General features: G+C 70.1%; 57 protein-coding genes (2 of these 57 running past the window's edge). 37 read left to right on the forward strand and 20 right to left on the reverse strand.

What is annotated here, in order from left to right:
- A protein-coding gene (locus NRB56_RS20660; RefSeq protein ID WP_153344671.1) for a PH domain-containing protein crosses the window boundary here: on the reverse strand, window positions 1-324 show its 5' portion. Its footprint begins 192 nt before the window's first position; 324 of the gene's 516 nt are visible here — the first part of the coding sequence; it begins with the start codon at window positions 322-324; its stop codon lies beyond the left edge, outside the window.
- A gap of 123 nt (window positions 325-447) precedes the next feature.
- Here NRB56_RS20660 and NRB56_RS20665 point away from each other — a divergent pair, with 123 nt between their 5' ends.
- The 3 genes from NRB56_RS20665 to dapC all read left to right on the forward strand — a co-directional run bounded on the left by NRB56_RS20665 (window position 448) and on the right by dapC (window position 4,664).
- Entirely contained in the window at window positions 448-3,048 is a 2,601-nt protein-coding gene (locus NRB56_RS20665) for a bifunctional FO biosynthesis protein CofGH (RefSeq protein ID WP_153344673.1), read from the forward strand.
- A gap of 169 nt (window positions 3,049-3,217) precedes the next feature.
- Window positions 3,218-3,541: a ferredoxin gene (gene fdxA / locus NRB56_RS20670; RefSeq protein WP_026343351.1), complete on the forward strand. Its 324-nt coding sequence runs from the start codon at window positions 3,218-3,220 to the stop codon at window positions 3,539-3,541.
- A gap of 13 nt (window positions 3,542-3,554) precedes the next feature.
- Window positions 3,555-4,664 carry a succinyldiaminopimelate transaminase gene (dapC, locus tag NRB56_RS20675; protein WP_153344675.1) on the forward strand — a complete coding sequence of 370 codons (1,110 nt, stop codon included), beginning with the start codon at window positions 3,555-3,557 and terminating at the stop codon, window positions 4,662-4,664.
- A gap of 9 nt (window positions 4,665-4,673) precedes the next feature.
- Here dapC and NRB56_RS20680 read toward each other — a convergent pair whose 3' ends face one another.
- Window positions 4,674-5,537, reverse strand: a complete 864-nt coding sequence (locus tag NRB56_RS20680) for an oxygenase MpaB family protein (protein WP_153344677.1) — start codon at window positions 5,535-5,537, stop codon at window positions 4,674-4,676.
- A gap of 101 nt (window positions 5,538-5,638) precedes the next feature.
- On the opposite strand from NRB56_RS20680, the gene NRB56_RS20685 reads away from it, so the two are divergent.
- Window positions 5,639-6,265, forward strand: a complete 627-nt coding sequence (locus tag NRB56_RS20685) for a TetR/AcrR family transcriptional regulator (RefSeq protein WP_153344679.1) — start codon at window positions 5,639-5,641, stop codon at window positions 6,263-6,265.
- 689 nt (window positions 6,266-6,954) lie between these two features.
- Here NRB56_RS20685 and NRB56_RS20690 read toward each other — a convergent pair.
- From NRB56_RS20690 to dapD, 3 genes are all read right to left on the reverse strand, one after another.
- Complete coding sequence (locus tag NRB56_RS20690) at window positions 6,955-7,326, reverse strand: PPOX class F420-dependent oxidoreductase (protein ID WP_153344681.1); 372 nt, start codon at window positions 7,324-7,326, stop codon at window positions 6,955-6,957.
- Between the two features lie 54 nt (window positions 7,327-7,380).
- On the reverse strand, window positions 7,381-8,808 hold the full coding sequence (locus NRB56_RS20695; protein WP_153344683.1) for an acyl-CoA synthetase: 1,428 nt from the start codon (window positions 8,806-8,808) through the stop codon (window positions 7,381-7,383).
- An 872-nt stretch (window positions 8,809-9,680) separates the two neighbouring features.
- A complete protein-coding gene (gene dapD / locus NRB56_RS20700; protein ID WP_319943349.1) occupies window positions 9,681-10,637 on the reverse strand; it encodes a 2,3,4,5-tetrahydropyridine-2,6-dicarboxylate N-succinyltransferase in 957 nt (318 codons plus the stop codon).
- A 183-nt stretch (window positions 10,638-10,820) separates the two neighbouring features.
- Between dapD and dapE the strand changes: the two genes are divergently transcribed.
- The 6 genes from dapE to NRB56_RS20730 all read left to right on the forward strand — a co-directional run bounded on the left by dapE (window position 10,821) and on the right by NRB56_RS20730 (window position 17,068).
- Window positions 10,821-11,927 (forward strand): succinyl-diaminopimelate desuccinylase, encoded by a 1,107-nt coding sequence (gene dapE, locus NRB56_RS20705; RefSeq protein ID WP_153344687.1) that lies wholly within the window; start codon window positions 10,821-10,823, stop codon window positions 11,925-11,927.
- A 48-nt stretch (window positions 11,928-11,975) separates the two neighbouring features.
- Window positions 11,976-12,776, forward strand: a complete 801-nt coding sequence (locus NRB56_RS20710; RefSeq protein ID WP_153344689.1) for an LOG family protein — start codon at window positions 11,976-11,978, stop codon at window positions 12,774-12,776.
- A complete protein-coding gene (locus tag NRB56_RS20715) occupies window positions 12,770-13,345 on the forward strand; it encodes an LOG family protein (RefSeq protein ID WP_406603510.1) in 576 nt (191 codons plus the stop codon). Before NRB56_RS20710 ends, NRB56_RS20715 begins: the two co-directional genes overlap by 7 nt.
- Window positions 13,342-15,105 (forward strand): long-chain-acyl-CoA synthetase, encoded by a 1,764-nt coding sequence (locus NRB56_RS20720; RefSeq protein WP_153344692.1) that lies wholly within the window; start codon window positions 13,342-13,344, stop codon window positions 15,103-15,105. The genes NRB56_RS20715 and NRB56_RS20720 overlap by 4 nt, the downstream gene beginning before the upstream one ends.
- A 119-nt stretch (window positions 15,106-15,224) precedes the next feature.
- The gene (folP, locus tag NRB56_RS20725) at window positions 15,225-16,100 is read left to right on the forward strand and encodes a dihydropteroate synthase (protein ID WP_153344694.1); all 876 of its coding nucleotides are present in this window, start codon (window positions 15,225-15,227) and stop codon (window positions 16,098-16,100) included.
- Complete coding sequence (locus NRB56_RS20730; protein ID WP_153344696.1) at window positions 16,097-17,068, forward strand: glucosyl-3-phosphoglycerate synthase; 972 nt, start codon at window positions 16,097-16,099, stop codon at window positions 17,066-17,068. Before folP ends, NRB56_RS20730 begins: the two co-directional genes overlap by 4 nt.
- A 296-nt stretch (window positions 17,069-17,364) precedes the next feature.
- Here the strand turns inward: NRB56_RS20730 and NRB56_RS20735 are convergent, their stop codons facing one another.
- From NRB56_RS20735 to sigE, 5 genes are all read right to left on the reverse strand, one after another.
- The gene (locus tag NRB56_RS20735; RefSeq protein ID WP_153344698.1) at window positions 17,365-18,201 is read right to left on the reverse strand and encodes a hypothetical protein; all 837 of its coding nucleotides are present in this window, start codon (window positions 18,199-18,201) and stop codon (window positions 17,365-17,367) included.
- Window positions 18,202-18,259: 58 nt separating this feature from the next.
- Window positions 18,260-18,706: a Sec-independent protein translocase protein TatB gene (gene tatB / locus NRB56_RS20740; RefSeq protein WP_153344700.1), complete on the reverse strand. Its 447-nt coding sequence runs from the start codon at window positions 18,704-18,706 to the stop codon at window positions 18,260-18,262.
- A 9-nt stretch (window positions 18,707-18,715) separates the two neighbouring features.
- A complete protein-coding gene (locus NRB56_RS20745) occupies window positions 18,716-20,377 on the reverse strand; it encodes a S1C family serine protease (RefSeq protein ID WP_406603511.1) in 1,662 nt (553 codons plus the stop codon).
- Between the two features lie 10 nt (window positions 20,378-20,387).
- Complete coding sequence (locus NRB56_RS20750) at window positions 20,388-20,864, reverse strand: zf-HC2 domain-containing protein (protein WP_153344702.1); 477 nt, start codon at window positions 20,862-20,864, stop codon at window positions 20,388-20,390.
- Window positions 20,865-20,927: 63 nt separating this feature from the next.
- A complete protein-coding gene (gene sigE, locus NRB56_RS20755) occupies window positions 20,928-21,551 on the reverse strand; it encodes an RNA polymerase sigma factor SigE (RefSeq protein WP_319943350.1) in 624 nt (207 codons plus the stop codon).
- Window positions 21,552-22,040: 489 nt separating this feature from the next.
- On the opposite strand from sigE, the gene NRB56_RS20760 reads away from it, so the two are divergent.
- From NRB56_RS20760 to NRB56_RS20785, 6 genes are all read left to right on the forward strand, one after another.
- On the forward strand, window positions 22,041-22,661 hold the full coding sequence (locus NRB56_RS20760; protein WP_153345179.1) for an O-methyltransferase: 621 nt from the start codon (window positions 22,041-22,043) through the stop codon (window positions 22,659-22,661).
- An 85-nt stretch (window positions 22,662-22,746) separates the two neighbouring features.
- Complete coding sequence (locus NRB56_RS20765; RefSeq protein WP_319943279.1) at window positions 22,747-23,400, forward strand: TetR/AcrR family transcriptional regulator; 654 nt, start codon at window positions 22,747-22,749, stop codon at window positions 23,398-23,400.
- A gap of 25 nt (window positions 23,401-23,425) precedes the next feature.
- Window positions 23,426-24,382, forward strand: a complete 957-nt coding sequence (locus tag NRB56_RS20770; RefSeq protein ID WP_153344704.1) for an ABC transporter ATP-binding protein — start codon at window positions 23,426-23,428, stop codon at window positions 24,380-24,382.
- Window positions 24,379-26,034: an ABC transporter permease gene (locus tag NRB56_RS20775; protein ID WP_153344706.1), complete on the forward strand. Its 1,656-nt coding sequence runs from the start codon at window positions 24,379-24,381 to the stop codon at window positions 26,032-26,034. The genes NRB56_RS20770 and NRB56_RS20775 overlap by 4 nt, the downstream gene beginning before the upstream one ends.
- 132 nt (window positions 26,035-26,166) lie before the next feature.
- The gene (locus NRB56_RS20780) at window positions 26,167-26,373 is read left to right on the forward strand and encodes a hypothetical protein (protein ID WP_227838204.1); all 207 of its coding nucleotides are present in this window, start codon (window positions 26,167-26,169) and stop codon (window positions 26,371-26,373) included.
- A gap of 133 nt (window positions 26,374-26,506) precedes the next feature.
- Entirely contained in the window at window positions 26,507-26,725 is a 219-nt protein-coding gene (locus NRB56_RS20785; RefSeq protein WP_319943280.1) for a hypothetical protein, read from the forward strand.
- On the opposite strand, the gene NRB56_RS20790 is transcribed toward NRB56_RS20785, so the two are convergent.
- Window positions 26,716-28,035, reverse strand: coding sequence for an XRE family transcriptional regulator (locus NRB56_RS20790; RefSeq protein WP_153344710.1), 1,320 nt, complete (start codon window positions 28,033-28,035; stop codon window positions 26,716-26,718). The genes NRB56_RS20785 and NRB56_RS20790 overlap by 10 nt on opposite strands.
- Before the next feature lie 592 nt (window positions 28,036-28,627).
- Here NRB56_RS20790 and NRB56_RS20795 point away from each other — a divergent pair.
- The 4 genes from NRB56_RS20795 (at window position 28,628) to NRB56_RS20810 (ending at window position 31,112) form a co-directional block, all read left to right on the forward strand.
- Entirely contained in the window at window positions 28,628-29,020 is a 393-nt protein-coding gene (locus NRB56_RS20795) for a DivIVA domain-containing protein (protein ID WP_153344712.1), read from the forward strand.
- Window positions 29,017-29,589: a DNA-3-methyladenine glycosylase I gene (locus NRB56_RS20800; protein ID WP_319943281.1), complete on the forward strand. Its 573-nt coding sequence runs from the start codon at window positions 29,017-29,019 to the stop codon at window positions 29,587-29,589. Before NRB56_RS20795 ends, NRB56_RS20800 begins: the two co-directional genes overlap by 4 nt.
- A 182-nt stretch (window positions 29,590-29,771) precedes the next feature.
- A complete protein-coding gene (locus NRB56_RS20805) occupies window positions 29,772-29,939 on the forward strand; it encodes a DUF3117 domain-containing protein (RefSeq protein WP_019929283.1) in 168 nt (55 codons plus the stop codon).
- Window positions 29,940-30,032: 93 nt separating this feature from the next.
- Window positions 30,033-31,112, forward strand: coding sequence for a putative RNA methyltransferase (locus tag NRB56_RS20810; protein WP_406603512.1), 1,080 nt, complete (start codon window positions 30,033-30,035; stop codon window positions 31,110-31,112).
- Window positions 31,113-31,162: 50 nt separating this feature from the next.
- Here the strand turns inward: NRB56_RS20810 and glgA are convergent, their stop codons facing one another.
- The gene (gene glgA, locus NRB56_RS20815; protein ID WP_153344714.1) at window positions 31,163-32,386 is read right to left on the reverse strand and encodes a glycogen synthase; all 1,224 of its coding nucleotides are present in this window, start codon (window positions 32,384-32,386) and stop codon (window positions 31,163-31,165) included.
- 68 nt (window positions 32,387-32,454) lie between these two features.
- On the opposite strand from glgA, the gene glgC reads away from it, so the two are divergent.
- A complete protein-coding gene (gene glgC, locus NRB56_RS20820) occupies window positions 32,455-33,669 on the forward strand; it encodes a glucose-1-phosphate adenylyltransferase (protein WP_319943282.1) in 1,215 nt (404 codons plus the stop codon).
- A gap of 102 nt (window positions 33,670-33,771) precedes the next feature.
- Here glgC and NRB56_RS20825 read toward each other — a convergent pair whose 3' ends face one another.
- From NRB56_RS20825 to NRB56_RS20835, 3 genes are all read right to left on the reverse strand, one after another.
- Window positions 33,772-34,911, reverse strand: a complete 1,140-nt coding sequence (locus NRB56_RS20825; protein ID WP_153344716.1) for an Mrp/NBP35 family ATP-binding protein — start codon at window positions 34,909-34,911, stop codon at window positions 33,772-33,774.
- 66 nt (window positions 34,912-34,977) lie between these two features.
- Window positions 34,978-35,850 carry a lytic transglycosylase domain-containing protein gene (locus NRB56_RS20830; RefSeq protein ID WP_319943283.1) on the reverse strand — a complete coding sequence of 291 codons (873 nt, stop codon included), beginning with the start codon at window positions 35,848-35,850 and terminating at the stop codon, window positions 34,978-34,980.
- 148 nt (window positions 35,851-35,998) lie between these two features.
- Entirely contained in the window at window positions 35,999-37,390 is a 1,392-nt protein-coding gene (locus tag NRB56_RS20835; protein ID WP_227838089.1) for a lytic transglycosylase domain-containing protein, read from the reverse strand.
- A gap of 266 nt (window positions 37,391-37,656) precedes the next feature.
- Between NRB56_RS20835 and NRB56_RS20840 the strand changes: the two genes are divergently transcribed.
- From NRB56_RS20840 to NRB56_RS20850, 3 genes are read left to right on the forward strand one after another with little or no spacing between them, the layout of a single operon-like run.
- Complete coding sequence (locus NRB56_RS20840) at window positions 37,657-38,637, forward strand: HpcH/HpaI aldolase/citrate lyase family protein (protein WP_153344720.1); 981 nt, start codon at window positions 37,657-37,659, stop codon at window positions 38,635-38,637.
- 12 nt (window positions 38,638-38,649) lie between these two features.
- Window positions 38,650-39,141 carry a general stress protein gene (locus NRB56_RS20845; protein ID WP_153344722.1) on the forward strand — a complete coding sequence of 164 codons (492 nt, stop codon included), beginning with the start codon at window positions 38,650-38,652 and terminating at the stop codon, window positions 39,139-39,141.
- Window positions 39,142-39,145: 4 nt separating this feature from the next.
- Window positions 39,146-39,721, forward strand: coding sequence for a suppressor of fused domain protein (locus NRB56_RS20850; RefSeq protein ID WP_194290923.1), 576 nt, complete (start codon window positions 39,146-39,148; stop codon window positions 39,719-39,721).
- Window positions 39,722-39,725: 4 nt separating this feature from the next.
- On the opposite strand, the gene NRB56_RS20855 is transcribed toward NRB56_RS20850, so the two are convergent.
- Window positions 39,726-40,796, reverse strand: coding sequence for a magnesium and cobalt transport protein CorA (locus NRB56_RS20855; RefSeq protein WP_319943284.1), 1,071 nt, complete (start codon window positions 40,794-40,796; stop codon window positions 39,726-39,728).
- A gap of 108 nt (window positions 40,797-40,904) precedes the next feature.
- On the opposite strand from NRB56_RS20855, the gene NRB56_RS20860 reads away from it, so the two are divergent.
- The 5 genes from NRB56_RS20860 (at window position 40,905) to NRB56_RS20880 (ending at window position 46,847) form a co-directional block, all read left to right on the forward strand.
- Window positions 40,905-41,759, forward strand: coding sequence for a PHP domain-containing protein (locus tag NRB56_RS20860; protein ID WP_319943352.1), 855 nt, complete (start codon window positions 40,905-40,907; stop codon window positions 41,757-41,759).
- Window positions 41,756-42,022, forward strand: coding sequence for a hypothetical protein (locus tag NRB56_RS20865; RefSeq protein WP_319943285.1), 267 nt, complete (start codon window positions 41,756-41,758; stop codon window positions 42,020-42,022). The genes NRB56_RS20860 and NRB56_RS20865 overlap by 4 nt, the downstream gene beginning before the upstream one ends.
- Before the next feature lie 51 nt (window positions 42,023-42,073).
- Window positions 42,074-43,606 carry an FAD-dependent oxidoreductase gene (locus NRB56_RS20870; protein WP_153344724.1) on the forward strand — a complete coding sequence of 511 codons (1,533 nt, stop codon included), beginning with the start codon at window positions 42,074-42,076 and terminating at the stop codon, window positions 43,604-43,606.
- A 675-nt stretch (window positions 43,607-44,281) separates the two neighbouring features.
- Window positions 44,282-45,490, forward strand: a complete 1,209-nt coding sequence (locus NRB56_RS20875) for an NAD(P)-dependent malic enzyme (RefSeq protein ID WP_319943286.1) — start codon at window positions 44,282-44,284, stop codon at window positions 45,488-45,490.
- A 94-nt stretch (window positions 45,491-45,584) separates the two neighbouring features.
- Window positions 45,585-46,847: a glycoside hydrolase family 27 protein gene (locus tag NRB56_RS20880; RefSeq protein WP_319943287.1), complete on the forward strand. Its 1,263-nt coding sequence runs from the start codon at window positions 45,585-45,587 to the stop codon at window positions 46,845-46,847.
- 241 nt (window positions 46,848-47,088) lie between these two features.
- On the opposite strand, the gene NRB56_RS20885 is transcribed toward NRB56_RS20880, so the two are convergent.
- Complete coding sequence (locus tag NRB56_RS20885; RefSeq protein ID WP_153344728.1) at window positions 47,089-47,466, reverse strand: glyoxalase superfamily protein; 378 nt, start codon at window positions 47,464-47,466, stop codon at window positions 47,089-47,091.
- Between the two features lie 473 nt (window positions 47,467-47,939).
- On the opposite strand from NRB56_RS20885, the gene NRB56_RS20890 reads away from it, so the two are divergent.
- The 8 genes from NRB56_RS20890 to NRB56_RS20925 all read left to right on the forward strand — a co-directional run bounded on the left by NRB56_RS20890 (window position 47,940) and on the right by NRB56_RS20925 (window position 54,688).
- Window positions 47,940-48,614 carry a response regulator transcription factor gene (locus tag NRB56_RS20890; protein ID WP_319943288.1) on the forward strand — a complete coding sequence of 225 codons (675 nt, stop codon included), beginning with the start codon at window positions 47,940-47,942 and terminating at the stop codon, window positions 48,612-48,614.
- Window positions 48,611-49,987 carry a sensor histidine kinase gene (locus NRB56_RS20895; RefSeq protein ID WP_319943289.1) on the forward strand — a complete coding sequence of 459 codons (1,377 nt, stop codon included), beginning with the start codon at window positions 48,611-48,613 and terminating at the stop codon, window positions 49,985-49,987. Before NRB56_RS20890 ends, NRB56_RS20895 begins: the two co-directional genes overlap by 4 nt.
- 126 nt (window positions 49,988-50,113) lie before the next feature.
- Window positions 50,114-50,659: a hypothetical protein gene (locus NRB56_RS20900; protein ID WP_227838091.1), complete on the forward strand. Its 546-nt coding sequence runs from the start codon at window positions 50,114-50,116 to the stop codon at window positions 50,657-50,659.
- Between the two features lie 103 nt (window positions 50,660-50,762).
- Window positions 50,763-51,089, forward strand: a complete 327-nt coding sequence (locus NRB56_RS20905) for a hemophore-related protein (protein ID WP_194290924.1) — start codon at window positions 50,763-50,765, stop codon at window positions 51,087-51,089.
- 69 nt (window positions 51,090-51,158) lie between these two features.
- Window positions 51,159-51,986, forward strand: a complete 828-nt coding sequence (locus NRB56_RS20910) for a DUF1707 SHOCT-like domain-containing protein (RefSeq protein ID WP_153344736.1) — start codon at window positions 51,159-51,161, stop codon at window positions 51,984-51,986.
- 85 nt (window positions 51,987-52,071) lie between these two features.
- Entirely contained in the window at window positions 52,072-52,839 is a 768-nt protein-coding gene (locus tag NRB56_RS20915; RefSeq protein ID WP_153344738.1) for a hypothetical protein, read from the forward strand.
- Window positions 52,840-52,845: 6 nt separating this feature from the next.
- Entirely contained in the window at window positions 52,846-54,012 is a 1,167-nt protein-coding gene (locus NRB56_RS20920) for a sensor histidine kinase (RefSeq protein ID WP_153344740.1), read from the forward strand.
- Between the two features lie 34 nt (window positions 54,013-54,046).
- Window positions 54,047-54,688, forward strand: coding sequence for a response regulator (locus tag NRB56_RS20925; protein WP_153344742.1), 642 nt, complete (start codon window positions 54,047-54,049; stop codon window positions 54,686-54,688).
- Here NRB56_RS20925 and NRB56_RS20930 read toward each other — a convergent pair.
- The 3 genes in view from NRB56_RS20930 to NRB56_RS20940 are tightly spaced (at most 10 nt apart) and all read right to left on the reverse strand, a layout consistent with a single transcriptional unit that may run on beyond the window.
- Complete coding sequence (locus tag NRB56_RS20930) at window positions 54,651-55,346, reverse strand: ABC transporter permease (protein WP_153344744.1); 696 nt, start codon at window positions 55,344-55,346, stop codon at window positions 54,651-54,653. The two genes, NRB56_RS20925 and NRB56_RS20930, sit on opposite strands and share 38 nt — an antisense overlap.
- Window positions 55,343-56,047: an ABC transporter permease gene (locus tag NRB56_RS20935; RefSeq protein ID WP_153344746.1), complete on the reverse strand. Its 705-nt coding sequence runs from the start codon at window positions 56,045-56,047 to the stop codon at window positions 55,343-55,345. Before NRB56_RS20935 ends, NRB56_RS20930 begins: the two co-directional genes overlap by 4 nt.
- 10 nt (window positions 56,048-56,057) lie before the next feature.
- A protein-coding gene (locus NRB56_RS20940; protein WP_319943290.1) for an ABC transporter ATP-binding protein crosses the window boundary here: on the reverse strand, window positions 56,058-56,987 show its 3' portion. 222 nt of this gene lie beyond the right edge of the window; only the last 930 of its 1,152 coding nucleotides appear in the window; the start codon falls outside the window, past its right edge; its stop codon occupies window positions 56,058-56,060.

Raw genomic sequence — 56,987 nt, forward strand, 5'->3', positions numbered from 1 at the left:
CGGCGCCACCCGGCTCTCCTGCGTGAACCAGCCGGCGCGGACGTACACAGCGGTGTCGGTGATCTCCCAGCGATGCACGGCGTACCGCCACAGCGGCACCACCACCACACTGAAGGCCGCCGCGAGCGCGCCGACCACCAACACGATCACTTGGGCGACCCGCCGGTCCTGATCCAGAACGAGCCACACCAGCCCGGCGATCAGCAGTACCGCCCAGCCGAATGCGGGGGCCAGCGCCCAGAGCAGTTTCGCCCGGGGACTCGGTCGCCGGGCCGGTGCGCCCATGATGCTGACCGGGGGCGGGGGTTCCAGCGGCAGGCCCATACCGACAATCGTGGCACGCACCCCCGACGGAAGTCTTGCGCCGGAGCCGGAATAGCCTGCTCGGACACCGGGTTGTGTCTCGGCAACGGACACCAGAGGGAGAAACAGTCGGATGGTTGGCGCATGATCGACACCGTGACGGATCTACCGAACCCGGGCATCCCACCCACCCCGCCCAGCTCCTCGGCGATGCGCCGCGCGCTGCGCCGGGCCCGTGACGGTGCGACGTTGAACCTCGACGAGGCGGTCGTGCTGCTGCACGCCCGCGGCGACGATCTGGCGGATCTGTGTACGTCGGCGGCCCGGGTCCGGGACGCCGGGCTGCGGGAGACCGGCTACGCGGGCGCGGGCCCGTTGCCGATCACGTATTCCCGCAAGGTGTTCATCCCGCTCACCCACCTCTGCCGGGACAAGTGTCACTACTGCACGTTCGTCGCGGTGCCGGGCAAGCTGCGCGCCGAGGGCCGCGGCATGTACCTGGAACCGGACGAGGTGCTGGAGATCGCCGCGCGGGGCGCCGAATTGGGTTGCCAGGAGGCGCTTTTCACCCTCGGCGACCGACCGGAGGAGCGCTGGCCGGAGGCCCGGCAGTGGCTGGACGAGCGCGGCTACGACTCCACCCTGGACTACGTGCGCGCGATGTCGATCCGGGTGCTGGAGGAGACCGGCCTGCTGCCGCACCTCAATCCGGGTGTCATGACCTGGGCGGAGATGTCGCGGCTGAAGCCGGTGGCGCCGTCGATGGGCATGATGCTGGAGACCACCTCCGAGCGGTTGTTCACGGAGAAGGGCGAATGCCACTACGGCAGCCCGGACAAGGATCCGGCGGTGCGGCTGCGCGCGCTGACCGACGCGGGCCGGCTGTCGATTCCGTTCACCACCGGCATCCTGGTCGGCATCGGCGAGACGCTGGTCGAACGGGCCGACTCCATCCTGGCGATTCGCAAGGCGCACAAGGCTTTCGGACACGTCCAGGAGGTGATCGTGCAGAACTTCCTGGCCAAGCAGGACACCGCGATGCGCGACACCCCCGATGCCGACCTGGCCGAGTTCCGGGCCACCATCGCCGTCACCCGGCTGTTGCTCGGCCCGAAGATGCGGGTGCAGGCGCCGCCGAATCTGGTCTCGCTGGACGAGTGCCGGATGCTGATCGAGGCGGGTATCGACGATTGGGGCGGCGTCTCGCCGCTGACTCCGGATCATGTGAATCCCGAACGGCCCTGGCCGAATCTGGACGTTCTGGCCGAGGTGACCGCCGCGTCGGGCTACGTGCTCACCCCGCGCCTGACCGCGCATCCGAAGTATGTGCTCGCGGGCAATCCGTGGATCGATCCGCGGGTCGCCGGGCATGTCGCCGCGCTGGCCGATCCCGCCACCGGCCTGGCCCGCGCGGTGAATCCGGTGGGCCGGCCCTGGCAGGAGCCGGACCACGACTGGGAGTCCGTCGGCCGGGTCGACCTGAACACCGCCATCGACAGCGAGGGCCGGAACACCGAGTCCCGCAGCGATTCCGGGCTCGGCTCGGAGATTCTGGGCGCGTTCGGCGACTGGGAGACCGTGCGCGAGCAGGTGCTGTCGTTGTCGGCCCCGGTGCGGCTGGACACCGATGTCACCGCGGCTCTCCGTGCCGCCGAACAGGATCCGGGCGGGCTCACCGACGACCAGTACCTGGCGCTGGCCACCGCCGACGGCCCGGAACTGGACGCCGTCGCCGCCCTCGCCGACCAGTTGCGCCGCGACACCGTCGGCGACGTGGTCACCTACATCGTCAACCGGAACATCAACTTCACCAATATCTGCTACACCGGCTGCCGGTTCTGCGCCTTCGCGCAGCGCAAGGGCGACGCCGACGCCTTCGCGCTGTCCGCCGAGGAGGTCGCCGACCGGGCCTGGGAGGCGTACGTGGAGGGCGCCACCGAGGTCTGCATGCAGGGCGGTATCGATCCCGACCTGCCGGTCACCGGCTACGCCGATCTGGTGCGGGCGGTGAAGAAGCGGGTGCCCTCGATGCATGTGCACGCGTTCAGCCCGATGGAGATCGTCAACGGCGCCTCCCGCGGCGGCGCGAGCATCCACGACTGGCTGTCGGCGCTGCGCGAGGCCGGGCTGGACACCATCCCCGGCACCGCCGCGGAGATCCTCGACGACGAGGTGCGCTGGGTGCTCACCAAGGGCAAGCTGCCCACCTCGGCGTGGATCGAGGTCATCACCACCGCGCACCGGGTCGGTCTGCGCTCCAGCTCGACGATGATGTACGGCCACGTCGACAACCCGAAGCACTGGGTCGGGCATCTGCGGGTACTGCGCGGCATCCAGGACGAGACCGGTGGTTTCACCGAATTCGTGCTGCTGCCGTTCGTGCACCAGAGCGCTCCGCTGTATCTGGCGGGCGCCTCCCGGCCCGGCCCGACGGTCCGCGACAACCGGGCGGCGCACGCGCTGGCCCGGATCATGTTGCACGGCCGCATCGATAACATCCAGACCAGCTGGGTGAAGCTCGGCACCCGGGGCACCCAGTTGATGCTGGAGGGCGGGGCCAACGATCTGGGCGGCACGCTGATGGAGGAGACCATCTCCCGGATGGCCGGTTCCGAGCACGGTTCCGCCAAGACCGTCGCCGAACTGGTCGGGATCGCCGAGGGGATCGGCCGGCCGGCCAGGCAGCGCACCACCACCTACGGCGTGCCGCCGGAGCGCACCCCGCTCCCGCTGCCGGTCGGTTGATCGGCGACTACTGTGGACCGCAGACGAGCGATGCCGCGCGTCGGCGATCGACGGCTGTCGTCGGGGTCTCGAGTTGAGCAGGGATGACCGGCGGTAACCTTCAGGCCTGAGGATAGGGTTTCGTGCGCGGAACACCCGCGGGCAAGGACCAGACTAGGAGAGAGCGGCAGTGCCGTACATCATCGCTGAACCGTGCGTTGACGTGAAGGACAAGGCGTGCATCGAGGAATGCCCCGTGGACTGCATCTACGAGGGTGGTCGCATGCTGTACATCCATCCGGACGAGTGCGTGGACTGTGGTGCATGTGAGCCGGTGTGCCCGGTGGAGGCCATCTTCTACGAGGACGACACTCCGGACCAGTGGAGCGGTTACGTGAACGCCAACGTCGACTTCTTCGACGATCTGGGTTCTCCGGGCGGCGCGACCAAGGTGGGCAAGGTCGATTTCGATCCGCCGTTCATCGCCGCGCTGCCGCCGATGGCCGGTGAGTAGCGGGTCGCCGAATTTGACCACGCGTGGCCGGGTCAGTTCACTGCTGCCCGATTTTCCCTGGGACACCATCGCCGATGCCAAGCGGCGGGCGGAGGCGCATCCCGACGGCATCGTCGACCTGTCGGTCGGCACACCCGTCGACCCGGTCGATCCGCTGATCCGGGCGGCGCTGGCCTCGGTGTCGGAGGTGCCGGGGTATCCGGCGACCCACGGCACCCCGGAGTTGCGGGCGGCCGCGGTCGACGCGTCGAAGCGGCGCTACGGGATCACCGGCATCGCGCCCGAGGCGGTGCTGCCGGTGATCGGCACCAAGGAGCTGATCGCCGGGCTGCCGCGGCTGCTCGGCCTGGGCGGCGGCGATCTGGTGGTGATCCCGGAGGTCGCGTACCCCACCTACGAGGTGGGCGCGCTGCTGGCCGGCACCCGCGTGCTGCGGGCCGACGGGCTGACCCGGCTGGGGCCGGAGCGGCCCGCACTGATCTTCCTGAACTCCCCGTCCAATCCGACCGGCAAGGTGCTCGGCGTCCCGCATCTGCGCAAGGTGGTCGAATTCGCCCGGGAGCGTGGGGCGATCGTCGCTTCCGACGAGTGCTATCTGGGCCTGGCCTGGGACGAACCGGCCGTGTCGCTGCTCGATCCGGAGGTCTGCGACGGCGACCACACCGGGCTGCTGGTCATCCACTCGCTGTCGAAGACCTCGAATCTGGCCAGCTACCGCGCCGGATTCGTGGCCGGTGACCCGGCGCTGGTGCGGGAACTGCTGGAGGTGCGCAAGCATTCCGGCATGATCGTCCCGCTTCCGGTGCAGGCCGCGATGACCGCGGCCCTCGGCGACGACAACCACGAGCAGCAGCAGCGCGAACGCTACCGGCGCCGCCGGGAGACTCTGCGGAATGCCTTGCGGCAGGCCGGTTTCCGGATCGACGACTCGCATGCCGGGCTGTATCTGTGGTCCACCCGGGGCGAGCACGCCCGGGTCACCCTGGACTGGCTGGCCGAGCGCGGCATCCTCGCCGCACCCGGCGACTTCTACGGACCTTCCGGTACGCAACACGTGCGGATCGCGCTGACCGCCACCGACGAACGCATCGCGGCGGCGGCGGCGCGATTGACCGCGGCCTGAGCCGGCCGATCACACCAGCGGCAGGCCGAGCCGCCGCCGGACGCGCATGTCGAAGAGATAGGTGTTCAGCGGCATGCACCGGATCACCGTCGGCATCCGCCGCCACACCGTCGAGACGGTGCCCAGGATCATGCGGTAGCCGCGCTCGTCGCGATCGGTCCAGGTCATGCCCATCTCGTCGCGCAGGTGCTGCGGCAGCAGCGCCGTCACGCCGTAGCGGTGGAAACGACCGAACAGCACCTGATTCCAGCGCGGCATCATCTTCAGGTCGATGAGGTCGTCGAAGTAGCGCCGGACCGGTTCGTCGATGGTGCGCTTCGCCAGGTTCTCCTCCCAGTACGCGTAGAAGGCGGCGCGGTCGGCCGGCCACATCTCCGGGCGCATCTGCAGGGTGGTGCCGAGGCGGGCGCCGTAGCGGTAGAACCGTTCGGCCAGTTCGGGTTCCATCGGTCCGCGCATGCGGGTGTAGAGGTCGTCGATACCCCAGTACAGGCAGGCGGCCACCCACAGTTGCAGTTCCGGATCGAAGGCGTTGTACTTCACCGGGCTGTCCGGCCCGGAGCGCACCGAGCGGTGGGATTCGTTGACCGCCTTGCGATATGCCCAGCGCTCCTCCTCGGTGCCCAGCCAGGCCACGGCCAGGTAGGTGAGGGTGGTGCGCAGCCGCTTGATCGGGTGCAGGGTCACCTTGCCGCTGTCCACGGTGCTTTCCAGCACGCCGTAGCCGACGGGTGGGTGGGACAGCTGCATGATCACGTTCGCGACGCCGCCGAGGAATGCGGCGATGCCGTCGATGTGCTCGCGGACCTCGGCCGGGGTGAGCGCGGCCGGCGGGGTGGACTGCTCGTCGGTGTGGCTCACGGTGGACGTCATCGTGGGGTCGGCTCCTCGGTCACGCTTGCTCGGTATGGTGAGAAACTTCTCACTTCACTTTCTCATCGTGATCATCGGGTGTCAATTGTTAGAGTTCAGGGATGGCCAAGCTTGCGAAACTGCTGCCGCTGGTGCGCGATGCGGGCGCCGAGGACGGTAACCAGGCGGCCGTGCTCGATGCGGCGCTGATGGCGTTCCTGGACTTCGGCATCAAACGGACCAGCATGACCGAGGTCGCGCGGCGCGGCGGGCTGTCGCTCGCGACGTTGTATCGGCGTTTCGCCGGCAAATCCGAGCTGGTTCAGGCGGTGGCGCTGTGGCAGGCCAAGCGATTCGTGGAGCAGGTCGACGCTGCCGTGCAGGCTCAGGTCGACCGCGACGCGAGTGCCGAGGATCAGATCGTCGAGCTGTTCATCGCGTTTCTGGCGGGGTTGAGGCGGAACCGGCTGCTGGAACGACTGTTGAACACCGAGCCGGAGATCGTGCTGCCCTATCTGACTGTTCGGGGGGCGCCGGTGATCGAGCTGGGGCGCGACTACCTTGCCGAGTTCATCACTCGGTTGCAGTCGGAAGGCAAGCTGCCGCAATATGATCCGCTGCCGGTGGCTGAGATGGTGGCGCGCACGTCGTTGTCGTTGTCGCTCACTCCGCAGACGATGATTCCGATCGATGATGATGCGGCTGCTCGGCGGTTTGCTCGGGCGCATGTGGTGCCTGGGTTGTTGTAGGTTTTGTTTGTAGGGGTGGTGGGCTCGGGGGCGTACCAGTTGGTCGGGTTGGGTGTGGACAGGCTTGGTGGGTGGGGGGCGGGGTTTGGTGTTGGGCCTGCTTGGGGGTGACGGGCTGTGTTTTTTGGCCTCCGCTTCGCTCCGGCGGGTTCGCGGCCCTGCGGGCCCGATCCTTCCCTCCTCCGGCTCCTCCGCTTCGCTCCCCCGCCTCCGTCAGTCCAGGATCGGACCGGGCCGCGAACAGGAGCGCTACCCCTGCGTATCGGTGACCGCATTCAGGGGAACGGGGTTACGGCTGCGGAAATGGTGACCGGGTCCTGGGGAGTGGAGTACACACGGCTGCGGAAATGGTGACCGAGTCCCGGGGAACAGGGGTACGGGCGGCTGCGGAAATGGTGACGGGGTCGGGGGGAGTGGGGTACGTGCGGCTGCGGAATGGTGACCGGGCCACGGGGAGTGGGGTACGTACGGCTGCGGAATGGTGACCGGGCCACGGGGAGTGGGGTACGTGCGGCTGCGGAATGGGGACCGGGTCGCGGGGAGTGGGGTGAGTACGGTGCGGAATGGGGACCGGGTCGCGGGGAGCGGGCCGGGCCTTCGCCCTTCGACCGTCGGCTACGGGCGAAGGACGGAAGGGAACGCGGGTTGTGGTGGAAGAGGGTTCGCGCACCGCGGCTGTGGCCGGAGGGTTATTCGATGCCGAAGGCGATGATCCGGGTGGGGGTGATGCGGATCAGTTCCGGGGAGCCCCCTTCGAGGTAGGTGTCCACTCCGCGCAGGGCTTCGGCGGTGCCGCGGATCTCCAGCATGCGGACCTCCCAAGGCTCTACGGACTTGATGTCGTCGATGACGAACGAGACCCGGGGCTCCTTGGCGAGGTTGCGGAACTTCTGTGAGTTGCCGAGGTGGTAGCCGCCTATATCGATGGTGCCGAGCGCCTCGTTGTAGTGGAAGCCGACCGGGTTGTTCTGTGGTGCGCCGTCCGGGCGGACGGTGGCGAGGCGGCCGAGCCGTTGGCTGAGCATGTACTCGATCTGGGCGGGCGACAAGGTTGCGATCATGTGGCCACCCTAGAAGCTGAAGTTAGGTGGAGGTCAAGCGCACGGAGCGGCGCGTCAGTTCAGCAGCTTCTTCTGCACCTTGCCCATGGCGTTGCGCGGCAGGCTCGATACCAGCCGGACCTCGCGGGGTCGTTTGTGCACCGAGAGTTGTTGCGCCACATGGTTGATCAGGTCCTGTGGCAACGGGTCCGGGGCGCCGTCGCGCGGCACCACGAAGGCGACGATGCGCTGGCCGAGATCGGCGTCGGGCAGGCCGACCACCGCTACCTCGGCCACTTGCGGGTGTCCGAGCAGTGCGGTCTCGATCTCGCCGGCGCCCACCCGGAATCCGCCGGACTTGATCAAATCCACCGATTCCCGGCCGACGATGCGATGGAAGCCCTCGGCGTCGATCACCGCTACATCGCCGGTGACGAACCAGCCGTCCTCGGTCCAGCAGGCGGCGGTGGCCTCGGGGCGGCCGAGGTAGCCGTCGAACAGCATCGGGCCGCGTACTTGCAGGCCACCGACGCTTTCGCCGTCGTGCGGCACCGGCGCGCCGGCCTCGTCGCGCAGCCGCGTCTGGACACCGGCGACCGGTACACCCACCCAGCCGGGCCGCCGTTCCCCGTCGGCGCGGGTGGAGAGCGTGATCATGGTCTCGCTCATCCCGTATCGCTCGATCGGGGTGAGCCCGGTCAGCTCGCGCAGCCGTTCGAACACCGGCACCGGTAGTGGCGCGCTGCCGGAGACCAGCAGCCGCGCGTCCGCCAAACCCTTTGCCGCAGTAGCATCTTCGGCTACCCGCGACCACACGGTGGGCACCCCGAAGTACAGCGTGCCCGCTGCGGCGGCGTAGGCGTCCGGAGTCGGCTTTCCGGTGTGGATGAGCGGGCTGCCGACCCGCAGCGGCCCCAGCAACCCGAGGATCAGCCCGTGCACATGGAACAGCGGAAGTCCATGCACCAGAACATCTTTCGCGGTCCACTGCCACGCATCGGCCAAGGCGTCCAGCCCGGCGGCGATGGCGCCCCGGCTCAGCAGCACCCCCTTCGGCGCACCGGTGGTGCCCGACGTGTAGAGCACGAAAGCCGTGGTGTCCGAGGGCGGTTCGGGATACCGGTGCCACGACCGCGCGTGCAGTCGCACCGGCACCACCGGCAGTCCGGTCCCCTCCGGAGCGTCACCGAGCCACGCCTGCGCCGCGGAGTCGGTGAGGATGTGCTCGAGTTCGGCCGTACCGGAATCCGGCGGCACCGGCACCACGGTCACCCCGGCGATCAAACACCCGACCACCGCCAGCACGGTGGTGACGGTCGGCCGGGCCAGCACGGCCACCCGCCGCGCCTGCGCCACCCGCTCCGCCACCGAAGTGGCCGCGCCGATCAGATCGCTACGGGAAAGAGTGACCCCGTCGACGGTGACGGCGTCCGGCAGATCCGCACCCGCGGCCACGGCGGCCGGGTCCAGCGAGCGCAGCAAGGGCAACGATCCGAACGACATCCACCCACCCTAATGTCCCCACCCCAACCCCCAGTCCACGGTCCTAGCCACGCCTGCCCTCCGATCGACGGTCACCGACACGCAGGCGTACCCCACTCCCCGCGACCCCGTCCCCATTCCGGCGGCCGTGCGTACCCGACTCTCCGTGGTCCGGTCGCCGTTTCGCGGCCGTGCGTACCCGACTCTCCGTGGTCCGGTCGCCGTTTCGCGGCCGTGCGTACCCGACTCTCCGTGGTCCGGTCGCCGTTTCGCGGCCGTGCGTACCCGACTCTCCGTGGTCCGGTCGCCGTTTCGCGGCCGTGCGTACCCGACTCTCCGTGGTCCGGTCGCCGTTTCGCGGCCGTGCGTACCCGACTCTCCGTGGTCCGGTCGCCGTTTCGCGGCCGTGCGTACCCGACTCTCCGTGGTCCGGTCGCCGTTTCGCGGCCGTGCGTACCCGACTCTCCGTGGCCCGGTCCGCGTTCCGCAGCCGCACGTACCCCACTCCCCGCGACCCCGTCACCATTTCCGCAGCCGCCCGTACCCCTGTTCCCCGGGACCCGGTCACCATTTCCGCAGCCGTGTGTACTCCACTCCCCAGGACCCGGTCACCATTTCCGCAGCCGTAACCCCGTTCCCCTGAATGCGGTCACCGATACGCAGGGGTAGCGCTCCTGTTCGCGGCCCGGCCCGATCCTGGACTGACGGAGGCGGGGGAGCGAAGCGGAGGAGCCGGAGGAGGGAAGGATCGGGCCCGCAGGGCCGCGAACCCGCCGGAGCGAAGCGGAGGCCAAAAACACAGCCTGTCACCCCCAAGCAGGCCCAACACCAAACCCCGCCCCCCACCCACCAAGCCTGTCCACACCCAACCCGACCAACTGGTATGCCCCGAACTAATTAGCGTGCAACGCCGCATTCAATTCGATACCAGTCCCCTTACGCGCCACCACCTCCACAGCCCCCGACAGCGAATTACGCCGGAACAACAACCCATCCCGCCCGGACAGCTCCACCGCCTTGATCACCCCCCCGTCATCGGGCAGCGCCACCTTGGTCCCCGCGGTGACGTAAAGCCCGGCCTCCACAACACAGTCATCACCGAGCGAGATCCCCAGCCCCGCATTGGCCCCCAGCAAACACCGCTCGCCGATCGAAACGACCTCTTTGCCACCCCCGGACAAAGTGCCCATGATCGAAGCGCCCCCGCCGACATCGGACCCGTTACCCACCACCACCCCGGCGGAGATCCGCCCCTCCACCATGGAGGCCCCAAGAGTCCCCGCGTTGTAATTCACGAACCCCTCGTGCATAACCGTGGTGCCCTCCGCCAGATGCGCGCCGAGCCGCACCCGGTCGGCATCAGCGATCCGCACCCCACCCGGCAGCACATAGTCGACCATCCGCGGAAACTTGTCCACGCCGTACACAGCGACCGCCCCCCGCCCCCGCAACCGCGCGCGCACCAACTCGAACTCCTCCACCGCGCACGGCCCGTGGTTGGTCCACACCACATTCGCCAACAACCCGAAGATGCCGTCGAGATTGACCCCGTGCGGCCGGACCAGCCGATGCGACAGCAGATGCAGCCGCAAATAAACGTCGTGGGTATCGATCGGAGGCGAGCTGATGTCGGCGATGGTGGTGCGAACGGCGACCACGTCGACCCGGCGAGCCTCGTCGAATCCGACCAGCTCGGCGAACCGCGCGTACTCAGGGTCGCCCGGTTCCAGCCGCCGAGTTCCGGCCGTGCCGATTTCGCCGAGTTCCGGATACGGATACCAGGTGTCGAGGACCGTGCCGTTGACGGTCACCGTGGCGAGGCCGACCGCAGTTGCTCCCTGAATACTCACGCGCCGAATTCTAAATGAGACCCGGTCGGCGGCCTGCCGGGGAGGCCCGGTGAACAACCGATGACCGCCCGTGGCCCACCGGTCCGGAGTGGCCTATCTCACAGGTGAACCGCTGGTGATCCGCCGCCGGTGAATCTCACAGTGGAAGGAGGGGGAACGAACACGACACCTAGGCTGGCTCGAATGACGACGATCGATCTGCATGCCGACCCCATCGCACTGACCGCCGCCCTCGTGGACATCCCGAGCGTGTCGCGCGACGAGGCGGCCATCGTCGACGTCGTCACCCGCGCGCTGCGCGAGCAGACCACCGGATTCGAGGTGGTGCGGCACGGGAACACCGTGCTGGCGCGCACCCGCCGCGGCCTGCCGACCCGGGTGATCCTGGCCGGCCACCTGGACACTGTGCCCATCGCGGACAACGTGCCGGGCCGCTTCGCGATCGACCCGCACGGCAACGAGATGCTCTACGGCTGCGGCACCTGCGACATGAAATCCGGCGACGCGGTGTTCCTGCACCTGGCCGCCACGGTCGCCGAACCGGTCTGCGATCTGACGCTGATCTTCTACGACTGCGAGGAGATCGCCGCCGAGTACAACGGCCTCGGCCGCATCGAGCGCGAACTGCCGGAATGGCTCAACGGTGATCTGGCCGTGCTGGGCGAGCCGTCCGGCGCCTGGATCGAGGCCGGCTGCCAGGGCACCCTGCGGGCCCGCCTGACGGTCACCGGCACCCGCGCGCACACCGCGCGAGCATGGCTGGGCGACAACGCGATTCACCATCTGGCCCCGATCCTCGAGCGACTGGGCGGTTATCGCCCGCGCGAGGTCGAGCTGGACGGCTGCCTCTACCGCGAGGGCCTGTCGGCGGTGCGGATCTCCGGCGGCGTGGCCGGCAACGTGGTGCCGGACGAGGCCGAGGTGGACGTGAACTTCCGCTTCGCCCCCGACCGCACGCTGGAGCAGGCCACCGAGCACGTCCGCGAGGTGTTCGACGGTCTCGCAGTGGATTTCGAGCGCACCGACGGCGCCCCGGGCGCGCTGCCGGGCCTGTCCGCACCCGCGGCCAAGGATCTGGTGGAGATGGTGCACGGCCACGGTGGCGGCGGGGTCCGCGCCAAATACGGCTGGACCGACGTCTCCCGCTTCGCCGCTCGCGGCATCCCGGCGGTGAACTTCGGTCCGGGCGATCCGAATCTGGCGCACAAGGTCGACGAGCACGTGCCCACCTCGCAGATCACCGTCGTGTCCGACATCTTGCGCAGTTATCTGACCGGACAGGCGGTCTGAACTCCCGGCCGCCGATCGGCGGGGTTGCGGACCGGTAGCGTGGGCGGCATGTCCGACGGCGTACCCGAGTCCACCCGTTCCCCTCGATCCGCGCCCAGGATGCGCGGGCCCATCCAGTTGCGCGGTGAGCTGAAGCGCGGCACCGGCACCACCGACGCCCATCTGCTCGACCGTCGCGGGCCCACCGACTGGGTGCACACCGATCCGTGGCGGGTGCTGCGGATCCAGAGCGAATTTGTGGAGGGTTTCGGCGCGCTCGCCGAAGTACCAAGGGCGGTGGCGGTTTTCGGGTCCGCGCGGACCCCGGCCGACTCCCCGGAGTATCAGGCGGCGCAGGCGATCGGGGCGGCGCTGACCCGGGCCGGATTCGCGGTGATCACCGGCGGCGGGCCCGGTATCATGGAGGCCGCCAACCGGGGCGCCTGCGAGGAGGACGGGCTGTCGATCGGTTTGGGGATCGAGTTGCCGTTCGAGCAGAGCCTCAACGAGTGGGTCGATCTGGGCATCAACTTCCGGTACTTCTTCGCCCGCAAGACGATGTTCGTGAAGTACTCGCAGGCGTTCATCTGCCTGCCCGGCGGATTCGGCACCCTCGACGAATTGTTCGAGGCGCTGACCCTGGTGCAGACCCGCAAGATCACCCGCTTCCCGATCGTGTTGTTCGGCTCGCGGTACTGGGCGGGTCTGGTGGACTGGCTGCGGGATTCGCTGCTCGGATCGGGCAAGATCGCTGCCGGTGATCTGGAACTGCTGCACGTGAGCGACAGTGTGGACGAGGTGGTCGACATCGTGCTGCGGGCCGCCGAGAGCGCGGCCGCCGATGCGGTCGGTACGGAGGATCAGTGGTGAGCGACCGGCCCTATGCCGTGTGTGTCTATTGCTCGGCCAGCGCCGACGATCCGGCCGCGCTGCGGCTGGCCGCCGAGGTCGGCGCCGAGATAGCCCGGCGCGGTTGGCAATTGGTGTCCGGTGGCGGCCGGGTGTCGATGATGGGCGCGGTCGCGACGGCCGCCCGCGCCGGCGGCGCGCACACCGTCGGGGTGATTCCGAAACGCCTGGTGCACCGCGAACTCGCCGATGTCGACGCCGACGACCTGGTCGTCACCGACACCATGCGCGAGCGCAAGCAGATCATGGAGGACCGGGCCGACGCCTTCCTCGCGTTGCCCGGTGGCATCGGCACGCTGGAGGAACTGTTCGAGACCTGGACCGGCGGCTACCTCGGCCAGCACGAGAAGCCGGTGGTGGTGCTGGATCCGGACGGCCATTATCGCGGCCTGTTCGACTGGCTCGACGGGCTGACCGCGACCGGATTCGCCGGGCGCGCCGCGCTGGAACGGGTTACCGTGACCGCGGATCTCGCCACGGCTTTCGCGGCGCTGCACGGGAATTCACCCGGAACGGAGAGGACACCATGACCGCGGCGGCCACCTTCGGTTTGCTGGATCTGGCCCGCTGCCTGCCGGGCATGGTGCCGGATCTGCCCGAGATGGTCCGCTCGGCGCGCGGCATGCTGGTCGGGGCGGACGACCGGACCTCGGTCGGGCAGTTGTTCCAGCAGGCCGCGCAGCAGGTGCCCAGCCGGCCGTTCCTGCGCTTCGAGGACCGCGCCTACACCTACGGCGAGGCCAACGCCGAGGTGAACCGCTACGCGAGTGCGCTTGCCGCGCAGGGGGTCACGCGCGGCGACGTGGTCGGCGTGCTGATGGCGAACCGGCCGGAGACACTGTTCCTGGTGTTGGCGACCGTGAAACTTGGTGCGACCGTTGGTCTTCTGAACCACAATCAGCGGGATCGGGTGCTGGCGCACAGTTTCGGGCTGCTGAACAGTGTGCTGAACGTGGTCGGCGAGGAGTGCCGGGAGGCGGCCGACTCACTGCCGGAGCCGATCCCGCACGAACTGGCCGCGGCCGAACTGCATCGGCTGGCCCGCACCGCCGATGCCGCGAATCCGCCGGTGTGCGCGGACATCCGGGCTCGCGAGCGGGCCTTCCTGATCTTCACCTCGGGCACCACCGGCCTGCCGAAGGCCAGCGTGATGACCCATCTGCGCTGGGCCAAGGGCATGTACGGCCTCGGCGGTCTCGGCGTGCGGCTACGTGGCTCGGACACCCTGTACTGCTGCCTGCCGCTCTATCACAACAACGCGCTGACCGTCGCGCTCGGCGCGGTGATCCGGGCCCGGGGGACCTTCGCGCTGGGCCGGAAGTTCTCGGCCTCCGGATTCTGGGCCGAGGTGATCGCGACCCGGTCCACGGCGTTCATCTACATCGGCGAGCTGTGCCGGTACCTGCTGAACCAGCCGGCCCGGCCGCAGGAACGTGAGCACGCGGTGCGCCTGGTGGTCGGCAACGGGCTGCGGCCCGAACTGTGGGACGAGTTCCAGCGCCGGTTCGGGATCCGCCGGATCGTCGAGTTCTACGGCGCCAGCGAGGGCAACGTCGCGTTCGTGAACGCCTTCGGCCTGCCGCGTACCGCCGGATTCGGCCCGCTGCCCTACGCGATCGTCGAATTCGACGACGCCACCGGCAAGGCGAAACGCTTCCCCGACGGGCGGGTGCGGCGCGTCCCGGCCGGTGGGGTCGGTCTGCTGCTGACGAAGGTGACCGATCGCTCGCCGTTCGACGGCTACACCGACGCCGCCGCCACGGAGACGAAGCTGGTCCGCGACGCCCTGGCGCCCGGCGACGCCTGGTTCGACACCGGCGATCTGGTGCGCGACCAGGGCTGGCACCACGTGGCCTTCGTCGACCGGCTCGGCGACACCTTCCGCTGGAAGGGCGAGAACGTCGCCACCACCGAGGTGGAGAGCGCGTTCGACGGCGTGGCGGCGATCACCGGCGCGGTCGTCTACGGCGTGGACGTCCCCGGCGCGGACGGCAAGGCCGGGATGGCCGCGGTGACGCTGCGGCCCGGCGCCGCCTTCGACGGCCGGGAACTGGCCGACCACCTGTTCCGCGACCTGCCCGGGTACGCGGTGCCGCTGTTCGTCCGGGTCGTCGACGAGCTGGAGACCACCTCCACCTTCAAGAGCCGCAAGGTGGAGCTGCGCCGGCAGGGCTACGCCCCCGGCGACGACACGGCCGTCTACGTCCTGGCCGGCCGGGCCGAGGGCTATCTGCCCTACTACCCGGCCTATCCGGAGGAGATCGCGGGCGGCCGGATGCCCCGGTCCTGACCGGTATGGCGACCCGTGTCCGCGGGTATTACCGGTGGTGACCCGACCGGCGCATCCGGGCCGATCTGTGATCAACTGGATGTGACGTGCGAGACGTGAGTCCAGGAAGGCGGACGAGCATGAGCTCCGTGGTGTTGTCCACCTTGTGCGGGAAACCGGTGCCCACGGACCGGGCGCTGGTCATGGCGATCGTCAACCGCACCCCCGATTCCTTCTACGACAAGGGCGCCACGTTCACCGACGAGGCGGCCCTGTCGGCCGTCGCCCGCGCGGTGACCGAGGGCGCGGATCTGGTCGACATCGGCGGGGTGAAGGCCGGGCCGGGCAGCGAGGTCGACGCCGCGGAGGAGGCGCGCCGGGTGGTCCCGTTCGTGGCCGCCATCCGTGAGCGGTACCCGGACCTGCTGATCAGCATCGATACCTGGCGTGGCGAGGTGGCCCGGGCCGCGGTCGGCGCGGGTGCGGACCTGATCAACGACACCTGGGCCGGCGCCGATCCGGAGCTGGCGGCGGTGGCCGCCGAGCTGGGCGCGGGCATCGTCTGCAGCCACACCGGCGGCGCGCGGCCGCGCACCCGTCCGCATCGGGTGCGGTACGCGGACATCGTCGCCGAGGTCACCGAGACGGTGGTGGCCGCCGCCGAGGCCGCCACGGCGGCCGGGGTGAGCAAGGACGCCATCCTCATCGACCCCACCCACGACTTCGGGAAGAACACGTATCACGGGCTCGAACTGTTGCGCGCAGTGGACGTTCTCGTTAAAACCGGATGGCCGGTCTTGATGGCGCTGAGCAACAAGGATTTCATCGGAGAGACACTCGGTGTCGGGCTCTCCGAGCGATTGGAGGGCACGCTGGCGGCGACAGCGTGGTCGGCCGCGGCGGGCGCCCGGGTATTCCGCGTCCACGAGGTCGCCGCGACCCGGCGGGTGGTGGACACGATCGCTGCGATCCAGGGCCTGCGGCCCCCCGCACGAACCTTGCGAGGTCTGGTATGACGATCAACTCTCATTCGACCGCCCCCGACGACTCGCGCCGCGCCGACACGGCCGGCTGGGCGCGCTCGCATACCTGGGACCGCCCGGACTGGACCGTCGACGAGCTGGTCGCGGCCAAGCACGGCCGGACCGTCTCCGTGGTGCTGCCCGCCCTGAACGAGGAGCGCACTGTCGCCGACGTCGTGGCCAGCATCCGGCCGCTGGTCGGAACGCTGGTCGATGAACTGGTGGTGGTGGACTCCGGTTCCACCGACGCCACCGTCGCGCGGGCCCGCGCGGCCGGCGCCCGCGTGTTCACCCGCGAGGAGGCGGTGCCCGAACTGGAACCGCTGCCCGGCAAGGGCGAGGTGCTGTGGCGGTCGCTGGCCGTCACCAGCGGCGATCTGGTCGCCTTCGTGGATTCCGATCTGATCGACCCCGATCCGATGTTCGTGCCGAAGCTGCTCGGCCCGCTGCTCACGGTCGACGGCACGCATTTGGTCAAGGCGTACTACCGGCGCCCCCTACGGCAGGGCGAACTCGTCGACCACCACGGCGGCGGCCGCGTCACCGAACTGGTCGCGCGCCCGCTGCTCGCGGCGCTGCGGCCGGGCCTGGCACAGGTGCTCCAGCCGCTCGGCGGCGAATACGCGGGCACCCGCGACCTGCTCACCGCGGTACCGTTCGCGCCCGGCTACGGCGTCGAGATCGGCCTGCTGCTGGACACCTACGATCTGCTGGGCCTGCCGTCGATCGGCCAGGTGAATCTTGGCGTCCGCACCCACCGCAACCGCCCGCTGTCGGATCTGGGCGTGATGAGCCGACAGATAGTCGGAACCATGCTGGCCCGCACCGGAATTCGCGACTCAGGCGCCCCCCTCACCCAATTCCCCCTGGTAGCAGGCGAATTCACCGCCCTGAACACGGAAGTGTCCCTGGCAGACCGCCCCCCGATGAACACAATCCGCCCCGACCGAGTCGCCGCTTGAGTTTTCGGCCTCCGCTTCGCTCCGGCGGGCGGGGCCCTCGTGACCCCGGGCCTTCCCTCCTCCGGCTCCTCCGCTTCGCTCCCCCGCCTCCGTCAGTCCAGGCCCGGGGCGGGCCCCGCGTGGCGGGCCGGCTGGGTCGCTGCGCTCCGCAGGGTCCCAGGAGCCGCGAGGGGCCTGGGCCGCCGGAGGTTATGAGCTCATGCCGAGTGGCCGACTCGTAAGGGTGATGAACTCGTCCCGAGCGATCGGCTCGGTTTGGGTAATCGGGTCGTACTGGGCGGTGGTCGCGCGGAGGACTAACGCTCGTGGCGGTAGATGGGGGTGAGTAGGTCGGCCTCCAGGGGCTCTCCGGTGTTGCGGTCGTAGCGAACTCCGACTACGGCGGAGAACGGTAGGGTGCCCGCGCGCTCGTGCAGGGTGGCCAGGCGGGTGGCGAGCAGCCGGATGGCGCCGAGCGATCCGGGTGGGTGCAGGCCGTCGATCACCAGGACGGTGCCGCGGCCGTCGGGGCGGGGCAGCCGGGCCAGGTAGGCGATGTCGTACGGTTCGGTGCCGCCGGGCCGGTACACCCGGCGGGCCGCCCGATCCTCGATGCCGCGGCGGACCCGGCCCGCCCGGGCCATCGTCCGCCGCAGCCGCGGATCGGCCGCGACCAGGTAGCGCAGGCTCGGCGACAGTTCCGGCCCGCCCAGGATGATGAGACCCTCCCGGTCCATGTCCACCGGCCGGCCGGGCAGGAAACGTTCCACGGTGGCGGTGAAACCCAACTCCCGCAACAGTTCCACCAGCCGATGCGGCGCCGCGGCGTCCGGCGCGCCGATCAGGGGCGCGGCGCGGGTGGTGGCGCGGACGTCCGGGGTGAGAATGGTGAGCGGGCCGTGCCCGAAGAACAACCCCTCCGGCACCGGCCCCTGGGTGCTCACCTGATGGATGCGGGCGCGCGACAGTCCTGCGGCCGCACCAATTCTGGCGAACGTCCACCCCTCGGCGTGCAGTTCGCGGATCACGGCTCGCCGGATGCGCGTGAGTTCGTTGATGGTCTGCTGCGCCTGGGCGACCCCTTCGGTGGCTGCCTTCAGACGCTCGACCCTGTCCTCGATCGCGAACACCCGTGCGACCTCATCGGCCGACATGTGCGAAGTCTAGACAGCTCGACAGCCGGATGCGTCCAGTCCGGTTGACACCGAACCGCTACGTCGCGTCGAAATCGATCGGCGGTGTCTCGTTGTGTGCCAGTGGTTTCGGCGTCTCCGGCAGGGTCTGGCCGGGTGCCGGGAGCGGCATGGCGGTACCGCCGCCGGTCGCCGTGACCGGACCGTTGGCCGCACCGAAATTGCCGCTGAACAGCGAATCGTCGCCGTCGAGCAGGTGTTTGGTGACCATCGAGCGCGGGGTCATCCCGCGCAGTCCCTCCAGCGGTTTGCGCAGTTCGTTGAGCTCCTCGAGCGGCTTGCGCAACTCGTCGAATTCGGGGCCCAGTTCGGTGCGCAGCTGACTGGTCGCGCCGCTGGCGTAATCGCGCACCTGCCGCAGGCTCTGCGCGGTCCAGCGGATGGCGCCCGGCAGCCGCTCCGGGCCCAGGATCATCAAGGCGGCGACCACCAGGATCACCATCTCGGGCCAGCCGATATTGAACATGAGACCAGGCTACTGGGGTTGCTGGGGAGCGTTCTTGTCGGATTCCAGCACGACCGGAACATCGACGCGGCGGCCGTCCCGGATCAGCTGGAGAGTGACAGTCTCGCCGATGTTGTGGGTCTGGACCGCGACGCTCAGTTCGGCCGGATCCGCGACGTCCCGATCGCCGACCCGCACGATGATGTCGTTCTCCGCGATACCGGCCTTGGCCGCCGGGCTGTTCGCCACCACGTCCTGCACCGCCGCGCCGCTCATCACGTCGTTCTCGACCTGCTGGGTCTTGGCCGACACGCCGAGCCACGGGTGGTACACCACGCCGTCGCGGATCAGCGTCTGCGCCACCTGCTGCACCAGATCCACCGGGATCGCGAAGCCCAGGCCGACCGAGCCGCCGCTCTCGCTGCGGATGGCGGTGTTGATGCCGATCAGCCGGCCCTGGCTGTCCACCAGCGCGCCGCCGGAGTTGCCGTGGTTGATCGCGGCGTCGGTCTGCACCGCGTCGAAGGCGCCGGCGGTGTCGTCGCCCGCCTCCGGGCTCTCCTTGATGGGCCGGTGCAGGGCGCTGACGATGCCAGAGGTGACCGTTTTGGTCAGGCCCAGGGGTGAGCCGACGGCGAGCACGTCGTCGCCGACCTGCACATCGCCGGAGCGGCCCAGGCGGGCGACCGTGAGATTCTTCACGTCGACCTTGAGCACCGCGAGATCGGTCTTCGGATCGCGGCCGACCAGTTTGGCGGGCACCCGGGTGCCGTCGGAGAAGGTGACCTGGATCTTGGCCCGGCCGGACTTGTCGGTCGCCGCCATCGAGATCACGTGGTTGTTGGTGACGATGTAGCCGCCGCCGTCGATGACCACGCCGGAACCGAGGGCGCCGTTGTCGCCGACGGTCTCGCGGATCGAGACCACCGCGGGCACGACCGCGTCGGCCACCTTGGCGACCTGCCCGTGCGGCCGCTCGGTGGACGCGTCCTGCTGCAGCGTGACCTTGCGGGAGGTGAGGGTGGCTGCGGTCTCGGCGGTGAGCCGGCCGATCAGGCCGCCGGCCACGCCGACCACCACCGCGACGGCGGCCAGCACGGCCAGCGCGCGCGGCGCGACCTTGCCGCCGAAGAGCACCTCGCGGGCGCTGAGCCGCACTCCCGGGGGCAGCGCCTGTGGGCGCGGGGTGTGCAGGGCCGGGGCGCCGAGCGCGGCGGCGGCCTCGGGATCGCGCCACGGATCGGCGGGTGCGACCGGTCTGGCCGGCCCGGATTCGGCCTCCGGATCGCGTTGCAGGACCTCGGTGGAACCCGCCGGGCGGCCGAAGGCCTCGGCCAGCACTCCGTCGGGCGGGCGGTTCACGAGTTCGACATCGTTCGCGAGCCGCGGGGCGGACTCGCCGGCCGCGATCGGCGCGAAGGAACCGCCGAGGCCCTCGGGGCGGCCGAAGGCGCGAGCGGTGTGCTGGTCGACCTCCGGCCGATACACCGGACGCGGGCCCAGAATCGGTGCGTCCGACGGGCGCAGCGTGCCACCGTCGCCGTTGGCCGACGCCCCGGCGCGGGACGCCGCATCGGGCCGCCGGTCCGCCTGCTCTGCGGGCCCGGGACGCGCATCCGGTACGCCCGCGGTGCTGTCGGCGGAATTCGATCCCGCCGGTTCGCTTCCGGTGTTGGTCGATTCGGTCGTCACGGAGTGAACTCTACTTGCGCCACCACCCGGTCCACCGCCTGCTGTCCGAACTGATTTCCCGGTTCGCCGATGCGGCGAACCGGAACGAATCCGCCCGCAGGCCGAGGAAACTCGCGCCACGGGGCATGCCCTCCATACCGGGGGCGGACAGCGTTTCGGGACCGGGCAGATTCTCTGGACCGGTGAGGTGGGACAAAGGAATTCGGCTCAGCGTGTCGTGCAGGCCGAGGGGTGCGGAGATCTGCCGCTGCGCGGCCTGCCGCAGGGCGATCCGCGCCTGCTGCTGGGCCTCCACCTCCGCAGCGCACTCCGGGCACTTGGCCAGGTGCTGGGCGGCGCGCAGATAGGGATTCATCCGCAACTCGCCGTCGACATAGGCGGCGATGGCCTCGGTGGCCAGATGCTCGGTGGCGGCGAATCGAGGCGGGCGCACAGGGGCCCGACCGGACTCGCGACCTGCCGAGGCGGCAGCCTCCTCGCCACTCATACGGTGTACACCCTTCCGACGGACCGAAATCTACGCCAGGCGCCGCTCACGCGATGCGGAAGATCACCCGACTTTCTCGTCAGCGGCGAACCACTGCTGAGATCCATTATGCGCAAGGTACTCCCGCAGTGCCTGACGGCCGCGGTGGATCCGGCTGCGCACGGTCCCCAGTTTGACGCCCAGGGTGGCGCCGATCTCCTCGTAGGACAGGCCCTCGATGTCGCAGAGCACGACGGCGGCACGGAACTCCGGGGCCAGCGAGTCCAGGGCGGACTGCAGGTCGGGGTCGAGGCGCGCGTCGTGGTACATCTGCTCCGGCCCGGGACCCTCGGCGGGCACCCGGTCGTAGTCGTCGGGCAGCGCCTCCATCCGGATGCGGTTGCGCCGGCGGACCATGTCCAGGAACAGATTGGTCGTGATGCGGTGCAGCCAGCCCTCGAAGGTGCCGGCCTGGTAACTCTGCAGCGACCGGAAGACGCGGATGAACGTCTCCTGGGTCAGGTCCTCGGCGTCCTGCGGATCACCGGTGAGGCGGTAGGCGAGCCGGTACACCCGGTCGGCGTGCTCGCGGACCAGATCGTCCCAGGACGGCATCATGGTCCGGTCGCCGGTGGCGTCGAAGGCCGCAGTACCGGAGAGGGCCTCGTCGAGTTCCTCGGCCTCGGACAGTGCCTCGGTCTCGGCGATGGCCTCGGCCGCCGCGATGACCTGCGGCTCGACGACCTCGGCGGTCGCGGGCAGCGCGTAGGCGCCGGGAAGCTGGTATTCGACCGAATCGGTACCCGCGGGCAGCGTCGATTCGGGGAGGGTGGCGTACTTGCGCGCCGCATCGACCTTGTGGATGGTGGCACCTCCTACTAGGGACCGGGGTCGGCGCTCGCGGCACGGGCCGCGGGTGTGTGGTACAACCGGACACGGTGTTCGATATTCCCGAGCCCGACGTTTCCCGCGCCGTCCGACGGTCGGCCGGTCTTTGCGTAGCCACAACTCTCTCCGGTCCCGATGTGCCGGTGATTATGAGAGGCTGAGGAACGCCTGAGAACATCGGCGACTTCAGAAAAATATTCGCACCGCCTCGCCGCAGCCGGGCTCCGACGGGGTCCCGCCGTTAGCCTCTAAGCCGTGACCCTCTTACCTCCGGCCTCCCCGTCACCGGCCGCGCTCCCGGCGGCGGCCCTGCAACGCAACCTCGCGTACGTGGAGGCGTCCATCGTCGAGGACGAGGTCCTGCAGGCGGCCCGGGAGCGGGCGATCGAGCTGGGCGCGGCGCCGGTAGCGCCGTCGGTGGGTGCGCTGCTCTGCATCTACGCGCAGCTGTCGGGGGCCCGCTCGGTGGTCGAGGTGGGCACCGGGGCCGGGATCAGCGGCCTGTGGCTGCTCGACGGGATGCGCGAGGACGGCACCCTGACCACGATCGACTCCGAACCGGAACATCAGCGCGCGGCCCGGGAGGCGTTCCGTTCCGCCGACATCCCGCCGGCCCGCACCCGGCTGATCAACGGCCGCGCGCTGGACGTGCTGCCCCGGCTCGCGGACGGCGCCTACGACCTGGTGTTCATCGATGCCGCGCCGCTCGAGCACCCGCAGTACGTCGAACAGGGGGTGCGGCTGCTCCGCTCCGGCGGGGCGATCCTGCTGCACAACGCGCTGCTGGGCGGCCGGGTGCCGGATCCGGCACAGCGCGATCCCGCCACGCTTGCCGTGCGGGCGGCCACCCGCGCCATCGCCGAGGATTCGCAGCTGACCAGCGTGCTCATCCCGGTCGGCGACGGGCTGCTCTGCGCCTCCCGCAACTGACTCCCACCGGCCGCGACATGCCGATGATCGAACCGGCGAAGGACTCTTGCTGGCCGACTGAACATTCGTTTAATATACTGAACATGTGTTTAAAGGAGCAGCCGTACCGGAAAGATCCGCCGACGAGCTGAATACCCGCGCCCGCATCCGGGACGCGGCGATCACGGTCTTCGGCGACGAGGGATTCGGGGTCGGGGTGCGCGCCATCGCCACCGCGGCCGGAGTGTCGCCGGGGCTGGTCAATCACCACTTCGGCTCCAAGGACGGCCTGCGCGAGGCGTGCGACGACCACGTCCGTGAGGTCATTCGCAAGTCCAAGCTGGAGTACATGCAGCGGCCCTCGCCCACGGGGCTGTTGCAATCGCTGGCCGAGATCGAGGAATACGCGCCGTACCTCGCCTACCTGCGCCGCAGTTTCGCCGCCGGCGGGGCGCTGATGGTCGACATGTTCGAGCACATGACCGCCGACGTCGAGGACTACCTCGCGGCGGGCATCGCCTCCGGCGTCCTGAAACCCCTGCGGGATCCGAAGGCGACGGCGCGATACATCGCCTACCAGAACGGCGGTGGGTTCTTCCTGTTCCTCCAGGTGCTCGAGGCCCGGCAGGGCGGTCCCCTCGATTTCCGATCGGCCCTGCGCGAGTACGCCGACCGAATGATGTTGCCGGCGCTGGAGATCTACACCAACGGCCTGCTCACCGACTCGATGATGTTGGACACCATGCTCGGTGAGCAGTAAAACCATTCTCTGACAAGGAGATACGATGTCATCGGCAATCGTGGTCCGGGATCTGCACAAGCATTTCGGACCGGTTCGCGCCCTGGACGGGCTCGACCTCGAGGTCGCCGACGGGGAGGTGCACGGCTTCCTCGGTCCCAACGGGGCGGGTAAATCGACCACCCTCCGCATCCTGCTCGGCATCCTCACCAGGACCTCCGGCGACGTGCGGGTCCTCGACCGCGACCCGTGGGCCGACGCCGTCGCCCTGCATCGCGAGATCGCTTATGTCCCAGGCGATGTCACGCTCTGGCCGTCGCTGTCCGGCGGCGAGACCATCGACCTGCTGGCCCGGATGCGCGGCGGCCTCGACACCGGTCGTCGCGCCGACCTGATCGAGCGCTTCGAACTCGATCCGCGCAAGAAGGCCCGCACCTACTCCAAGGGCAACCGGCAGAAGGTGGCGCTGGTGTCGGCGTTCTCCTCCGACGCCCGGCTGTTGCTGCTCGACGAGCCCACCTCGGGCCTGGATCCGTTGATGGAGAAGGTCTTCCGCGACTGTGCCCGGGAGGCGGCGGAGCGCGGCGTGACGGTGCTGCTGTCCAGTCACATCCTGTCCGAGGTGGAGGCGCTGTGCGAGCGCGTCACCATCATCCGGGCCGGGCGCACCGTGGAGAGCGGCAGCCTCGCCGAGTTGCGGCATCTCAGCCACACCTCGATCACCGCCGAATTGACCGGAGACCCGGGCGATCTCGGCCGGATCGGCGGCGTCACCGACCTCAGCGTCGACGGCGGCACGCTGCACTGCCAGGTCGACGGCGCGCACCTGGGCGAGCTGATCCGGGTGCTCGGCGACGTCGGTGTCCGCAGCCTCGTCAGCCAGCCGCCGACGCTGGAAGAGCTGTTCCTGCGCCACTATTCGCTCGACGGCCACGAGGACGGGTCCCGACCGGCCGATGCCGCGCGCGCCGGCGTCACCTCCGGATCGGGGGCCGCGAAATGACCACCGCCGTCGCTCGACCGCAGCACGGATTCGCCGAATCCGATCGTGGCGCTTCGGAATTCGCCGGACTTCGGCGACTGTTGCGGTTGTATCTGCGCCGCGACCGGATCGTGCTGCCGCTGTGGGTGCTGCTGTTGTCGCTGCCGCTGGGCAACGTGTATGTCAAGAGCATCGACAAGGTCTATTCCGGTCCGGCCGAACTGGCCTCGTTCGCGCACACGATCAACACCAGCCCGGCGCAGCTGGCCATGTACGGGCCGATCTACGCGAGCAACCTGGGCGCCTGCGGGGTGTGGAAGGCGGGGATGTTCCACACCCTGCTGGCCGTCGCCACCATTCTCACGGTCATCCGGCACACCCGTGCCGAGGAGGAGACCGGTCGCGGGGAGCTGCTGGCCTCGACGCGGGTCGGCCGGCTGGCCAATCTGACCGCGGCGTTGCTCGTCGCCTGTGGCGGCGCACTGCTGGCCGGGCTGATCGGTGCGGCAAGTATCGCGGCGGCCGGGGTGCCGGGCGACGGCGCGCTGGCCTTCGGCCTGGCCGAGGCGGCCTCGGGGATCGTGTTCGCGGCGGTCGCGGCGGTGGCCGCGCAGCTGAGCGCGAGCGCCCGGACCGCGCGCGGCTACGCGTTCGCGGTGCTGGCGGTGACCTACACCCTGCGCGCGGTCGGCGACGCCCGCGCGGCCGACGGCCCCACCTCGCCGCTGGTCTGGCTGTCCCCGCAGGGCTGGTCGTTGCAGGTGCGCCCGTACGCCGGTGACCGCTGGTGGGTGCTGCTGCTGCACGTCGCGCTCACCGCGGCGCTGATCGCGGTGGCCTACGCGCTGTTGCGGCGGCGCGATCTGGGCGCCGGACTGATCGCTGAACGCCTCGGCGTGCCCGCCGCCGGCGCGGATCTGGCCGGCCCGTTCGGGCTGGCCTGGCGGTTGCAGCGGGGCACGCTGCTGGTGTGGGTGATCGCGCTGGCGCTGTACGGCCTGCTCATCGGTGGTGTGGTGCACGGCATCGGCGGCGAGCTGGGCAACAGCAAGACGGTCAACGATGTGATCAGCCGGATGGGCGGCGGCCAGGCGCTGGAGGACGCCTTCCTGACCATCGCCTTCACCATGGTCGGCCTGGGCGCCGCGGCGTACTCGATCTCGGCGGCGCTGCGCCTGCACTCGGAGGAGAGCAGCGATCGCGCCGAATCGGTGCTCACCGGTGCGGTCGGCCGGATGCGCTGGGCCGCTTCACATCTGGTGTTCGCCTTCGGCGGACCGGCTCTGGCCCTGCTGATCTCCGGGGCGCTGGCCGGACTGCTGTACGGCGCCGCGGTCGGCGACGTCGGCGGCAAACTCCCCGGCGTGCTGGCGGCGGCGCTGGTGCAACTGCCGGCCGTATGGCTGTTCACCGGGGCCGCGGTGCTGTTGTTCGGGCTGGCGCCGCGCTGGGCGACGGCGGCCTGGGGTGTGTTCACCGCGGGTATCGCGCTCTACCTGCTCGGCTCGATTTCCGGTATGCCGCAATGGGTTCTGAATCTCGACCCGTACAGCCACCTGCCGAAGCTGCCGTCCGAGTCGTTCCGCGCGACCCCGGTGGTGGTGCTGGTACTGCTGGCCGCCGCGCTGACGGCGGTGGGGCTGATCGGATTCCGCCGCCGTGATCTGAGCTGAACGCCGGCCGAACCGATTTCGTCGCAGTCCGGCGTCGTGGCCGCCGCCACGATGCCGGACGCACGTGTCGGTGAATGCGGATATCATTGGGGGCGTAGTCTGTTCGGCACAGTCGGGTGTGGGGAGGGCGTCGTGGTTTTCCAGCGCGAGATTCTCGTCGAGGTGGCCCCGCGGGGCTGGCTGGTGCTCGCGGCCGTCGTCCTCGGGGCGGCCGTCTTCGCGTCGTTGCTGGTGTTGTTGCTGGTCAGCGGGGCCAACTTTCACGAACATCCCATCCCGAAGGGCTCCTGCTACCCGTTCTGCACGATCACCCAGGAACCCCCGCCGCCCGGTTTCTGAACGGGGTACCTGCCCGTTGCCGGCGCGTTACATTGTCGCGCCGGTGGGTATTCGGGGCGCATCCTGCTCGTGACCTGCGGCTCGAGCCGATATCATGGGCGTGACGCGTGACTCGATCGCACCTGGAGGGCCGGTGGACGATTCCGAGGTCTTCTACGAGGTGCTCCCGTCCGGATGGTGGACCCTCGCGGTGGTCGTGTTCGGCTTCGTGGTGTTCCTGGCGCTGCTGATCATGTTGCTGGTCAGCGGCAGCAAGTTCCACGATCCGCCGGGATCGGTACCCACCACCCCGGGCTCCTGCTATCCGTTCTGCACGGCGACCAGCGCGGCTCCCGAACCCCTTCAGCCGTAGTGGGTGGTGAACGCGTCGCGGACCGCCGCGACGCCGTCCGCGCCCTGTTCCTCGGCCGCGGACAGCACCTCGTCCACCCGCCAGAAGTTGGACGGCACCAGCCGGCCCGAATTCACCGCGGTCAGCGCGAGTTCCACGGCCTCGTCCGGCTTGCCGACCTTCACCAGTGCCAGCCCCAGATCCAGCTGGGCCGACGCCAGGCGGCGCGGTTTCGAGGTGGGGGTGGACTGCAGCCGGTCCAGGGTCTGGCGGGCGTGGAATTCCGCCGCGCTGTCCCCGAGCCAGGCCAGCGTGGTGGCCACGTACGAGTCGAATTTGGCCGGGTCGTAACGGAAGTGGTGTTCGGGCTGATCCGGCTGCGGCAGCGCGGACACCAGCCGCGACAACCGGCGCAGGGCATCGTAGGTGCCGGTGCGGTCCTGTAGTCGTGACAGCGCGCGACCCTCCTGCGCGGTGGCCTGGATGTACACCGAGCTGCCGCGCGGCGCGCACGCCTGGGCCTGCCGCGACAACTCCACCGCCTGCGTGAAGTTCCCCTGGACCAGCACCTCCCAGGCCCGGGTCTCGAGGCACCAGGCCCGGATCTCGGGCTGGCCGCCCTGATCGCCGAGTTCGTCGGCGGTGCTCAGATACACCGAGGCGGTGGACTGCTGGCCCAGATCGACATGACAGGTCGCCGCCAGCAGCGCCAGCCAGCCGCCCGCCACCACCAGCCGGCGATGTTCGTCCAGGGTCTTGCGGGAGTCCATCAGCATGGTCGTGTAGCGCAGGTATTCGCGCAGGCGGTGCAACAGCAGGATGGGAGCGGTGGTGGCGTAGGCCGAGGAGAGGTCGTCGACCGCCCACTCCAGCCGTTCCACCGTGCCGGAACCGACATCGGAGGCCGTGGTGCGCCGCGCCAGTTCGATCGCGATCAGCTCGTCGGTACCGGTCGCCGGGCGGTCGGCGGTGGCCGGGTCCGGATCCACTGCCGCGCGGGGCGGGGTCCGGTCCGCCTGATCGGTGCCCGTCCGGGTGTCGCCCGCCGCGGCGGCGCGCCGGATCGGCAACCGGCGTGACCGCAGCGCGGATTCGCCCTCGGCGAGGATCTGCTCGAATCGTTCTCGTACCTCGGCGCCGACCTGCACCAGCAGCGTGTCGAGGAGTTCCTGGGTGAGCGGGCGCGGGGTCACCGCCGACAGTCCGGCGCGCCAATTCGCCACCGTGGTCATCTCGACACCCAGATGGGCGGCGAAGTCCCGCACGGATTTGCGCATCGCCTCCTGCAGCGCCACCGCTTCGAAGCCGGTCCACGGCCGACCCAACACCATTGTGAGCCTTACATTGTCTGCGCTACATCGTGTGTTCTTGTTAACACGATGTTACCTAGCTTGATACACCAACAGTAGGCCAACACCAACGCCAACGGAGCGCGATTTCGCGAGGGGGCTCCGGCGACGAAAGTTGAACGTGCATCCGGCGTCGAGGCCACAAATCCTTCGCAGCCGTGGCGGTGAAACCGTGAGCCGGCGATCCCGGTGGTGAGGGCCGCCCCCACTTCAATGTCGAGGGGTTGCTCGACCACCGCGGCGCACGTTTCCGGCGCCGGGTGCACTATCAGTTGGAGGTACACCCATGTATGCGCCATCCTCGGATGCCCGGGACCTGTGGTTGATGTCCAGTCGGGACTGTAGCCACGAACCACTCGACCTCACCTATGACAGGGCCCGGTTCATCCTGACCGTGCACGCGGGCCACGGCGGCCGATGCCGGCAGTACCTGGCGGCGTCGGCCTACTGCTTCCGGCGGACCGGAGAGAGGTGAGGAATCCGGTACCCGAGCGGCGGATCTGCCGGGTGTCGCGGTGGTTCGGCGCACCCGGCAGCTCCGTTCGTGTCGGGGCCGCCCCCTATTCTCGTCCCTATGCTCACGCTGCTGTTGTACGTGCTGATCGTCGGCCTGGTGGCCGGACTGCTGTTCCTGGTGGCGAGTGTCGTGTTCGGCCGGGGGGAGGAGCTGGGCCCGCTGCCGGAGGGCACCACCGCCACGGTGCTGCCGGCGACCGGTATCAGCGGCGCCGACGTGCGGGCGCTGCGCTTCCAGCAGGTCCTGCGGGGGTACAAGGCCGGTGAGGTCGACTGGGCGCTGACCCGCCTCGCCGCCCGCATCGATGAACTGGAGACACAGCTCGCGCACGCCCGGGGTGAGCAGCTGCGCACGGTCTTCGGTATCGAGCCCGATTCCGGCCCGGCCGACCGGTCGACGGCCGGCCCGGAATCGGCCACCGCCGAATCCCAGCCGGGGAGCCGGCCGTGAGCGGCGCGCCCGAGGTGCCGGACGATCGGATCCGGTGCGGATGGTCGCAGTCGTCCCAGTTGTACCGCGACTATCACGACACCGAGTGGGGCCGCCCGCTGCACGGTGACGACGCGCTGTTCGAACGCATGTGCCTGGAGGCCTTCCAGTCCGGGCTGTCCTGGATCACCATCCTGCGGAAACGCCCGGCCTTCCGGACCGCGTTCGACGGATTCGCCATCGATCGGGTGGCCGAGTTCACCGACGCGGACGCGCAACGGTTGCTGTCCGACTCCGGCATCGTGCGCAATCGCGCCAAAATCGCGGCCTGCATCGCGAACGCCCAGGTCGCGCGCGAGGTCGACGGTGGTCTCGATCAGCTGCTCTGGTCCTTCGCCCCGCCGACGCGGCCACGCCCGCGCACCCTCACCGACGTGCCCGCCGTCACACCCGAATCCACCGCTCTGGCAAAGGAACTCAAAAAGCGCGGATTCCGTTTCGTCGGCCCCACCACGGCCTATGCGCTGATGCAGGCCACCGGAATGGTCGACGATCATCTGGTTGATTGCTGGGTCGAGGCGCACGCGTGAACACGCGCCGCGGCGGTCCGTTTTCGAACTCAGCTACCCGCCCAGTTCCGTGATAAGGAAGAATGGGCGTGGTGCAGCCCTTCGGGCGCGGCCTGTCGCGTCCCGGAACGGCTGTCTGTTGGTGACAACACGAGTTCCAAGAATGTGCGCAGCAGACCGCGCGGATCTGGAGGGAGCAGAGGATGGCGGCCATGAAGCCCCGCACCGGGGACGGTCCCCTCGAGGCAACCAAGGAAGGGCGTGGAATCGTCATGCGGGTTCCACTCGAGGGTGGCGGGCGTCTGGTCGTCGAGCTCACGCCGGAAGAGGCCGCGGCCCTCGGCAAAGAGCTCACCGAAGTCACCAGCTAGTCGGAACGTATCGCACGCGCGCAGACGGGGCCCGGTGGCGTCGTGCGTGAGCCTCGCGGGTCCCGGAGGGCGCGTGCGCGCCCGCAGCAGGCCGTGTCCGGTTCGGGCACGGCCTCTTCCCGGTTCGAGGCGGCCGCGTCCGGGGCCGGGGCGGCTGGTGCCGAACTCGGCGATGCGGCCGAGACCGCACGTGGCGCGGCGGTCTCCTCGCCCGGCATTGTCACCGAGCCCGCGGCCGGTGCGGAAGTGTCCCCGCCCGATGCGCCCAAGTCCCCTATTCGTCATGCGGCCGAGACCGGCGTCTCCTCGTTCGGTGCGATCGTCCAATTTCTGGCGTGCCCGGAATGCGCCGCGCCGATAACCGAACGGGATCGTTGCCTGCGTTGTCCGCACGGGCACAGCTTCGATATCGCGAAACAGGGTTATGTCAGCCTGCTGACCGGTGCATCGACGAAGATGACCGGCGATTCCGCCGATATGCTCAACGCGCGGGCCGCTTTTCAGGGAAGCGGACATTTCTCCCCAATCGCGGAGGCAATTGCCCACGCCGTCGCCGGGGGAGCCGCGGAAACCGCCGCCGGAGGAGCCGCGGAAAGCTCCGGCGGTCCCGCGGTGCTCGAACTCGGTTCCGGCACCGGCTACTACCTCGCGGCCGTGCTCGACGCGCTGGCCGAGTCTCACGGCATCGCCTTGGACGTTTCCAAATACGCCGCCCGCCGCGCGGCCCGCGCGCACCCGCGTGCGGCCTCGGTGCTCGCCGACGCGTGGCGCGGGCTACCGGTCCGCGACGCGGCGCTGAGCCATGTGCTGTCGGTGTTCGCGCCGCGCAATCCGGCGGAGGTCGCCCGCGTTCTCGCTCCGGGCGGGACGTTCGTGGTGGTCACCCCGACCGCCCGGCACCTCGGCGAGCTGATCGGCCCGCTGGGCATGATCACGGTGGACGGAGGCAAGGACACCCGCCTCGCCGACACTCTCTCCACCCGGTTCGTTCCACTCGACCGCACTCCGGTGGAGTACCCGATGTCACTCGGCCACACCGATATCGCGAATGTTGCCGCGATGGGCCCCTCGGCCCACCACGCCGCCGCCGATCGCGCCGAGCGCCTGGCCGCCCTGCCCGAGCGCCTCGACGTCACCGCCTCGGTCACCGTCGCCCGCTACGGCCTCCGCTGAGCCGGATCCCTCGGCCCGGACCGCCGTCTCCCGGCATCGCGGTGTACTCGTCAGCTCTTGCGGAGTTGTTCGTACAGGCCGAGGGTTTGGTCGGCGATGCGGGCCCAGTCGAATTCGGTGACGACCCGGGCGCGGCCGTCGGCGCCCATCGCCGCGGCGCGAGCGGGGTCGGCGACGACGGCGTTGACCGCGGCGGCCAGGTCGTGCTCGAAATCCTCCTGGTGCGCGCTGTCGTAGTGGACCAGGCTGCCGGTGTGGCCGTCGGCGACGACCTCGGGGATGCCACCGACATCGGAGGCCACCACCGCGGTGCCGCAGGCCATCGCCTCCAGATTCACGATGCCCAGCGGTTCGTAGACCGAGGGGCAGACGAAAACCGTGGCGGCGGCCAGGATCTGGCGGACCTGTTCGGTCGGCAGCATCTGACGGACCCAGAACACACCGCCGCGGGTGTCCGACAGCTTCGCCACCGCCGACACCACCTCCGCCTCCAGTTGCGGCGTGTCGGGGGCGCCCGCGCACAGCACGAGTTGCGCCGCGGGGTCGAAATCGGCTGCGGCGGCCAGCAGATGGGACACGCCCTTCTGCCGGGTGATGCGGCCGACGAACGCCACGATCGGGCGGCCGGTGTCGACGCCCAGTTCGGTGAGGATGTCACCGGCGTCGCCGGAAGGTTCGCCCGGATGCCACGCCCGCGGGTCGATCCCGTTGTGCACCACGTGCACTCGGGCCGGATCGACGGTGGGGTAGGCGTCGAGCACATCGCGGCGCATGCCCTCGCTGACCGCGATCACGGCGTCGGCGTACTCCATCGCGTTGCGCTCGGACCACGACGACAACCGGTAACCGCCGCCGAGTTGTTCTGCCTTCCACGGCCGCCGGGGCTCGAGCGAGTGGGCCGTCAGCACGTGTGGCACCCCGTACAGGTTCCCGGCCAGATGTCCGGCGAGGCCGGTGTACCAGGTGTGCGAATGCACCACGTCAGTGCCGTCGGCCGCGTCGGCCATCCGGAGCTGGGCCGACATCATCTGCAACGCCGAATTCGCCGCGTACAGCATGGGATCCGCCTCGTGCACCACCGCGTCCGGGCGTGGCACACCCATGCAGTGGACGGTTACGTCACACAGCGGCCGCAACTTCGACACCAATTCGGTCACGTGGACGCCGGCGCCGCCGTACACTTCCGGCGGATATTCCCGAGTCATCATCGCCACACGTAGCCGGTCCTGCTCCGATTTCGAAGGCTCCTGGCCGCCGTTCGCATCGAGACTCATGGGACCAAAGTAAATCGTTCACGTCGGTGGTGACCATCCGAGTCGCGTTTCGGCGGTAGGTTGACAGTGTGAGGAGTCAGCCGCACATACTCGGGATCGTGCTCGCCGGCGGCGAGGGCAAGCGACTGTTTCCGCTCACCAGGGATCGTGCCAAACCGGCGGTTCCCTTCGGGGGCGCGTACCGACTGATCGACTTCGTACTGTCCAACCTGGTGAACGCCGGATTTCTGCGGCTCTGCGTGCTCACCCAGTACAAGTCGCATTCGCTCGACCGGCACATCTCGCAGACCTGGCGACTGTCCGGGTTCGGGGGCGAGTACATCACCCCCGTACCGGCCCAGCAGCGGCTCGGGCCGCGCTGGTACACGGGCAGCGCGGACGCGATCCTGCAATCGATGAACCTGATCTACGACGAGGACCCCGACTACATCGTGGTGTTCGGCGCCGACCACGTGTACCGGATGGATCCGGAACAGATGGTGGCGCACCACATCGAATCCGGGGCGGGGGTGACGGTGGCCGGTATCCGGGTGCCGCGCAGCCAGGCCAGCAGTTTCGGCTGCATCGACTCCGACGAGTCGGGCCGGATCACCCAGTTCCTGGAGAAGCCCGCGCATCCGCCCGGCACCCCGGACGATCCGAACGTCACGTTCGCGTCCATGGGCAACTACGTGTTCAGCACCAAGGCGCTGGTGGACGCCATCCGTGCCGACGCCGACGACGCGGATTCCGACCATGACATGGGTGGCGACATCATTCCGGCGCTGGTCTCGCAGGGCGAGGCCGGCGTCTACGATTTTGCCCTGAACGACGTGCCGGGTTCCACCGATCGCGACCGGGGCTATTGGCGCGACGTCGGCACCATCGACGCCTTCTACGACGCGCACATGGATCTGGTCTCGGTGCACCCGGTGTTCAACCTGTACAACCGGCACTGGCCGATCCGGGGCGCCACCGAGAACCTGCCGCCGGCGAAATTCGCCAAGGGCGGGCTGGCCCAGGAGTCGATCGTCGGCTCCGGCAGCATCCTGTCCGCGGCGACGGTCCGCAATTCGGTGCTCAGCTCCAACGTCTTCGTCGAGGACGGCGCCACGGTCGAGGGCAGCGTGGTGATGCCGGGCGTGCGCATCGGCCGCGGCGCGGTGGTCCGCCGCGCCATCCTGGACAAGAACGTGATGGTCGGCGAGGGCGAGATCATCGGCGTCGACCTGGACCGCGACCGCGAGCGGTTCGCGGTCAGCCACGGCGGCGTCGTCACCGTGGGCAAGGGCGTCTGGGTATAGCGGCCGAGCGCCGCGCGGGGGGCGATCACCGGCGGCCGCTGCGGCCGAGTCGGTGATCGCTCGTCCGGCGCCGTCGTGCACGGCCGCCGCCGTGAGTACCGGTTACAGGTGGCGGGTGGTGTCGATGCCGAGCGACATGCCCGCGAGCCCGCGGCGGCGGATCGCCAACTTGTCGGCGATCTCCAGCAGGGCCGCGGCGGCCGGGTCCTGCGGATCGCTCAGCACGATCGGGATGCCCGAATCGCCGGCCTCGCGCAGTTCCTGGGTGATCGGGATCTGGCCCAGCAGCGGCACATTCGCGCCGACCGCCTGGGTGAGCCGGTCGGCCACCGCCTGGCCGCCGCCGGAGCCGTAGAGCTCCATCCGGCTGCCGTCGGGCAGGTCCAGCCAGGACATGTTCTCCACCACGCCCGCGATGCGCTGCCGGGTCTGCAGGGCGATCGCGCCGGCCCGTTCCGCCACCTCGGCGGCGGCCGGCTGCGGGGTGGTGACCACGAGGATCTCGGCGTTCGGGATGAGCTGGGCGATGGAGATCGCCACGTCGCCGGTGCCCGGCGGCAGATCCAGCAGCAGGACGTCCAGATCGCCCCAGAACACGTCGGCGAGGAACTGCTGCAGCGCGCGGTGCAACATCGGGCCGCGCCACACCACGGGCGTGTTGCCCTGGGTGAACATGGCGATCGAGATGACCTTCACGTCGTGCGCGACCGGCGGCATGATCATCCGCTCGACCTGGGTCGGCCGTTGATCGTTGGTACCCAGCATGCGCGGGACCGAATGGCCGTAGATGTCGGCGTCGAGCACGCCGACGGACAGTCCCCGCTGGGCCAGCGCGGCCGCGAGGTTGACCGTCACGCTGGATTTCCCGACCCCGCCCTTACCGGAGGCGACCGCGTACACCCGGGTCAGCGAGCCGGGCTGGGCGAAGGGGATCACCGGTTCGGCCGAATCGCCGCGCAACTGCTTGCGCAGTTCGGTGCGCTGCTCGTCGCTCATCACGTCGAGTTCGACGGTGACCGCGCCCGCACCCGGGACATCGGCCACGGCCCGGGTGACCAGCTCGGTGAGCCTGGTCTTCAACGGGCAGGCGGCCGTGGTGAGGTAGATCTCGACATGCACGCCGCCGTCGGCGGCGACCGCGACACTTTTCACCATGCCCAGTTCGGTGATCGGTTTGCGGATCTCCGGGTCGTTCACCTTGGCGAGAGCGCCGCGTACATCCGATTCCGTTACCACTGGCATGTGCGCGAGTTTATGCGGACCCGATCCGGACCGGCCGCGCGGGCGGTACCGATCCGGCGGGCACGGTCACATGCGATTGTTCGCCTGCCCCGGGCCGACGCCCTCGCGGTAGGCGGTCTCCCAGGCCATCACGTTGGCGACGTACGCCATCGAGTGGTTGTAGCGCATGATCGCGCGGGACTGCTGCGCCGGATCGTTCATGTCCAGGCCGCCCTCGCAGAGGTACTTCCCGGCTGTCAGCGACGCGTCGAAGATGTTCTGCGGATCGGAGGTGCCGTCGCCCTTGCCGTCGGCGGCGTACTTGCGGTACGTGCTCGGCAGGAACTGCATGGGGCCGACCGCGCGGGCGTAGGAGGACATACCGTCGAGCTCGCCGCCGTCGGTCGCGTTGACGACCTGGTTGCCGCCGAGGCTGCCGTCGAGCACCGGGCCGTAGACCGGGTTGATCGGGTAGCCGTTCTCGTCGAGTTTGCCGTAGGCGTGGTGCGATTCGATCTGGCCGATGCCGGCCAGCTGCGACCACGACATGTGGCAGTCCGGATTCTCCTGTGCCAGCACCCGTTCGGCGTTGGTGTAGGCGGCGTAGGCGACACCCGGTATGCCCAGCGGGCCGGCCACGGTGGTGGCGGCGACGCGGTTCGCCGGAAGTTTGTTGCTGCGCACCGTCGGCGGGCCGGGGTGGCGGGCCACGTGCATCAGGGAGTCGTCGGTCGCGAGGTGTCCCTCGGCGGCCACGGCCGACAGTCGCGCCTCGGCGGCGACGGTCTCGGCGTCGCCCGTGACCTGCTGCGGAGCATTCATCGCCGCGAATTCGCCCGTGTTGGCCTCGGTGGTGGCGGCCGCGCTGACGGCGACCACACCCGCGGGCACCAAGCCGGTGAGCGCGAGAACGGGATTGACGGAAGTGCGCCGGGCCGGCGGTTTGCTGTGACGTCCCACGGTGTGGCTCTTCTCTGCTCGCTGCGAGCGTCTGTCAACGCAACGAGTTGAGATTACCGCATCCGAGACACTTTCGTTACTCCTTCGTGACCGGCTTTTCGGTTTGTCGATCTCCCTGCCGGGCAAGGAGGTTGATACCGGGCGCCGATCAGGGCTGCGGCTGCGGCGGGACCGGCAGCGGGATCGTGATGCCGAACGGCAGCGTGATCGCGGGCGGGGGCGGCGGCGTCGCCGGGTCCGCGGGCTGCGCGGGCGCGTCGTCCGACATCGGCCCCGGCTCGGGGGTCTTGCTCGGCTGCTGCGGTTCGGCCGGTGGCGGATTCGCGGCACCCGGGGCCGGTGGGGTACCCGGCGTACCGGCCTGCTCGGTCTGCGTGCACGCGGCGGGCTGCTGCGGTGCGTTCGGGTCCACGGCGGCCGGATCAGCCTTCTGATCCGGTGCGGCACCGGGTTTCGCTCCGGGCGCCTGGGGAGCGTCGGTGGCCGCGGGCATGTCGGTGGTCGTCACCGGACCGCCGGGCGACCAGCGCCGCGTCCCGAGCGCGGGGTCGTTCGGATCGATCGGCGCCGGAACCGCCGCCGGATCACAGGGATTCGGGCGCGGCGGCGGGCAGAAGATGCCGCACGGGATCGGCGGCAGGCCCGGGATGACGATCATCACCTGGGTCGGCGGCGGCGCCGGGGCCACCGGGGTGGTGGGGGACGGGCGGTCGCCGGTGGTCGGAATGACGGTGTTGACCGCCAGAATGTCCGGTGCGACGGGCTGCGACCCCGGCGGGATCAGATCGGGGGAGATCGGCACCTGGGTCGGCACGCCGCCGGTGGCGTAGGCGTTCGACCAGCTCAGCACCTGCGCGGCGTAGGCCAGGGAGTTGTTGTAGCGCAACACCGCTCGCAATTGCTGCTGCGGATCGCGCAGATCCAGCCCGCCGGTGCACAGGTACTTGCCGGCGGCCAGCGCCGCGTCGAACACGTTGTTGGGGTCCGGATGTCCGTCGCCGCGGCCGTCGGAGGCGTAGTGCGCCCAGGTGCCCGGGAGGAACTGCATGGGCCCGATGGCGCGCACATAACTGCCGTCCGCGGCCTGGATGATCTCGTTGCCGGCCAGCGTGCCGTCCAGCGGCGGACCGTAGATCACGCCGAGGGTGGTGCCGTTGGCGTCGGTGCGGCCGTTCGCCGCGTGATTGGACTCCACTTTTCCGATGCCCGCCAGCAGATGCCACGTGATACCGCAGTTCGGCATCGACGATTGCAGGGCCAGTTCGGCATTGCGGTACGCGGCCAGCACGATTTCCGGGATGCCGAGGGCGCCGCCGCCCGGCAGTGAGATGTCGTGCAACGGAACCGTTCCGCCGAACAGCGGGACACCCTGGGCGGGGCCGAGCGCGCGCAGTTTGCGGGGCGGTTCGGGGGCGGCGGGCACCAGGCCCACCGAATCGGCGTCCTCGGCGGGAAGCGCCGAAGGCGCGGCGGCCGGGCGGATTCCGGGATGCGCGGGCGCCTGCACCGCCGAGCCGGAGGCCAGCACACCTGCCACCATGAGCGCCGATACGGTTACTGGACCAGATATTCGCATCGACGCACCAACCCCTCGTAGTCGTGAGAGCTGTGGTTCGAGGCACCGGAAAACCGGGATCGATACCGACTGCTCGCGAGCAACGTGATCCAGGTTACCCATGAGTCAGCTTGTTGTTATCGACATTTGCGGTCAGACGCCCTCTGTTCGGGGTCCGTTCGGGACCGCCGCAACGGATCTGCCAGGCTGGGAGCGCCGTCCGAGCAATCCCGACCACAGGAGCAAATGTCATGACGACACGCCGCAGGAGTCCCGCCACGCGACGGTCGGTGCTCGCCGTTCCCGGCAGCAATCCGCGGATGATCGAGAAGGCCAAGGGACTCGCGGCGGACGAGATCTTCCTCGACCTGGAGGACGCCGTGGCGCCCGCGGCGAAGGCCGCCGCGCGCGCGAACATCGTTGCCGCCCTCGTCTCCCCGGGCTGGGGCGAGCAGATCCGGGTCGTGCGGGTCAACGACTGGACCACGCAGTGGACCTACGCCGACGTGATCACGGTCGTGGAGGGCGCGGGCCGGGAACTCGACGCGATCCTGCTGCCGAAGGTGACCGACGCCGGTCAGGTCCGCGCACTGGATCTGCTGCTCACCCAGCTGGAGAAGGCCGGCGGGCTGGAACCGGGCGGCATCGGTATCGAGCCGCAGATCGAGAATGCCCTGGGACTGCGCAACATCGACGAGATCGCCACCGCCTCCCCGCGGGTGCGGACGCTCGTGTTCGGCCCGGCCGACTTCATGGCCAGCATCAACATGCGCACCCTGGTCGTGGGTGAGCAGCCGGAGGGTTACCAGCCCGGCGACGCCTACCACCACATCCTGATGACCATCCTGCTCGCCGCGCGGGCCCACGGCCTGCAAGCGATCGACGGTCCGTACCTGCAGATCCGGGATCTCGACGGGTTCCGGCGCGCCGCGGGCCGCACGGCCGCGCTGGGTTTCGACGGGAAGTGGGTGTTGCACCCCACCCAGATCGACGCCGCGAACGAGATCTTCAGCCCGCGGCAGGCGGATTACGACCGCGCCGAGGAGATCCTGGACGCGTACGCCTATCACACCTCCGGCGCCGGGGGCGCCCGCGGCGCGGTGATGCTCGGCGACGAGATGATCGACGAGGCGAGCGCCAAGATGGCGCAGGTGATCGCGGCGAAGGGCCGGGCGGCGGGCATGACGCGCACGGCCGCGTCCGAACCGCCGCACAGCGCCGGGCGGGACTAGGATGTCCGTGTTATGACCAATCCCTTGGGCAACGCGAATCGCAATCGGTCGGGCCTGCCGACGCCGCCGTCGGGGTGGCCGGTCGGCTCCTACCCGACCTACGCGGAGGCGCAGAAGGCCGTCGACTATCTGGCCGACAATCAGTTCCCGGTCGAGAACGTGACCATCGTCGGCGTCGACCTCATGCAGGTCGAGCGGGTGCTGTACCGGCTCACCTGGGGCAAGGTCATCGGCGGGGGCATGGTGTCCGGCGCCTGGCTCGGCCTGTTCCTGGGCCTGCTGCTGAGCCTGTTCACCTCCGGCGGCGCCCTCGGCCCGCTGGTCGTGGGTCTGATCGGCGGTGTGATCTTCGGCGTGATCTCCACCTCCATCCCGTACGCCGCCACCCGTGGCCAGCGTGACTTCGCCTCCACCATGCAGTTGGTGGCCGGCCGCTACGACGTGCTGTGCGAGCCGAAGGCGGCCGAGCAGGCGCGCGACATGCTGGCCCGGCTGGCCATCTAGCCGCATGCAGGTCCTGGACCGGGTGCGAGCCGCCGTCCTGGCGTATTACGGTGCGCCGTCGGCGGATTCGGCCTCGGTGACCTTCCTGGGGCTGGAGCCGATCGAGATCCTCCGGGTGCGCGACGGCGACCACATCCACTACGTGACGCTCGGCGGCAGCCGCCATCCGATGACGGATCCGGCTGCGGCCGTGGCGGATCCGGAGCGCGGCCCGCGCGCGGAACTGGTGCTGACGCTGCGCGGCGGCCTGGGCGCGCACTCCGGCCTGACTCGCGCGCTCGGCGTGCTGATCGCCTCGCCCTCGGTGGAAGGCATTGTGCTGCAAGAGGATGCGCTGCTCGACCTCGGGGAACCGTTGTGGCACAACGCCCCCTTCACCGCGGCGCTGCTGGGCGCCGCGCCGGTGCCGCCGGTGCCGCTGCCGGAACCGGCGGAGCCGGTGCGGTTCCTGTCGGCGGTGCCGGTCACCGCCACCGAGGCGGCGTGGGTGCGGATCCGCGGCGCGGCGGCGTTGCGCGACGCCTGGGACGAGGCGAGCATCGACATCCGCGATCCGCGCCGGGCGGCCGCCGCGCTGTGACCGGTTACAGCCAGTCGTTGTGCCGGAAGACCAGGAACAGCCCGCTGCAGATCGTGACGATCACGACCAGCACGAGCGGATAGCCGAACGTCCACGACAGTTCGGGCATGTGCTGGAAGTTCATGCCGTAGATGCCGGCGATCATGGTCGGCACGGCGGCCATGGCGGCCCAGGCCGAGATCTTGCGCATATCGGTGTTCTGCTGCACGCCGACCTTCGCCAGGGCGGCGTTGATCAACGAGCTCAGCGCCTCGTCGAAGTCCCGGATGTGCTCGGCGACGACGGTGTGGTGGTCGGCGACATCGCGCATGTACCGGCGGATCTCGGTCGGCAGCACGGTGTCGTTGCTGAGCAGTTGCAACGGCACGGTCAACGGCGCGACCGCCCGCCGCAGCTCGACCACCTCGCGCTTGAGCTGGTAGATCTCCTCCACCGCGATGTGGCTGCGCGGGGTGAAGACGTCCTCCTCCATCCGGTCCACGTCGTCCTCCATGGACTGGGCCACCTCGACGTAGCTGTCGACGATGTGGTCCGCGATCGCGTGCAGCACCGCGGTCGGGCCCAGCGCGAGATGTCCGGGATCGGCCTCCAGGCGGCGCCGGACCCCGGTCAGCGGGGTGTGGTCGCCGTGCCGGACCGTGACCACGAACGAGGGGCCGACGAACATCATCACCTCGCCGGTCTCCACGATCTCGCTGATGCCGTGGCGCGGGTGCTCCAGATACTTCACGGTGCGCAGCACCAGGATCAGGGTGTCGTCGTAGCGTTCCAGCTTCGGCCGCTGATGGGCCTGCACCGCGTCCTCGACGGCCAGCTCGTGCAGGCCGAAGGTGTCGGCCACCTCGGCCATCTGGGTCTCGTCCGGTTCGTGCAGGCCCACCCAGACGAATCCGGACTCGCGCTTCCGCACCTCGGCCAGCGCCGCCGCGGGCAGCAGCCGGCCCGGCAGCCGCTCGCCGTCCACGTAGACCGCGCAGTCGACGATCGCGCGCGCGGTCGGCACCGGGATCCGATGAACGGGTTCCTCGGGCTTGCGACGATTGCGCAACGACGACAGGGGTGGAATGGAGGGCACGAGCTGGATGGTAGCGGTACGGGCGTGCCTGTTCGAGTCCCGGATATCGCCCGCGCCACGGCCCGCCGCGACGCCGCGGCGGCCCCGGGTTCGGCAAGATGGAATCTCGTGCGCATCGACCTCCATACCCATTCGACCGTCTCGGACGGCACCGACACTCCCGCGGAGCTGGTCCGGCGGGCGGGCGCGGCCGGGCTCGACGCGGTCGCCCTCACCGATCACGACACCACCGCCGGCTGGGACGAGGCCGCCGCGGCCCTGCCCGCCGGGATGACGCTGGTCCGCGGGATGGAGATGTCCTGCACGGGCCTCGGCGAGGACGGCCGCCCGGTCCCGGTCCACTTGCTGGCATATCTGTTCGATCCGGCCGACTCGTCGTTCGCCGCCGAGCGCGAGCGGCTGCGCGGCGAGCGGGTGGCGCGGGTACGGGCGATGGCCGAGCGGATGGCCGCCGACGGCCTGCCGATCGATCCGGACGCCGTACTGGCCGGCGCCGGCGCGGTGGCGGGCCGCCCGCATCTGGCCCGCGCGCTGATGGCGGCGGGGGTGGTGCCGACGGTGGACGCCGCCTTCCGCGAGCTGCTGGCCCCGCACAGCCCCTATTACCTGGACAAGGCGGATACCCCGCTGGATCGCGCGGTGGCCATGGTGGCCGCGGCGGGCGGGGTCACCGTGGTCGCCCACGTGCGGGCGCGCTCGCGGGGCCGGCTGCTCGATCTCGCGGAGGTGCGCCGGCTGGCCGCGCTCGGGCTGGGTGGCATCGAGGTCGACCATCCGGACCACGCACTCGCAGATCGGGAAATATTGCGTGAACTCGTGACCGAACTGGGCCTGATCGCGACCGGATCCTCGGATTATCACGGCGCGGACAAGGCGATCGAATTGGGTGGATTCACAACGGATCCGGAACAATTCGAGCGCCTGATCGACAAGGCCTCCGGGATATCGGTGATCGCCGCGTGAAGGCGCTGCGGGCGTTGAGCGGACTGGTCGCGGGCGGGCTGGTGGTCCTGACCGCGGTGCTGATCGGCGCGGCGATTCTCGGTGCCCAGCGGGGGTTTCCGGGTCCCGGCACCGGGCGGCTGTCCTGGCATGTGGGGCTGACGGTGCTCGCGGTCGCGGCGCAGGTGTTCGCCGATCGGCATCGGGGTACGGCCGCGCTTTCCGGATCGCTGGTCGTTTTTGTTGCGACAGGTTACCTGTTGGTTACGCAGTGGTGGAATTGAGCCCTGCGTGTCGGTTGCGGCAGGGTGAATTGTGCCCGAATATTTTGGGGTATGGGTGAATTGGTCGCCGATGTGCTCGTGGTGGGGGGCGGCCCGGCCGGGGCCTGGGCGGCCCTCACGGCGGCGCGCGGTGGCGCCCGGGTGGTCCTGGTGGAGAAGGGGCGCTGCGGCAGCAGCGGTCCCAGCGCCCGGGGGCCGGTCTCGCTCTGGTACGTCCCGCCCGGCCCGGCGCGCGACGAGGCCGTGCGGCAGAGCTACGTCCAGGGCGGTTGCCTCGGCGATCCGGACTGGATGCACCGGGTCCTGGAGGAGGCGCACCGGCGCGTCGACCGGTTGATCGGGGCCGGACCGCGCGGATTTGGCGGACGCGACGAGCGGGCCGGCCGGGTGACGATCGAGGGCGCGCAGTATCTGGCCCGGTTGCGCCGCGGCCTGGTGGCCGCGGGGGTGCGCATCCTCGATCACCATCCGGCGCTGCAGCTGCTGGCCGACAGCGCGGGCACGATCTGCGGCGCCACCGGAGTCCGGCTGCGCGGTGGCACGGAGTGGACGGTCCGGTCCGGGGCGGTGGTGGTGGCCACCGGCGGGTGCGCGTTCCTGTCCGGTGGCCCCGGTACGGATGTGGACACCGGCGACGGACTGCTGATGGCCGCCGAGGCCGGCGGTGAGCTGTCGGGGATGGAGTTCTCCAACGCGTATTCGCTGGCACCGGTCGGGCGCCGCGGACCGGCCGTGGTGGGCGAGGAGGTGCCCGTGGCGGACCCGGCACCGCGTTTCGCCGCTTTCTACGACGACGAGGGCGCGGTACTCGGCGGTCCCCTCGGATCGCACGCCGCCGCGTTCGCCGTACTCGCCGACGGGCGGCGGGTCTACGCGGCGCTGGACGATCTGCGCGCGGGGGCGGACCGGGTGCTGCTGCGCGCGGTCCCGGAGGGCACCGTGCGCGGTACCGGCGGCCTTCGCCTGATCGGATTCGATTGCGCGACAACGGTTCCCGGTCTCTTCGCCGCGGGCGACGTGGCGACCAGGGAGCCGATCGCCGGCGCGGTCGGCGGATTCGGCGGGCAGGGCGGGGCATGGGCGATCTCCTCGGGCGCGTGGGCGGGGGCGAGTGCCGCGCGGTTCGCGGCGGCGAGCGGCGGGCGCGCGCGGCGGGGGCGGCCGGTACCGGGGGCGGGCCTGAACGCGGCGCCCGGCATCGATCCGCGGGCGGTGGTCGGACTGGTTCAGGAACACACCCTTCCGCTACGGCGGAGTTACTGGCGTAGCGCGGGCAGCCTGCGCGACAGCATCACCGAACTGGACGCGCTGTGGCCGGTCACCGAATTCGGGCTGGGCGGCAGCGGAGCGGACCGTCTGCACGCGCGGCAGGCGGCGGCGCTGCTCGCGGTGGCGCGCTGGACGAAATACAGCGCGCTGGCGCGCACCGAGACGCGCGGCATGCATCGGCGTACCGATCATCCGGGGGCGGGCAGCGATTGGCGGCTGCGATTGGTCTCCGGCGGTGTGGAATCGGTCTGGGTACGGCCGGAACAACCCGATCCGGATGCGCCCTCGCCGTGGGCGGACCTGACATCCGCATGAACTCCCGGTGATTCACCGGCGCCTCGGATCATCGACGAGTTTTTGTTTACCAGACAGTAATTCGCCTTTTCCGGCGATGTACGGGAATCGCGCGGTGACGTTTACCTCACGGTAGCTGCACGCGGACCGGTCACCGCGCCGGAGGGCCCTCGCCGGGGCGTGCCGCGCGGTGGCGGCGGGTCCGGCGACCGTGCCTCGGGAGACCGGTCTCCACGTCCGGGCCCGCCGCATTTCCGCAGGCAGTGCCGCAGTGGTGGTTCCGTCCGCGCGGCGATTTGGCACGCGGGTGCCGATGCTGGCAGAATGTAGCGGATTCCCGGCCGGTGCCACCGCCCGGAGCGGGAAGTTCGATGTTCCTCGATGCGTGCGCACGGCTCCGGTCCGGGAACATCGGTAGCGGATTACCCGGACCCACCCCTCCGGGTGTGGTTCGGCGACTCCGGCGCGACGATGCCCTCGACGACATTCAGTTTTACTTTGTGCGATTTGTGCGATGTAGACGATGGCGATTTCGTGCGCGACATGCGACAGTGACACCACCGTAACGACGATGTCGTTCCGCCCACTGCAACGATGGTGTTCCGGACCGTCATCCAGAACAGCGAAAAACCGGTAATAGCAATACCAGCCGGTAACCGAACACCCGTTTAGCCCGGACCCTGCAGGAGTGAAATCGTGTCACCTGTGACTGACGCAGCGAATGCCACCACCCCCGAACGTGAAGACCTGTCCGCGATCACCGACGAGGAGATCTTCGCCGGCCACCTCGGTGGCAAGTTGTCGGTAGAGCTTGCCGCGCCCCTGGAGACCCAGCGGGACCTGTCCATCGCGTACACCCCGGGTGTGGCCCAGGTCAGCCGGGCGATCGCCGCCGACGCGGACCTGACCAAGCGCTACACCTGGACCGATCGGCTGGTCGTGGTGGTCAGCGACGGCACCGCGGTGCTGGGCCTCGGCGACATCGGCCCGCGCGCGTCGCTGCCGGTCATGGAGGGCAAGGCCGCGCTGTTCAAGAAGTTCGCCGGTCTGGATTCGATCCCGATCGTGCTGGACACCAAGGACGTCGACGAGATCGTCGAGACCCTGATCCGGCTGCGGCCGAGCTTCGGCGCGGTCAACCTGGAGGACATCTCGGCCCCGCGCTGCTTCGAGATCGAGAAGCGGGTCATCGAGGCGCTGGACTGCCCGGTCATGCACGACGACCAGCACGGCACCGCGATCGTGGTGCTGGCGGCGCTCACCGGCGCGGCCAAGCTGCAGGGCCGCGACATCTCCGGCCTGAAGGTGGTCACCTCCGGCGCCGGCGCGGCGGGCGTGGCGTGCACCGAGATCCTGCTGGCCGCCGGCGTGCAGGACATCGTGGTGCTCGACTCCCGGGGCATCGTCGGCACCCACCGCGACGACCTGAACCCGGTGAAGGACGACCTGGCCCGGCGCACCAACCCGCGCGGGCTCACCGGCGGCGCGGCCGAGGCACTGGCGGGCGCGGACGTCTTCCTGGGCCTGTCGGCGGGCACCGTCGACGAGGCGCTGATCGCGTCGATGGCGCCGGAGTCGATCGTGTTCGCGATGTCCAACCCGGATCCGGAGATCCACCCGGAGGTCGCGAGCAAGTACGCCGCGATCGTGGCCACCGGCCGCAGCGACTTCCCGAACCAGATCAACAACGTGCTGGCCTTCCCGGGCGTGTTCAAGGGCGCGCTGGATGCCGGCGCCCGCCGCATCACCGAGGGCATGAAGGTGGCCGCGGCCAACGCGATCTTCGGCGTGGTCGCCGACGAACTGGCCCCGGACCGGATCATCCCCAGCCCGCTGGACCCGCGGGTCGCCCCGGCCGTGGCGGCCGCTGTCGCCGCCGCGGCGCGCGCCGAAGGCGTTGCGTAACAAGGTAATCCACCATGGCGGAGGGTCGGGCTGGCGGTCGCCGGAACGCCCTCCGCCATCGGTGTCCGGGGCGCTGACCGCATTGGTGACCTCGGTGCTCACGGTCGTACTGCTGCTCGGGGTGACGGCCGCCGCGCCGATCCGCACCGGTAGCCGGCTCGGCGACGGCGTCGCCATCGCGGGAGTGGCGCTCACCCCGCCGATGGGCTGGAACACCTGGAACAGCTACGGCTGCGACCTCTCCGATCGGATCGTGCGCCAGGCGGCGGACGCGATGGTGTCGAGTGGGCTGCGCGACGCCGGGTACCGGTATGTGATCGTCGACGACTGCTGGTTCGATCCGGCCCGCGGCCCCGGCGGCGTGCTGCGCGCGGATCCGGCCAGATTCCCGCAGGGCATGAAGGCGGTGGCCGACTACGTGCACGCCCGCGGCCTGAAGTTCGGCATCTACGGGAGTCCCAACGACCGCACCTGCGCGCAACTCGGCGGCGCCTACCCCGGCCGCACCGGCAGCGCCGGCCACGAGGCCGCCGACGCCCGCACCTTCGCGGACTGGGGTGTGGACTACCTCAAATACGATTGGTGCGCACCGGAATCCGATCTGGACCGGCAACTCACGGCATTCACCCGGATGCGGGACGCGTTGCGCGACACCGGCCGTCCGATCGTCTACAGCATCAACGCGAACAGTGACGTCCTCGCCGTGCCGCCGGGCGCGATCTACGACTGGTCCGGGATCGCCACGATGTGGCGCACCACCAACGACGTCACCCCCGCCTGGGCGCTCGGACTCGGCGTCGCCACGAGCCAGGGCATCCGCGAGATCCTCGACACCACAGCACCTCTCGCGGCCCGCGCCGGACCGGACCACTGGCCGGATCCGGACATGCTGGAGATCGGCGTCGCGGGCATCCCCGGTTCGCTCACCCCCGGTCTGACCGCCGCCGAACAACGCACCCAGTTCGGCATGTGGGCCCTGCTGGCCGCGCCGCTGATCGCCGGAAACGCGCTGCCGTCCATGGATTTCGCGACCCGGGCGCTGCTGACGAATCCGGACGTGATCGCGGTGGACCAGGATCCGCTCGCCGCTCCCGCGACGGCCGTCCCGGGAACTGCCGGAAAGGTGTGGCGCCGCAATCTGTCCGACGGTTCGGTGGTGGCGGCGCTGTCGAACGACGACCGTTCCGCGACCCGGATCGACACGTCGGCCGCCGCCGTCGGTCTGCCCGCCGCCCCCCACTATCAGGTACACGACCTGTGGACCGGCGCCACGTCGACCACCGACGGCCCCCTCGGCGCGACTGTGGCCGCGCACGACACGGTTCTGCTGCGACTCCGCCCGGACACCTCGGCATAGCGATCCGAATCACCGCGCGCCGCAGCCGCTTTCGGATCGGCCCCGGCCCTGCCGGGGCGGCGTGCCCGGAAGTGGCCACCGGGCGGATCGATCGGACTCGCGTGCACGGGCAGCCGATCCGGGCGGTGGATCGGTCGGGTGGCGGATCGGTTCGGGCGGCACTGCGTGGCCCGCAGCCGCCGGCGGATCGGTTGGGCCGCCCTGCATCGGGGGCCGGCACCGGCCGTCGGCTGCTTCCGGATCAGTCCGGCTGGGAGAAGCGCAGAGTGTTCCCGAACGGGTCGGTGATCATGAAACCGGGCCCGCCGGGTCCGGGCTCGGGGGCGCCGGGCCGGCCGTACCGGTAGTGGTGGGCCGCCAATTCGGCGTGCAGGGCGTGGATATCGTCGACCCGGATCCACACGACCGTGCCCGGGGTGCCGTCGCCGTGGTGTTCGCTGAGATGGAGCATGGTGCCCGAACGCGAGACCTGTGCGTACAGCGGCAGGTCCGGCTCGAACCGATGCTCCCAGTCGACGGTGAACCCGAGATGATCGCGATAGAACTCGTAGGCCTTGGCCACATCGAAGATGCGCAATATCGGGACGGGTGCGGCAAATCGGATCGAGTCGGCGGCCATGCGTCGACGTTACCCGTCGGGCGTCGGCGGCGGACCGGCCCCGTGGACGTCGTCGGCGAGCCGACCCGTGGACATTGCCGGCGAGCTGGCCCATGGACATCGCCGGCGAGCTGGGCCGTGGACGTCGTCGGCGAGCTGGCCCGTGGACGTTGTCGGCACGGCGGGCCGTGGACGTTGTCGGCGAGCCGCCATGTGGACTTTGCTGGCGGGCCGGGCCGTGGACGTTGTCGGCGAGCCGCCATGTGGACTTTGCTGGCGGGCCGGGCCGGGCCGTGGACGTTGTCGGCGAGCCGCCATGTGGACTTTGCTGGCGGGCCGGGCCGGGCCGTGGACGTTGTCGGCGAGCCGCCATGTGGACTTTGCTGGCGGGCCGGGCCGGGCCGTCGGCGTTGTCGGCGAGCCGCCATGTGGACATTGCCTGCGGGCCACCCACGTCGACATGCCGGCGGGGCGGGCTTGTGGACAATGTCGGTGTGCAGCGCGGTCGCATTTTGGTCATCGAGGACGCCGACGCCATTCGGGCGGCGGTGACGACCGCTCTGTTCGCCGCTGGGCACGAGGTGCTGTCCCGCGCGGACGGCGCCGGTCTGGAACACGACCTGGCGGTCTTCCGCCCGGATGTGGTCGTGCTGGACGTGATGTTGCCCGGCCGTGACGGATTCGCGCTGCTGGAAACGGTGCGAGCGCGCTGCGAGGCGGGCGTGGTGATGCTGACCGCCCGCGACGGCGTCGAGGACCGGGTCCGGGGCCTGCGCGCCGGATCCGACGACTATGTGGTGAAGCCGTTCGACCTGACCGAACTGGTCGCCCGGATCGAGGCGCTGCTGCGGCGGATGGGCCGCCTGCAGGCCAAGCTCACCATCGGTGACCTGGTGGTCGATGTCGACTCCGGCGTGGTGGTGCGCGGCGACCGGCAGGTGGCGCTCACCGCCACCGAATTCAAACTGCTCACCTACCTCGCCACCCATCGCGACCGGGTGCTGACGAAGACCCAGAACCTCACGGCCGTCTGGGGTTACGAGGATTACGACCCGAATCTGGTGGAGGTGTACGTCAGCGCGGTGCGCCGCAAACTGGAGGAGCACGGCCCGCGGCTACTGCAGACCGTCCGCGGCCTCGGTTACACGCTGCGGGTCGGTGACCGGTGAGGACGGTGTCGCTGCGGCGGCGGGTCACGCTGACCGCGGTGGCGATCGCCGGGATCGCGCTGCTGGCGATGGCGTTGACGGTACACAGCCTGTTCGGGCTGGTGATCCACCGCAGCGAGAACGCGGTGCTCACCGACCGCGCGCAACTGGCCCGGCAACTTGCCCAGGCGGACACCCCGCCCGCGGAGCTGATCACCCGGATCGACAACCGTTCGGTGCGAGCTCATCTGGTACTCGCCGACGGCCGGGTGTTCGGCAGCCTCGGCCCGCACCGCGACGAGGACGGCGCCACTCGCCCCCGGCTGATCCAGTTGACCGGCCCCGGTGAACTGAACCACGCCCGCCTGACCCTCCAGGTGGATTCACCGTTGTTGTCCCGCATGCAATCCCGCCTGGGCACGGTGCTGATCGCCGCGACGGTCGCCGCGATCGGCGTCATCGCGGCGGGCCTGTGGCTGGGGGTCGGCCGGGCGCTGGCCCCGCTGGACGCCATGACCCGCCTGGCCCGCGAGACCGCCCGCGGCGAACGCGGCCGCCGCCTCTCCCCGGACCGAACCGACACCGAACTGGGCCGCACCGCAACCGCTTTCGACGAGATGCTGGACGCCCTCGAAGGCGCCGAGGCCCGCGCCCGCACCTCCGAGGAGCACCTGCGGTCGTTCGTCGCCGACGCCGCCCACGAACTGCGCACCCCCGTCGCCGGCATCCGCGCGATCGCCGAGGCGGTCCTGCACCAGCCGCTCGGCGCCGACCCGGAGGAGCAGCAGCGCATGCACCTGCTCCTGGCCCGCGAAGCCCAGCGCGCGGGCCGCCTGGTCGAGGATTTGCTGGACATGGCCCGCATCGACGCCGGCCTGCACCTGCATCGCACCCCGACGGACCTCTACGACCTGACCGCCACCCACGTGGACCGCATGCGAATCCTGCACCCCGACATCGACTTTCGCCTGACCGGCGCCCACCACACGGCCACCGTCGACCCCGACCGCATCGGCCAGGTCCTCGCGAACATCCTGAACAACGCGTGCCAGGCCGTGGCCGCCGCCTACCCGCCCCCCGAGCGAGGGATCGTAGCCGTGACAGTCACCGCCTTCCCGGAAGCCGTCGAGATCACCGTCGCCGACAACGGCCCCGGCGTACCCCCCGCCGATCGCGACCGCATCTTCGACCGCCTGGTCCGCCTCGACTCCGCCCGCGACCGCCGCCCCCACGGCACCGGCCTGGGCCTGGCCATCGCCCGCGGCACAGCCCGAGCCCACGGCGGCGACCTGACCTGCCCACCCCCACCCACCGGCCACGGCGCCGTCTTCACCCTCCGCCTGAATCGTGTCGTTCCGAATACCCGGCTCGACAGCGAAACGTCTATCGAGTAGACTTAAAACAGTCCAGGCAATAGACTGCCGCGTCATGATTCGCGAGGAACCGACCAGGAACGTTCTCGGAGAACTAATGCGTGCCGGTTGGTCGAGAAAACGTCGAGGTAGAGGTAGCCACAGCTTGTGGCAGTGCTCAGGTGGTCTGCATACGACGGTGGTGCCGGATGGTCACACCGAGATCAGGCCCGGCGTGGTCCGGACGATCCGGCGCGCCGTCCAGGGCTGCTCGTGCGGGAAGGAAGAGGACCTGTGAAATACACGGCTCATGTCACCGGGCGCGAAGGGCGCTGGTGGTCGGTCGAGATTCCGGTGCTCGGTGCGGAGGCGCAGACCCAGGCGCGCCGGCTCACCGATGTCGAGGCCGAGGCGCGCGATTACATCTCGGTCGCTCTCGACATCGTGCCGTCGACCATCGAGGTCGAAGTGGTGATCGGTGACATCGGTCGCGCGCACGACGTGCAGCGCAGATCCGAGCGGATCCGTGCCGCGCGGGCCGAGGCGCAGCGCCTGGAGCAGGAAGCGCAGCGCGAAACGCAATCGCTGGCAGGTGAACTGGCCGCGGAGAAGATCCCGGTGCGTGATATCGCCACGTTGGTCGGCACGACGTTTCAGCGTGTCGGTCAATTGGTTTCGGGATCCGCCGCGGGGCGGTCACCCGAGGCGGGCTGAGGATCGGCTGAAGGTCGGTGGGGGAGAGGGTGATCTTCAGCGGGGCTTCAGGTGGGGCGGGGAGATTCGGTGGCGGAACGTACCGAATCGGAAGGGAACGAACGTGAAACGAATTGTCGCAGGGTTGCTCGCCGGGGTCGCCGGGGTGGCGGCGGTCGCCGTTGCCGTGCCGGGGATCGCCGCCGCCGATGGGCCGCAGTGCAATCCGCAGGCGCGAGTGCAGGCGCGGGATACGGCTCGGGCTCAGGTGGCGGCTTATCTGGCGGGGCATCCGGAGGCGGCGGCCGAGGTCGCGAAGGTGAAGGGGCTGCCCAAGGAGCAGCGGCGGGCCGAATGGCAGACGTTCCGGCAGGCGCATCCACAGCAGGCGCGGGAGATCCGGGCGGCCCGGCAACCGATCATCGACTATCGGGCGGCCTGTCACCGCTGAACGGCGCGGCGGCGGCGCCGGGCGGATGTTTGCTGTGCGGGGGCTGTGCGGCGGTCGTACACTGCGGACATGCTCGACCAGGCGCCGTTGCGCGCCACAGATATCGCGTACGCGTGCACATTGCTGAACCGTGCCTACGCCGACGGACAACTCGACGGCGTCGAGCATCGAGAGCGGGTCACCGCGGCGATGTCGGCCGAGACCGTCGGCGAATTGCGTTCGCTGACCGCTGATCTGCGACCGCCGCGCGCGGGATCTGTTGCGGGGCAGAGTGATTCGCGACCGTCATCCGGCCGGACCTCGCACAGCCGGCGTGCGATCGTGATCGCCGCGGTCTTCGGGATCGGCGCGGCGGCGGGCTACGCGTACGGGCTCGCCACGCGCGAACCGCGGGAGACGGTGTCCGCGAACACGACTCCGGGAACCGGCCGCACCGCAGCCACCCCGACCACGATCGCCGCACCCCGGGCGCTGCACACCGCCGCTGGATTCTCCGCATTCGTCGCAGCGGTGTCGCGCACTTTCGGCGACACGGTCGTGGACGATGCCAGCGTCTACCCCGACTACGCGGTGGTGACGCGCGGGGTGCCCGGCGAGCCCGCTCATGCGCTGCACTTCTCTTATCGGGGCACTTTCGACAAGGGCAGTCCGATGTCGCGGCAGCCGGGTACCGGGGTGGTCGATCTCGCCCGGGTCGATGTGGCGAAACTGATGGATCTGCTGGCCACGGCCCCGCAGACAGTGGGGGTGCCGCAGCCGAAGACCACCTACTTCAGTGTCGACGGGTACGACGGCGGGCGGTCGGTGATCTACGAGACCGATGCGTACAACGTCAGCGGATATCTCATCGCCGGGCTGGACGGAACCGTGAGTTCGGTGCATCCGGCGCCGCACTGATTCCCCACCCGCGCGGCTCGGAGATCCACCCGCACTCCACCCGCGGGTGGTGGGGCGCGGGACCGCCGGCCGCGATCGTGGAGGCATGAGTTCGGCGCAACTTCTCGACATCGTCCTCGTCGTGGCGGTCCTCGGCTGGATCGTCTACCGGCAGACCCGATGGCAGGTGCTCGATCCGGCGCGGATCTGGCGGATGCCGATCATCCTCACGGTGATCGGCCTGATCTCACTGCGATCCACACCGATCGACGGCGACAGCTTCGGGACGGTCGCGGTGCTGCTGCTGGCAGGTAGTGGTCTGCTCAGCCTCGGGGTCGGCGCGCTGATGGGCGTGATGTCGCAGCTCCGCGTTGCCGAGAACCGGTGGCAGGCCCGCACCGGATGGGCCGGGTCGCTGTTGTGGCTGGTGCTGGTGGCGGTTCGGGTCGGGGTCGATGTCGGTGCGAACGCGCTCGGCGCGAAGATCCTCACCTCCACCGGCGTCATCCTGGTGATGGTGGCGCTGAACCGGGTGGGGCGCACGCTCGTCCTGGTCCGCCGGGCGGACCTGCGGCTGATCGTGGCCGGTCGTGCTGTGGACACGGCGTCCGGTGGGCCGGGCACCGGATACCGCCGCGGCCCGCGCGAGAGATACCGCCGACGGCTGGGCGAGGGATACCGCAGCGGGCCAGGTGACAGATACGCCGGTGGGCCGGGTGAGAGATACGCCGGTGGGCCGGGTGAGAGATACGCCGGTGGGCCGGGTGAGAGATACGCCGGTGGGCCGGGTGAGAGATACGCCGGTGGGCCGGGTGAGAGGTACCCCGGTGGGCCGGGCGAGAGCTACCCCGGTGGGCCGGGCGAGAGATACTGAGCGGCGATGTCCGGATCCCGGTTGGCGACGCTCCCGTCCAGGCTGTTGCGCCTGGTCGGGTTCGTCGCCGTCGTCTCCGCCGGTGGCGGCGGGCTGCTCCACCACGGGTGGTGGGCGGTCGCCGCGATGATGTCCTGGACCGGGTGGGTGATCTGGATCGTGGCGCCGGAGCGGCCGCGCTGGCCGACCGTGACCTGCCTGGTCGCGATGGCGATCGGCGGCGGGCTGACCACCGCGTGGTCGGCGGGCTCGGCGATCACCGCGCTGGCGGCCGTGTTCGCGGGTTTCGCGCTGCTGGAGGAGCCCGTCGCGGTGGGCGCGGTGATCTCGGCCTTGGCCATGTTCTGCTCGGGGGTCTCGGAACTGGTCTCCGGCGACGAACCGCGATCACTGCTGGCGGTGATCTCCGGCGCGCTGGTGATGGGCTTGATGGGCTGGACCCGGCGGCAGTCCCGGATCTCCGCCGGGCAGAACCGGTTGCTGGTCGAGCAGAACCGGGTCATCCGGGCCGAGCGCGACCGCGCGGCGGCCCTCGCCGAACGCGGCCGCATCGCTCGCGACATGCACGACGTGCTGGCGCACACCCTGGGCGGGCTGGTCCTGCAACTCGATGCCGCCGACGCCCTGCTGGAGGCCGGTGAGGTCGACCGCGCGGCCGAACGGGTGCGGGCGTCGCACCGGCTGGCGGTGTCCGGGCTCGCGGATGCCCGGCAGGTGGTGGGCGCCCTGCGCGCCGAAGGAGTCGACCTGGGGGCCGAACTGCAGCGACTCGCCGACGATCACCGCAGCGGCGGCGGCCGGGTGGAACTCCGGGCCGATGCCGACCTGCGCGGCCTGGACGAGCAGACCGCCGTCGCGGTGTCCCGCGCGGTGCAGGAGGCGCTGACCAATGCCCGCAAACACGCTCCGGGACAAGTGGTCTCGATCGATCTCCGGACCTCTGCCACGGAACTCGGCGTGGTGGTGACGAATTCGCTGACCCACCGGCTGGGTGCGTTGGCTTACAGCGGTTCCGGGGCGGGGCTGCTCGGTATGACCGAACGGATCAGGGCACTCGGCGGCACCGTCAGCGCGGGCCGCGCGGACGGCCGATGGACCGTCCGCATGGCGGTGCCGATCACCACGCCCTCCTCGGAAACCGATGCGGCACAGCAAGAATCCGAGAAGGGATGACACTGTGGAGACGGGCGGCGGAGATCCGGGGGCGATGAGCCCGGAGACGATCACCGTGGTGGTGGCCGACGACCAGACGACGGTACGCGACGGGTTGACCACCGTCCTGTCGCTTTTGCCGGACGTCACCGTGCTCGGCGAGGCCCGCGACGGCGCGGAGGCGGTCGATCTGGTGCGGCGCCTGGGTCCACGGGTGGTGCTGATGGATCTGCGAATGCCCGTCCTGGACGGCGTCGCCGCGACCGCCGCCATCACCGCGGCGCATCCGGAGACGGCGGTGCTCGTGCTCACCACCTACGCCGACGACGCCTCGATCGCGGGGGCGCTGCGGGCCGGCGCCCGGGGCTACCTCACCAAGGACGCGGGCCGGGCCGAGATCGCCGCCGCGATCCGCTCGGTCGCCAGCGGTCACACCACCCTCGCCGCCGACGTCGGCGCGCGGATCGTCTCCGGACTCGCGGCCGCCGCACCCGCGCCGGACGTCGACCTGACCGACCGCGAACTGGACGTGCTGCGCCGGATGGCGGCCGGCCGCAGCAACGCCGAGATCGCGAAGGATCTGTTCATCGGCGTGAGTACCGTGAAGAGCCATATCAATTCGCTGTTCGCCAAGCTCGGCGTGCGCGACCGGGGTCAGGCTATCGCGTACGCGCACCGCGCCGGACTGGCACGCTGAGCCGGCCCGTGCCCGGCACGCTGAGCCAGACCACGAAGGCCAGGACCCCGTCCAGCAGCAGGGCCAGCACCGCGACGAGGATCGCGCCGACCAGGACGCGGGTGTAGTCGTAGAGACCGATCCCGTCGAAGATGTAGCGGCCCAGCCCGCCGAGGTTCACGTACGCCGCGATGGTGGCGGTCGCGACCACTTGCAGTGTGGCCGAACGCAATCCGGTCAGCAGCACCGGCAGCGCATTGGGGACCTCGACCCGCAACAGTACTTGCCGCTCGGTCATGCCCATCGCGCGGGAGGCGTCGACCACCCCCGGATCCACGTTGGCCACACCGGAATACGCGCCGGCCAGCAGCGGCGGGACGCCGACGGTGAGCAGCGCGATCAGCGGCGGGATCAGCCCCAGGCCGAGCAGCAGCACCACGAAGGTGAGCAACCCCAGGGTGGGCAGCGCGCGCATGGCGTTGGCGACGCCGACGATCACCGCGGCGCCGCGGCGGGTGTGCCCGATCACCAGGCCGATCGGCACCGCGATCAGGACGGACACGGCGACGGTGAGGAAGCTGTACCAGAGGTGCTCGGCGAGCCGGTGCCCGATGCCGGTGTGGCCACCCCAGTGCGCGGATTCGGTGAGATAGTGCCAGGCATTGAGGAAGAGGTTCATGCGCGGGCACCTTTCGCGCCGCGGCGGCGGAGCCGCTGATCGGCCGAGCGGCGGAGCCGCTGATCGGCCGAGTGGCGCAGCCACGGGGTGGCCCAGCGGCCGAGCAGGAACAGCAGCCGGTCCACGATCAGCGCGAGCACCAGCACCACGATGATGCCCGCGACGATCTCGTCCGGATAGTCCCGCTGGTAGCCCTGGGTGAACAGTTTGCCCAGCCCACCCACCCCGATCAGCGCGCCGACGGTGACCATCGAGATGTTGGTGACCGCGACGACCCGCAGGTTTGCGACGAAAATCGGTATCGCCAAGGGGAATTCGACGACGAGAGTGCGGCGCAGCGGCGGGTAGCCGATGGCCTCGGCGGCGTCCAGCACGGCGGCGGGCACCGCGTCCAGCGCGGTCGGCACCGCGATGACCAGCAGCGCCACCGAGTAGACGGTCAGCGCGATCACCACATTCAGCGGATCGATCGTGGCGATCCCGGCGATCGGCGGGATGATCACGAACAGCGCCAGGGACGGAATCGTGTACGCGATCCCGGCGACGGTGGTGGTCACCCGCCGCAGCCACGACACCCGGCGGACCAAGGCGCCCACCGGGATCGCGATCACCAGCCCGATGAGCAGTGGCAGCAGCGCGAGATACGCGTGGGTGCGGGTGAAACCCATGATCTCCGAGAAGTTGTCGAGCAGATATCTCATCGGCGCTCGCTCATCCCGGCACCTGACCGTCGGCGAGGGCCCGGTTGCGCTCGGCGTCCTCGCCCGCGCGCTGCCGGGCCAGCAGGCCGATCGCCTCGGTGGCGTCGACGCCGCCGGTGACCGCGCCCGAATCGTCGACGGCCACACCGATTCCCGAGGGGGAGGAGATCGCCGAGTCGAGGGCCTGCCGCAGATCGGCGCCCGGCCGGAACAGCGAACCGCCCGCGGACATGCTGTCGACCAGGGGGCGGCCCGCCCGCACCGCCTCGACCGCGGTGCCGTCCACCCAGCCCTGCGGATGTCCGGCGGCGTCGGTGACCAGCACCCACGCCCCCGGCTCCAGCCGCAGTTCCGGCACCTGTTCCCCGGTGGCGGTACGGATCTCGTGCCGGGGCAGCTCGTCGGCGGCCCGGAACGACAGCCCACGGTAGCCGCGATCACGGCCGACGAAATCGGCCACGAAATCGGTGGCGGGGCGGGCCAGCACCCGCTGCGGCGGGTCGTACTGCTGCAACGTGCCGCCCCGCCCGAACACCGCCACCCGATCGCCGAGCTTGATCGCTTCGTCGATGTCGTGGGTCACGAACACGATGGTCTTGCGCAGTTCCGCTTGCAGGCGCTGCATCTCGGCCTGCAACTCCTCCCGGACCACCGGATCGACGGCGCTGAACGGCTCGTCCATCAACAGGATCGGCGGATCGGCGGCCAGCGCCCGCGCCACCCCGACCCGCTGCTGCTGCCCGCCGGACAGCTGTGCCGGATACCGTTGCGCCAGACCACGATCCAGCCCGACCCGATCCAGCACCGCCAGGGCGGCCCGGCGCGCGTCCCGCCGGCGCTCGCCCCGCAGCACCGGCACCGTCGCGACGTTGTCGAGCACGGTCCGATGCGGCAGCAGGCCACCGCTCTGGATGACGTAACCGATGCCGAGGCGCAACTC

This window comes from Nocardia aurantia, from assembly GCF_009604425.1.
GTDB lineage: Bacteria > Actinomycetota > Actinomycetes > Mycobacteriales > Mycobacteriaceae > Nocardia > Nocardia aurantia.

Bases quoted from the DNA above. Each gene is read 5' to 3' on its own strand.
- NRB56_RS20915 (WP_153344738.1), top strand. From the start codon at position 52,072: ATGAGTTCGGCGCAACTTCTCGACATCGTCCTCGTCGTGGCGGTCCTC.
- NRB56_RS20730 (WP_153344696.1), top strand. From the start codon at position 16,097: ATGACGATCAACTCTCATTCGACCGCCCCCGACGACTCGCGCCGCGCC.
- NRB56_RS20850 (WP_194290923.1), top strand. From the start codon at position 39,146: ATGCAGGTCCTGGACCGGGTGCGAGCCGCCGTCCTGGCGTATTACGGT.
- NRB56_RS20665 (WP_153344673.1), top strand. From the start codon at position 448: ATGATCGACACCGTGACGGATCTACCGAACCCGGGCATCCCACCCACC.
- NRB56_RS20920 (WP_153344740.1), top strand. From the start codon at position 52,846: ATGTCCGGATCCCGGTTGGCGACGCTCCCGTCCAGGCTGTTGCGCCTG.
- NRB56_RS20720 (WP_153344692.1), top strand. From the start codon at position 13,342: ATGACCGCGGCGGCCACCTTCGGTTTGCTGGATCTGGCCCGCTGCCTG.
- NRB56_RS20775 (WP_153344706.1), top strand. From the start codon at position 24,379: ATGACCACCGCCGTCGCTCGACCGCAGCACGGATTCGCCGAATCCGAT.
- NRB56_RS20935 (WP_153344746.1), bottom strand. From the start codon at position 56,047: ATGAGATATCTGCTCGACAACTTCTCGGAGATCATGGGTTTCACCCGC.
- NRB56_RS20680 (WP_153344677.1), bottom strand. From the start codon at position 5,537: ATGACGTCCACCGTGAGCCACACCGACGAGCAGTCCACCCCGCCGGCC.
- dapE (WP_153344687.1), top strand. From the start codon at position 10,821: ATGACGACGATCGATCTGCATGCCGACCCCATCGCACTGACCGCCGCC.
- glgA (WP_153344714.1), bottom strand. From the start codon at position 32,386: ATGAGTCTCGATGCGAACGGCGGCCAGGAGCCTTCGAAATCGGAGCAG.
- NRB56_RS20735 (WP_153344698.1), bottom strand. From the start codon at position 18,201: ATGTCGGCCGATGAGGTCGCACGGGTGTTCGCGATCGAGGACAGGGTC.
- NRB56_RS20805 (WP_019929283.1), top strand. From the start codon at position 29,772: ATGGCGGCCATGAAGCCCCGCACCGGGGACGGTCCCCTCGAGGCAACC.
- NRB56_RS20770 (WP_153344704.1), top strand. From the start codon at position 23,426: ATGTCATCGGCAATCGTGGTCCGGGATCTGCACAAGCATTTCGGACCG.
- folP (WP_153344694.1), top strand. From the start codon at position 15,225: ATGAGCTCCGTGGTGTTGTCCACCTTGTGCGGGAAACCGGTGCCCACG.
- NRB56_RS20795 (WP_153344712.1), top strand. From the start codon at position 28,628: ATGCTCACGCTGCTGTTGTACGTGCTGATCGTCGGCCTGGTGGCCGGA.
- NRB56_RS20845 (WP_153344722.1), top strand. From the start codon at position 38,650: ATGACCAATCCCTTGGGCAACGCGAATCGCAATCGGTCGGGCCTGCCG.
- NRB56_RS20690 (WP_153344681.1), bottom strand. From the start codon at position 7,326: ATGATCGCAACCTTGTCGCCCGCCCAGATCGAGTACATGCTCAGCCAA.
- NRB56_RS20790 (WP_153344710.1), bottom strand. From the start codon at position 28,035: ATGGTGTTGGGTCGGCCGTGGACCGGCTTCGAAGCGGTGGCGCTGCAG.
- NRB56_RS20870 (WP_153344724.1), top strand. From the start codon at position 42,074: ATGGGTGAATTGGTCGCCGATGTGCTCGTGGTGGGGGGCGGCCCGGCC.
- NRB56_RS20910 (WP_153344736.1), top strand. From the start codon at position 51,159: ATGCTCGACCAGGCGCCGTTGCGCGCCACAGATATCGCGTACGCGTGC.
- NRB56_RS20695 (WP_153344683.1), bottom strand. From the start codon at position 8,808: ATGTCGTTCGGATCGTTGCCCTTGCTGCGCTCGCTGGACCCGGCCGCC.
- NRB56_RS20710 (WP_153344689.1), top strand. From the start codon at position 11,976: ATGTCCGACGGCGTACCCGAGTCCACCCGTTCCCCTCGATCCGCGCCC.
- NRB56_RS20925 (WP_153344742.1), top strand. From the start codon at position 54,047: ATGAGCCCGGAGACGATCACCGTGGTGGTGGCCGACGACCAGACGACG.
- NRB56_RS20750 (WP_153344702.1), bottom strand. From the start codon at position 20,864: ATGAGTGGCGAGGAGGCTGCCGCCTCGGCAGGTCGCGAGTCCGGTCGG.
- NRB56_RS20685 (WP_153344679.1), top strand. From the start codon at position 5,639: ATGGCCAAGCTTGCGAAACTGCTGCCGCTGGTGCGCGATGCGGGCGCC.
- NRB56_RS20835 (WP_227838089.1), bottom strand. From the start codon at position 37,390: ATGGTGGCAGGTGTGCTGGCCTCCGGCTCGGCGGTGCAGGCGCCCGCG.
- NRB56_RS20930 (WP_153344744.1), bottom strand. From the start codon at position 55,346: ATGAACCTCTTCCTCAATGCCTGGCACTATCTCACCGAATCCGCGCAC.
- tatB (WP_153344700.1), bottom strand. From the start codon at position 18,706: ATGTTCAATATCGGCTGGCCCGAGATGGTGATCCTGGTGGTCGCCGCC.
- NRB56_RS20840 (WP_153344720.1), top strand. From the start codon at position 37,657: ATGACGACACGCCGCAGGAGTCCCGCCACGCGACGGTCGGTGCTCGCC.
- NRB56_RS20825 (WP_153344716.1), bottom strand. From the start codon at position 34,911: ATGCCAGTGGTAACGGAATCGGATGTACGCGGCGCTCTCGCCAAGGTG.
- NRB56_RS20885 (WP_153344728.1), bottom strand. From the start codon at position 47,466: ATGGCCGCCGACTCGATCCGATTTGCCGCACCCGTCCCGATATTGCGC.